Genomic DNA, 56,290 nt, shown 5'->3' with positions numbered 1-56,290 from the left:
CAGGTCCTCGACACGATGATCGCCCTGACGCGCCTATCGTATCTTCAACGTGCGATCATCGCAGGCAGCGGCGGGATGGAGCTCTACCTCGGGCTCAGATGGCGCGGCTTCATGCGTGCGACCACCATCTCCACGAGCCGGCTTCCACGGCGGCAACACGCCATCGGCCTGCTCGCGGATCACAATTCGGCCGCCCTTGAAAAAGCCCTGACCGAGATGTCTCCTTTTCTCTGCGCCAGCGCGACGGTCGCTCTCCTCATCGATGCGGACCGAAGCGGCTCCGGCCTTGAGGTTCGAGCGAAGCTCCAGCAGATGGGATTTCAGATCGAGGCCGGCGTGAGGTGCCAGCAAGGGCTCGTGCTATCCGCCTGCCGCCAGGACGTCGGCCAGATGAAAGAGGTCGCGTGAGCTCCAGCACAGCGGCACTGCCCAGAATATGCACACGAGCACATTTCGAGACCGGCCGCCGACCGCCGTCATAGGCGCGCAATAAAAGCCGACGCGGGTCCTGCGGCCTCGCCTTCCATCTTTATCTCTTTCCTATGGGAGACCGCCTTGCCCCGGCTCGCATTCCTACGGGATTCCAGGCGAAACCGTTTTGCCGAAATTTCTTTGGCCGGCGCGTGAACGCCTTCATGGCCACGACGGACCAGGTTGCCTCATGACCACCATGCCGCTGACCTATCGGGGATTTTCAAGGCGCGAGCCAGCGAGGCCGCCAGCCTTGCCGACGCCGTTCCAACCCCTTGATCCGACCGTCATCAACGCATCGATCCCGACCTTCTTTGTCGGTCGCAACCGCGATGGCTTCTGGCTCGCACGGGACGCCAGTGGCGAGAGCGCTGGCATCTTCCTGTTCAAGCGCTCCGCGATGGCCTTTGCGCGGCGCGTCTCGCGGCCGCAGGGCTGCGCGCTGGTCTTCCTGGCAGAGCGGTTCGAGCTCGACGTGGAAAACCAGGGCAATCTACTGGTCGGCTATCTCAAGCCGCTCTTGAGGTTCGTGAGCTTTCCCGGCAAGGACGCCGGGCAATAGCAGCCGCTTAGCTGCGCTCCATGCAATCGGCGATGTAGAACCAGCGATCGTCGCCGGTCAGGCCCTTGACCTTCACCTCTTTGCGGCAAGCCTTGAGCTTGGGCCGGTTCGTCATCCACTTGGCCTTCATTTCTTTCAGCTTGGCCATCGAGAGATGTCCCCTTGATGGCTTGGCGTCCTGCGCCGACGCATGATGGACGGTACCGAGCACGAGAAGCCCGGCGACGAAACAGGTGGCAATCCGAAGCATGAGAAAATCCCCTTGGATGAATTCTTTGATTATTGATTGAGGAGAGCCGTCGCGGAACGCCGCTTTCGCGTTCCGCGACGAAAGCTCGTTGCGATCAAAGGATCCTGAGAGCGCTTTGGATCGTCTTCCAGACGCCCCAGGCCAGCGGAATGCCGACGAACAGCCAGAACAGCGCCGCCTGGACGTCGAGGCCGCCCTTGCCGATGCCGTACGATCCGGTCGGTGCCGCAGTCGCGTTCTTGCCAGCCTGCAGTTTGGCAACCTCGTCGGCGCTCATGTGCCACTTGGGATCGACAGGCTTGACCAGATAGTTGCAGATCATTCCCGCGATCAGCATCGCACACAGGATGTACATGGTCGTGTCATAGAGCCTGTCGCGGGGAACGCCGGCCGCGAGCTGGAATTCGCGGATGTAGTTCACCACCACCGGACCGATGATGCCGGCGGCCGACCACGCCGTCAGGATCCGCCCGTGGATGGCGCCGACGAACTGGGTGCCGAACATGTCAGCGAGATAGGCAGGGACCGTCGAGAAGCCGCCGCCATACATCGACAGGATGATGCAGAAGCCCAACACGAACAAAGCTTTCGAGCCGGTATTGGCGAAGGTCGGCTCCAGCGCATAGAGCACGATGCCGAGAATGAAGAAGGTGTAATAGGTGTTCTTGCGGCCGATATAGTCCGACACCGAAGCCCAGCAGAAACGGCCGCCGATGTTGAACAGCGACAGCAGGCCGGCAAAACCCGCCGCGATGCCCGCGATCATGGCCTTCTGCTCGATCGAGAGTGCGTTGAATTTGAGATCGGGCAATCCGATCAGCTTGCCGGCGAAGATTTCCTGCAACATCGGCGAGGCCATGCCGATCACGCCGATGCCCGCCGACACGTTCAGGCACAGCACCCACCAGATCAGCCAGAACTGCGGCGTCTTGTGCGCGTTGTCGAGATGCACGTTGTGCGAGGAGATCATCGACTTGTTTTCGCTGGGCGGCGTCCAGCCGTCCGGCTGCCATCCCGCCGGCGTCACGCGGTAGGCGAAGGCGCCGATCATCATGAACACGAAATAGATCACGGCCATAACGACGAAAGTCTGCCAGACGCCGACATCGGTTGCCGTCTTGAAGTGGTTGATCAGAATATTCGCCAAGGGCGCGCCGATCATGGCGCCGCCGCCAAATCCCATGATGGCCATGCCGGTCGCCATGCCGCGGCGGTCGGGGAACCATTTGATCAGGGTCGAAACCGGCGAGATGTAGCCGAGGCCAAGGCCGATGCCGCCGATGACGCCGGCGCCGAGCCACATGAGCCAGAGCTGATGCACATAGACGCCAAACGCGCCGACCAGCAGGCCGCCGCTCCAGCAACAGGCCGCGACGACGCCGGCCTTGCGCGGACCCGCGCGCTCGAGCCAGCCGCCCCAGATCGCGGCCGAGACGCCGAGAACCACAAAGAACAGCATGAAGATGCCGCCGAGGCTCGCCACCCGCCAATCGCAGTTGGAGGCGAAGAGCTCGGTCCAGAGCGAAGGAGTCGCACAGGCTTTCGATGCGGTCAGACCGACCGCGCGCGACAGCGGCAGCCAGAACACCGAGAAGCCATAGGCCATGCCGATGCACAGATGGATGCAGAGAGCGGCCGGCGGCACCAGCCAGCGGTTAAAGCCGGGCTTTGCGATCGTGTGTGCGCGATCAAGAATTCCAGATCCGGCGCCGGGCACAGTTCCGGCGCTGCTGATTGTCGTCATTCAGTCCTCCCCTACAGCAGCTCTCTTGCCGAGCATGACTGTTGTTCCCGTCACCCTGATAATTTTCCGCCGCCGCGCCAGGCCTTCTCTTTGTGCTCTGCACAATTGCGCCGTGTACCTGTTGCGCGCGGCAAATCACGGAGGAGAATTGGGGCAGAAGCTCGGCCTTGTGTCGATAGGCAAAAGGTAGCGATGTTCCCCCCGTGCAACGGTTCCGGGGACGGCTATGGCAATTGTCCCCAGCCGTTTCATGGCCGGACGAGCGGAGCGCATTAGCGTCCTTGGTCGGTCAATCGGCCTTTTTCGATCAAGAACCTCCCCACCTGGCATCTCCTCAGGCCTGGCTGACGCTTTCGGCCAGCACATCGTCAATACCGACCGCATATTTCCGCATCATCGCGGCGACCGCCGGGATGTCGTCAACGTGAACCACGGGAAGCGTGGTCTTGATCGCGACGTCGGTGGCAATTCCCACAATGGCGGGATCGTTCGGAAACAGCGGCGGCTTGCCGCCCGCCTGGCGGTACACCTCGATCTTGGGATGCGGCTCCGACTTGAAGCCTTCGATCACCACGAGATCGACCGGCGACATCTTTTTCAACAACTCCGGCAGTTCCGGCTCCGCCGCGCCACGTAGCTCATGCATCAACGCCCATCGCCTGCCCGACGACACCAGCACTTCTTCTGCGCCGGACTGCCGGTGCACCCAGGAGTCCTTGCCCGGCACGTCGACATCGAATTCGTGATGGGCGTGCTTGATGACCGAGACGCTTAAGCCCTGCTGGCGCAGGTGCGGAATGACGCGCGATATCAGGGTCGTCTTTCCTGCCCCGCTCCATCCGGCAATCCCGATCACTCTCATCGTGGCACCCGTCTCCGCCCAACCGTTTGAAAGCCTTATATCGGCTGCCTCCGATTGTCATGCAAACCTGATCCACATGATAAACAGCGGCCCGTGGAGGCCAAAACGCGCGCGCTCTTGGACGAAAGATCAACTTCGCCGTCCGCCCGCTGGGGAGACTTCGCGTTGACGGGCCCCGCCGAATGGCGAATGAATAGGCCAACGAAGGCGGACCGGACCGGGCTCTCGGTCGAACCGTCAAGACAAGCCAAGGAATGAGCCAAGGAATAAGCTAAGGGAGGAATCGATGTTTGCCTGGAAGATGGCATCTGGCCTCGTTTTTGCCGCCGCAATCGCGGCTCCGTTGCCGGCAGCGGCGCAAATCTCGGACGATGTCGTCAAGATCGGCGTCCTGACCGATATGAACGGCCCCGCCTCGACGCCGACCGGCCAGGGATCGGTGACGGCCGCTCAAATGGCGGTCGACGATTTTGGCGGTAAGGTTCTGGGCAAGCCGATCAGCGTCATCGTTGGAGACCATCAACTCAAGCCGGATATCGGCGCCAGCATCGCGCGGCGCTGGTACGACACCGAGCAGGTCGATCTGATCGTCGACGTGCCGGTGTCGGCCGTGGGCCTCGCGGTCCAGAACATCGCCAACGAGAAGAAGCGCCTTCTCATCGTGCATTCGACCGGCACCGCCGACTTCCACGGCAAGTTCTGCTCGCCCTACGCGATCCAGTGGGTGTTCGATACCCGCGCGCTCGCGGTCGGCACCGCTCAGGCGGTCGTCAAGCGCGGCGGCGACAGCTGGTTCTTCCTGACCGACGATTATGCCTTTGGCCATGCGCTGGAGAAGGATGCTTCCGCCGTCATCACCAGGAATGGCGGCAAGGTGGTCGGCTCGGTGCGCCTGCCCTTTGCCACGCCGGACGTTTCCTCCTTCATCCTGCAGGCGCAGGCCTCGAAGGCGAAGATCATCGGCATCGCCGCCGGACCACCGAACAACACCAATGAGATCAAGGCCGCCGGTGAATTTGGTCTTTACAAGGGTGGCCAGCAGATGGCTGGCCTGTTGGTGCTGATCACCGACATTCACGGGCTCGGCCTGCCGGCCGCGCAGGGCCTGTTGCTGACGACGTCGTTCTATTGGGACATGGACGACAAGACGCGGGAATGGTCGAAGCGCTATTTCGCCAAGATGAACCGGATGCCGACGATGTGGCAGGCCGGCGTCTATTCCTCCGTGATGAGCTACCTCAACGCGATCAAGGACTCTGGCACCGACGATCCGCTCAAGGTCGCGGCGAAAATGCGCGAGAAGCCGATCGACGACTTCTTTTCGCGTCACGGCCGCCTGCGTCAGGACAATCTGATGGTGCACGACCTGTTCCTGGTGCAGGTGAAGACGCCGGAAGAGTCCAAATATCCGTGGGACTATTACAAGGTGCTGACCACCATCTCTGGCGAGGACGCGTTCGGCCCGCCGGACCCGGCGTGTTCGCTGGTGAAGAAGTGACGGTGCTCGTGTCCCGGACGCGTCGCAGCGTGCAATGATGCGGCGCAGATCCGGGACCGACGAGTAGGCCCCGGATCAGCGACGCATCGCCATAGCGTGTCGAAGACGCTCGTGAAAGCGCTAATGGCGCTGCGTTGTGTCCGGGGCACGAGTTTCCCCTCACTGTTTCGCCACGCCGATCTCGCGCAGATATTTCATCACGCCGGGATGGATCAGTGACGGATCGGGCGCGGCTGCGAGCGTGTTCGCCGCCGTGGTCTCGCAGGCCTGCGGCTGCTTCCTGCAGAGCGCCGCCTCGTTGGCGTGCAAGTTACGGATCAGCCGATAGGCGATGTCATCGGAAAGGTCAGCGCGCGCCAGCACGAAGCTCCACGACCCCAGCGAATCGATCGGCGCTGTCTGGTTCGGATAGCTGCCGGGGGGAATGGTCATGGCTTTAAGGAAAGGATGCCTGGCGCGAACCTTCGCGATCTCGTCCGCCGTCGGCGCGATGAAACGCGCGCCGGCGGGGCTTTTCGCCATCGCCATGAAGCCGGGCCAACCGCTGCCTGCGCCCCACAGCGCCGCGGCCCGCCCATCGAGCACCATCGCCGGCCCGTCGCCGGCATGATCGAGATAGATCGACTTGAAGTCCTCGTCCTGCTTCAAGCCGAGCCCATCGAGGATGAAGCGCGACATCACCGGAAGGCCCGAGCCTTTCGCGCCGAAAGCAATAGGCTGACCGACCAGGTCCTGGATCGTCTTGTAGGGACTGTCGGCGCGCACCACGAACATGCCCGGGCTCGAATACATCGCGACCAGAATCTTCAAGGATGTCACCGGCCGCTTGATGCCCTTGAAGGCTTCATAGGCGGGCTCGCCCGCGACAAGCCCGAGATCGAGTTGGCCTGCTTCGAGCAGCGGAATGTTCTCGTAGCTGCCTTTGGTGTTGCGCGGCTCGATCACAAGCGTCGGATCGGCGCGGTTCATCACTGACGTGAAATTGCCGCCGAACAGCGGAAAGCCGCCGCCAGGTGTCGCCGTCCCCAGGCTGATCGTGGTCTTTGAAATGGCCTTGCCTCCCTCTTGCGCCGCCGCGCCGCCGGCGAGCAACAGCAGCAGAACCCCGGCACCTACCGCACGCGTGATCGACATCAAACGCACCCTTTCACATTTCAGCCAAGCCCATGTATGAAAGCATACGCTTGGTAGTGCATGGAGTGACAGTCATGAAAGGGTTGCGCGCGGCGATCATCGGCCTTGTGGGCCTAGTGGCCAGTGGGCCTGCCTTCGCCGCCGATTATCCGAGCCGCCCGGTGCGCTGGCTGATCGGCTTTTCCGCCGGCGGCCCGGTCGATGTGGTGGCGCGCATCATGGCGAATTGGCTGTCGGAGCATTTCGGCCAGCAATTCGTGGTGGAGAACCGTACCGGTTCCGGCGGCAATATCGCGGCGGCCGCCGGCATCAACTCGCCTCCCGATGGCTACACGCTGCTGTTTGTCGCGCCCAACAACGCGATCTCGACCTCGCTCTACAAGCACCTGTCTTACGATTTCCTGCGCGACACCGTGCCCGTCGCCAGCATCATGCAGTTGCCCAACATGCTGGTCGTCTCCAACGCCATGCCGGTGAAGACGGTCAAGGAATTCATCGACTACTGCAAGGCCGATCCGAGCAAGGTGAACTACGCGTCCTCGGGCTATGGCACGTCGGTGCACATGTCCGGCGAACTGTTCAAGGCCATGACCGGCTGCAACATGCTGCATGTGCCTTACCGCGGATCGGCGATCGCCTATCCCGACATCATTTCCAACAAGGTGCAGTTGATCTTCGACAACATGCCGGCGGCGCTGGCGCAATCGCGCTCCGGCACGGTGCGCGCGATCGGCGTCACCTCGCCAAAGCGCTGGCCCGGCTTCCCCGACATTCCAGCGATCGCCGAAACCGTGCCGGGATTTGAATCGGTCGGCTTCTACGGCATCTCCGCGCCGAAGGGCACGCCGCCGGAAATCGTCGATGCCCTCAACAAGGCGGTCGGCGAAGCCTTGAAGGATCCCAAGATCATCGAGCAGCTCGTCACGCTCGGCGGCATCCCGAAGCCGATGACGCCGGCCGAATTCGGCAAGCTGGTTGCTGACGAGACCGCGAAATGGCGCAAGGTGGTCGAGTTCGCGGGCGTGTCGGTGGATTGAGCTTGGCGTCATTTCACTCCTCGTCATTCCGGGATGGTCCGAAGGACCAGACCCGGAATCTCGAGATTCCGGGCTCGCTCGCTTCACTCGCGCCCCGGAATGACGACGCTCCACACACACCTTTACCTTCCAGCGGCGCGATCCGCGCCCGGGTGATGCACGATCCTGCCCTCGGAAATGAAGGGCGCGGGGAATGCCGGGCGCGCCAGCGCCCCCATAGACTCGCGTGTAAGGAAAAACACGCAAGCGTTTGCTACAGGTTCGCCGGAATCGCCCGGCATTCCCCGCGCAATGGTTTGAACGACTTATTCCACGCTCTTCCCGGCGATCGGGCTTTTTGTCACCGTCCCCGCGCAATGCGATAGCATTGTCGCGAGTTGACGTCAGCGTCGAGACGTCAGTTGCCCGCTTTCCGAAGTTCGTGCGCAATTGGCGGCCCCACTTTCACGAACTTCGGAAAGCTAAGGGCAACTGCAATATTTGATTCCAGTGCCGCTTGCGATTTTGAAGTTCCAAAAGGGAATCGCGGCAAACTCTGGAGGAACTTCAAAATCGGCGGCACTGGTACCACGTGGCTTCGTCGTACGCCTCGCATGCGCTCGTCTGTCGCATGTGAGGCGTCCACCGCATCCCGCACTCAGCGTCCGTGACGATCGCGAAACGCCCCTTTGAGAGGAGGCGGGACGCGAATCGGGATATTCCTGTTTCTACCCCGTCGTCAAGCAAATTTCGGAAAATCAGAAATTGATTTTGCGGCCGCGAAACCCGGCATTGCCGGATCGGCTCGCGCATTGTAATTGATCGGTCGCAACCGCCAGCCGCTTTCAGCTCGCGGGGGCCTGTAGCTCAATGGTTAGAGCCGGCCGCTCATAACGGTCTGGTTCCTGGTTCGAGTCCAGGCAGGCCCACCAATAAGATCAAATACTTGCATAAGCCATTTTGCCGGCGGACGGACCTGTGTTGGCCGATGGATACTGGGTGCCGAGGCCCCTCGCGCCGGCGTCATGGGTATTCAAGGCGCGGGGACATCTTGAGCGTTTAGTCGGGGCAGCAATCCAAATCGCCTGCGACGCCGGAACGCTCCACCCAAAATGCATAGGGATTGCCGAGGACTCTGGATCTAATGGATCCGAAAGTGTATATGCTTGCTTAAACGAAAGAACATTAGGCATGACCGTCAGCGTAAAGCTCCTGAAGAACGTCCCGAGTAAGATCGACTCTCGGGACAACATTATCTGGAATCGCGATGTAGCGAGCGTTTTGCACAAACTGCCCGAAAAGCCGTTATTCGATCTTGTGATCACATCGCCTCCGTACAACATCGGCAAGCGATATGAGGAGCGGATTAAGCTCGAAGACTACACGGCGTGGCACGAAGCGCTGATTGAATCCATTGTTTGCAGAACCAAGTCTACTGGCAGCATATGCTGGCAGGTCGGCAACTACATCGAGAGCGGATCAATTTATCCGTTGGACTACCTGTTTCACCCGATCTTTGCGAGGCATGGTCTAAAACTGAGAAATAGAATTGTCTGGCACTATGGTCACGGACTACACCAGAAGCGACGCTTTAGCGGGCGCTACGAAGTAGTGCTTTGGTACACCAAGTCGGATGACTACATTTTTGATCTCGACGCAGTCCGTGTGCCGCCAAAGTATCCAGGTAAACGTGCCTTTCGCGGGCCGAAGGCGGGACAATTGTCGGGTAACCCTCGAGGAAAAAATCCGGAAGATGTCTGGGAGGTGCAAAATTCGACTTACGACATATGGAATATTCCGAATGTTAAAGCGGGGCATGTAGAGAAAACCGAACACCCCTGCCAATTCCCCGTCGGCCTAGTCGAGCGACTCATCCTTGCGCTCACACAGAAATCCGACGTTGTTTTCGACCCGTTCACCGGCACCGGCTCCACTGGGGTTGCTGCGCTTCTGCACAAGCGGCGCTTTCTAGGCTGCGAGCTTGACTCTGATTATGCACAACTCGCATACTCTAGGTTGATAAGGACCGTGGACGGCCAAGAGCGTTTTCGCTCTCACGCAAAGCCTGTATTCGATCACCGGCTGTCACCCTTGTCACGCCTTCCCGAAGCCGCCGAGTGATGCCTCCCGCGCGCAATCGAGAAGCGGCACGGGAGGATGACGGTGGGAAAACATGCTAGAGCTAGGTTGGCCGCTGCCAAGGCGCAGGGAGTTCCTCAAGGAGAAATCATCCGAGAAATCGGATCAGACGCATCCCGTCCCCTTCCAGGGAAAGATGCAGTATCTACCCATTCATCAGGTCCCGCTTGGACTACCGCTTTATCGGCTGGAAAACGGGCGAACGACCGGCAAGCAAGCCGAATACCTTTCAGCCCATCCTGAGGTTTCAAAGGAATTTTTTCGTTTAGACAACGAGTCCGCTACTGCTCAGAAGGCTCAACATAAAATTCTGACGGAATTGGCGAGCGGCCCAAAGAATCTCTTCAAAGAATTCGAAACTGAACCTCAGATAGAACCCATCATTCTGACTTCACTTGGCTACGTCGTGAACGGCAATCGGCGCTTAAGTACGTGGCGCGACTTGTACGATTCTGATGCATCAAAATATGATCGCTTCCGAAATATTCAGGTTGTGATCCTGCCTCTGGTCGATGACAAAGAGATCGACCGCGTTGAGGCGGACCTCCAGCTAAAGGAGGACCTAAAGGCAGACTATAGTTGGACAGCCACCGCCCTTATGATGCGGGAGAAGATGTCTCGGTATGGGTATGACGAAGATGAACTCGTCGCCCTATATACTCGTGATAAGAAAGACCTGATCGAACTACTCGATAGTTTGGACTACGCGGAACAATATCTCGCGGCCCGCGATATACCGAGCAAATATTCAGAAGTAGACGCGAAGGAATACGCATTCATTCAGATGGTGCGTACCCGAAAAAGGTGGAAAGCCTCCGAGGCACAGAAAGAGGTCTTTGAGAAATCTGCTTTCTGTCTGACAGATGAGGCTGGAGAAGGCAAACGTATTTACTCCGAAATACCTAAGCTCGCCGATCACCTAGGCGAAGTGGTCGAAAGCCTCTCGGACGAATTTGAAATTGAAATTAAGGGCGCAGAAGAAAACACTGCTTTGGCGAAAGTTGCCGAGGCTCTTGACAAGAAGGAGAACTTTGAGACAGCGCGCATTGTCATCCGTGATGCTATTGAAGCCGCCGTTCATGCGAAGAAGAACCAAAAGAAGAAGGACTATGTCGTTTCGACGGTTCAAAAGGCGCGTTCTTTACTGTCCGATGCAAAGGCCAGCATCGAGCCGGAATCCGCGAAAAACGGCATTTCTCAGACCTTAGACGACATAGAGGCGCTGGTTGAAGACTTCCGCGCTTGGGCGGCGGATAATGGCGAATGAGCTTCTCGTTTCTTACGAACGCGAGTATCGACGCGCGACGTTAGATTATAGCGGCGATGCTAGCGTTTGGCCGCGCATCCGGCGCGCCTGCCAAGACAAATCTGATCAATGCGAAATTTCTGGAGCCAGTTCCGTTCGCTTGCCCTGGTGGACGTTCCTGGCCGCACGAAGCGACATTGAGTTTCTTGCCAAGCGATACAACTTCGCAATTCGCGCAGGAGCAGGAACTGAGGACAAACTTTCTGAAGCGCAAGACAACACCCGCCAATATGTAGCAGCTAAGACTGCACAGCCCACAGATAACGCGCTGTTGAAACGGAGATTGGCCGACGCCGGATTCGTCCGCGGACTCACGGAACAACAGGAACGGAACGTCGCGAAACTGACGGCATTGGCATCCGGGGCCTCCTTTTCAGTGCCGGGGGCAGGAAAGACTACCGAAGCACTGGCGCTTTATGCGTATCGCAGAAAGCCCGACTCTCGCCTATTGGTTATCTGCCCAAAAAATGCATTCGCCGCGTGGGAGGAGCAGCTAACGGAATGCTTGCCTGGAGAGAAACAATTTGAGCGTCTTCGGGGCGGCAAGGCCGCCATACAACGATTGCTGGCGGACAAGTCGCCTCAGAAAGCTCTGCTTTCCTATCATCAGTTGCCGAACGTCATCAATCTGATCGCGGACTATATTGACCAGTCACATTCATTTCTTTTTTTGGATGAGTCACACAAAATTAAAAGAGGATTCACTGGGAAAATAGGTAACAACATCCTTTCAGCATCTGAATTGCCTCGTACCAAATTGATTATGAGCGGCACGCCGATGCCCAACGAAATTGCGGACCTCGTGCCTCAATTTCGATTCCTGTTCCCAGAGGTCCCAGCCGATGAAGATAACGTGGAAGAATACATTAAGCCGATCTATGTGCGAACCACTAAAGACGAACTGAACCTTCCAGAGGTAAAGCACGTTCTCAAGCGGATTCCGCTAAGACCGTCACAACATGCCCTGTATGAATTGCTTCGCTCTGAGGCCGCTCGTCAGGCAAGAGGTATGTCTGCACGCGACAGGATGTTATTGAGACGAGCAGGACAGAGCGCCCTACGGCTACTGCAACTCGTGACCAATCCCGCACTTTTGTCGCGCGTTCCCTTCGAACATCAAGACTTGCTTGCGGATGTTCTGGGTGAAGGCGACAGTCCCAAGCTAGAGTATGCTTGCTTCCGTGCGCGGCAATTGGCATTCGAAGGCAAGAAAACGATTATTTGGTCGAGCTTCGTTGATAATGTTGAGCTTGTAGCCAAGCGGCTTGTTGATCTTGGAGCCGAATATATACACGGCGGCGTCGATGCTGGCGACGAAGAAGAGGAAGGGACCAGAGAGCAAAAGATCAAACGCTTCCATGAAGACGAGAATTGCTTTGTACTAGTTGCAAATCCAGCGGCTTGCGGCGAAGGCATCAGCCTTCATACGGTGTGCCATAACGCAATTTATCTCGACCGCAACTACAATGCTGCACAGTTTCTTCAGTCCCAAGATCGAATTCACCGTCTGGGACTAAGGCCGAATGAGATTACCTACGTAGATATTCTCATAGCTCCCAACACTATCGACGATTCCGTTCAACGCAGGCTCGACGCAAAAATTCGCAACATGGCGCGGGTCTTGGATGACAAATCTCTAAAGGTCGAGCCGGAAGTAGTAGACTTGGACTCTGACGGCTTCAATTCTGAAGACCTTGCCGATTTTATCACGCATCTTTCGGATGTTTCGGAGGACGCCTGATGTTTTCGGTCGGCGTTCTGTATTCAAGTCAAACCCTCTTGGAGGTTGTCGATCAGGGGCGGGTCGATTCAGCGAATTTTGCAACGAGCTTTGCAAGGATTGGCGTCGCCGATGGCAAGGTAGTCTTGGAGACCGCTCAGAATTGCCGTTGGCTTCGGATATTGGAAGATGGAGCCATTCGATTAACAGAGCGGGGAGGACAGTTGAGGTCAATAGTGTCGCCGGAGGCATGTCTGAGAGAACAATTATACGACGTGCTCATGGCGACACCCCCTGCCTGGTCCAGGAAGATGGTCCAAGGACGCTTCGAAGCCCTCCAAGCAATGCCCGATGACACTCGTCAATGCTTCAAGGACTGCGGCCTGACTGATGGATCAGATGACGATACAGTTACTTGGTGGGATCGCGCCACAAGCAGCCTACGGTCTGAGCGTTCGCGGCTACTAAATATTGTTGGCCGTAGGGCTGAGAAGCTTTCCCTTGGCTATGAGCGGTTACGAACCGGCAAAGAACCGCTCTGGCAAGGGTTCGAGACAAATAGGGCTGGCTTCGATGTTTTGTCGGTTGTGGATGCAACGACTGACAAGCGGCTTAAAATCGAAGTAAAGGGCAGCAGCATGAGAAAGAGCGAGGCGTCATTCTTCGTTACACGTAACGAATGGAATACGGCGACGACCTCTAACGCGTTTCAATTCCACCTTTGGCTGGTCCGCGACTCTGCACCAAAGCTATTCGTCGTTCCTGCGGGTGACGTAAAGCCACACATTCCCGTTGACTCAGGCTCTGGTCAGTGGACAGGAGCCGAATTGTTTTTTCGAGATTTTGGAGCATTCGAAATCGCCTCTCCTTCCCCGACAGCGGTGATGGCAACTCGATAACAATTTCGCCAATTCGTTCACAGTAGCTACAGATCGGCTCGGCTTGATGGTTTCCGGTTACTTCTAGGATTCGTCTCAATCGGCCATTTGTCGAGCACGTGTCCAACTGGCACCGTTCGCTTTTCAAAAGCCGCAGCGGTTAATGGACCTCCCTAGACCGCGCCGGTGCGCGGCGCGGCAAAAGCGAGCAAGGCATCGGTTACCGGCGTGAGCGTGATGTCGGTGTGCTCCTGACGAGCCACCCAGGTATGGCCACCCTTGCCATTCCAGAAGGAAAGCATGTCTGAGTTGATCTCTTCGGGGGCGGCCAAGCGGATCCTCCTGATCGAGCGCACAGATTGCAGGATTGCAAAGTGGACTGCAATCGACACCACGGCCGGCGCCGAAAATCTCGGACAAAAGGCGTATTGCGGTCGGATTGACCCACCCTGACCTTGGGCTCATGATCGCCTCACGCACTCAACCCGGTCGCGCGGGCTCGCGGAGCACGCTGGGCGGGAGCATATCCATGCGGACTGGCGCCTCTAGCGTTCGGCCGCAGAACAAAACGAGGTTGATGCGTAAAGACAATCGCCAAAAGATGACAAGGGAGGATGCCTATGAAGATGCAGCGCCTTCTATTGGGAATTTTTGCCGCAAGTCTTGTCCCGGCCGCGGCGGCAGCCGCCGATACGATCAAGATCGGTTATCCGATGCCCCTGTCCGGCCCCGCTTCGGTTTATGGCGTGCCGGTCGTCAAGGGCGCCGAGATGGCCGTCAGTGAAATCAATGCAAGCGGCGGCGTGCTCGGCCGCAAACTGGAACTGCTGACGCGCGACAGCAAGGCCAGCGCCGATGAGGCGGTTCGGCTCGCGCGCGAACTGATCATCAAGGACAACGTCGACTTCCTGGTCGGAACATTGACCTCCGCGGAAGCGCCGGCGGTATCGACCATCGCCAAGGAAAACAAGATCGTTTTCATCGCTCCGACCTCGAAGACCGTCCAGCTCACCTCGCCGGCCAACCTGCATCCCTATATTTTCCGCCTCGCTTCCAACACCGACATTGACGGCCGTACCGGCGCCGCGATCATTGCCGGCTGGAAAGACGTGAAACGGGTCGCGACCATCGCGCCCGATTATGCCTATGGCCGCGACGCCGTCACCGCCTTCGTCGACTACATCAAGAAGGCGCGGCCCGACATCGAGATCGTCGATCAGCAATGGCCGAAGCTCGGCCAGAGCGACTTCACGCCGTTCATCAACGCACAGATGGCCAAGAAGCCCGATGCGGTCTTCTGCGATGTCTACGGCGGCGACTTCGTCACCTTCGCCAAGCAGGCGGGCCCGCTCGGCTACTTCAAGGCGATCAACAACCGCATGGCCGATTCCGGCGAGGTTGGAGCGACGGATGAAGCCCTGGCGCTGGGCAACGACTATCCCTACGGCATCTGGTCCGACGCCTACGACCCGGTCATCTGGCCGGAAAACGAGCCCGCCGCGCACAAGGCTTTCATCGAGCGCCTCAAGGCCTACACCAAGGAGAAATATGCCTCCGGCTGGGCGATCATGGGCTACGCCTCCATCTTCGCCCTGACCGAGGGGATCAAGAAGGCCGGCAGCACCAATTCGGACAAGGTAGCAAAGGCGCTGCTCGGGCTCTCCTTCGACACCCCGATCGGCAAGCTCACCTTCAACGAAAAGACTCATGAGACCGACATGGGCGAGTTCTGGGGCCAGATGGTCAAGGACGACCGCTACCCCTTCGCCGTCATGAAGAACCCCAAATATCTCTCTCAGGGGCCGTATACAAACTGACGGCACGCATCAGCGGAGACGACGGGAACACGCAACTCGCGCGGCGCGGCCGCGCGCTCGTTGTCTCCGCGCCGCGGCGTGAACCGTGCAAAGGGCTGGGCAATGTTCGAGGTGTCGTTCCTGTTCGGGCAATTTCTCGGTGGTCTCACCACCGCGATGTTTCTGTTCCTGATCGCATCGGGACTGTCGCTCGTGTTCGGCGTGATGCGCGTGCTCAATTTTGCGCACGGCTCCTTCTTCATGATCGGCGCGTATCTCGCCTGGCAGGCCGTGCAGTGGCTCGCACCCGCATTGCACAGCTTCTGGCTCGCAGCGCTCGCCGCGGCGCTGGGCGTCGCGCTGCTCGGCGGGTTGATCGAACGCCTGTTGTTGCGCCATATCTATGGGCGCGAGGAGCTCTACCAATTGCTCCTCACCTACGCGTTGGTCCTGATCCTGGGTGATGCCGCCAAGATCATCTGGGGCACCCAGCAGCTCTCGGTGTCGCGACCGCCGATGCTGGCCGGCGGCTTCCAGGTCCTTGGCGCCACGCTGCCGACCTACAATCTGTTCATCATGCTGACCGGCGTGGCGATCGCCGTTGCCGGCTGGTTTGTGCTCACACGCAGTCCGGCCGGACGGATGGTGCGCGCCGCCGCGCTCGATCGCGAAATGCTCGGCGCGCTCGGCGCCAACGTCGGTGCGCTCTATACCGGCATGTTCGTTGCAAGCTCGTTCCTCGCGGGCCTGTCCGGCGCTCTGGTCACGCCAATCCAGAGCATCGTGCCGGGAATGGACGTCGAAGTCATCGTCGAGGCGTTTATCGTCGTGGTGATCGGCGGTCTCGGGTCGTTCTGGGGCACGTTTTGGGGCTCGGTCATCTACGGCCAGGTGCTCTCGTTCGGCATCCTGATCTTGCCCGGCTTCTCGCTGTTCTCGGTGTTCGCGCTGATGGCAGTCATCCTGATTGTCCGCCCCTGGGGCCTGTTCGGGCGGCCGCTGCGATGATGAAGAAATCTGCCCCCGCTCTGGTCCGGCGCATCCCATGGGTGCTCGTCGTGTTCGTCGCGGCCCTGACCATCCCGTGGGTCGGCAGCCGGTACGATACCTTTCTTGCAACGCAAATCGCGATCAGCGCGCTGTTTGCCATGAGCCTCAATCTGCTGCTCGGCACCACCGGCCTCGTCTCGTTCGGTCACGTCGCCTATTTCGGCATCGGCTCCTATGTCTGCGGCATCCTGATGAAGACTTATGCAGTGCCGTTCTCGATCGCGCTGCCGGCCGCGGCGATCGGAAGCGCCCTCGGTGCGCTGGTGTTCGGCTTCTTCTGCGTGCGCCTCACCAAGATCTATTTCGCCATGCTGACGCTCGCCTTCTCCCAAATCATCTGGGCGATCTGCTACAAATGGAACGATGTCACCGGCGGCGACCAGGGGATTCCCGACGTTCCCTATCCAAATCTGGACTGGATGTCGTCGATCCCGCTGCTCGGCGACCTGCGCATCGCCCAGCAGTTCTACGTGCTGACGCTCATTGTGGTGATGCTGTCGCTGGCGGCGATACAGCGGATCATCGCCTCGCCGTTCGGCCTCATGCTGACGACCATACGGGAGAATCCGGAGCGCGCGGCCTCGATCGGCCTCAACGTGCGCAGGTACGAACTCTCCGCCTTCGTGATCGCGGGCGGCTTCGCCGGCATTGCCGGGGCCCTGTTCGGCATCTTCAACCGCGGCGTCTTTTCCGATTTCGTCTACTGGCCGAAATCGGCCGAGGTGATGATCATGACCATTCTCGGCGGCATCGACCATTTCTGGGGGCCGGTGGTGGGCGCCGCGACGCTTGTGCTGCTCAATCAGGAGATCACATCCTACACCCAATACTGGCCTTTCGTGCTCGGGACCATACTTCTGCTGCTGCTGTTCGTCTTCCCCGGCGGAATTGTCGGTGGCCTGACGACCGGCCTGGAGTGGCTTCGCCGCAAGACGGGGAGGCGTGCCAGTGCTTGAAGTGCACGGCCTCTCGAAATCCTTCGGCGGCTTCCGCGCCGTGTCCGACGTCGACCTGGCCGTGGCCGAGGGCGAGATTGCCGCCGTCATCGGTCCAAACGGCGCCGGCAAATCGACGCTGTTCAGCCTGATCACGGGTCATCTGCAGCCGACCGCCGGCCGTGTGCTCGTCAATGGACGCGACGTCACCGGCGTAGCGCCGTACAAGATCTGCGGCATGGGGCTCGGGCGCTCGTTCCAACACACCAATATCTTTCCGAAGCTCACGGTGCTCGAGAACGTGCGCGCGGCCCTGCTGGCTCATCGCGGCCAGGGACCGAACTTCTGGTCCCGCGCGAACCAGCTCTGCCACGGCGAAGCCGAGGCGCTGCTCGCCTCGATCGGCCTTGCCCCGCAGGCGCGGGCGACCGCCGGCACGCTGTCCTACGGTAATCAGAAGCAACTCGAGCTCGGCATTGCGCTCGCGAGCGATCCCAAGATCCTTCTGCTCGACGAGCCGACCGCGGGCATGTCGGCGAGCGAAACCCATGAGACGATCGCGCTGATCGAGCGCATCGCACGCGAGCGCCGGCTCACGCTTCTCTTCACCGAGCATGACATGGCCGTGGTGTTCTCGATTGCGCACAGGATCGCGGTGATGCATCAGGGGCGCGTCATCGCGCATGGCGATCCCGCGGCGGTGCGTGCCGATGCGCAAGTGCGCCGCGTCTATCTTGGTGACGCGCCGATGGGTCCGCGATCATGAGTGCACTGCTGGAACTGGAGGACGTGCATGCCGCCTACGGGCTGAGCCGCGTGCTGTTCGGCATTTCGATCGAGGTCAACGAAGGCGAATGCGTCTGCCTGCTCGGCCGCAACGGCGTCGGCAAGACCACCACGATGCGTTCCGTCATGGGGCTGACACCGCCCAGCGCCGGCCATGTCCGCTTCAAGTCACGCGACATCACCGGCTGGCCACCACACCGCATCGCCCGCGCCGGCATCGGCTTCGTGCCGGAAGATCGCCGCATCTTTGCCGAGCTGTCGGTCTGGGAGAATCTCGACGTCGCCCAGAGAGCCGCCGCGCGGCCCGGACGCTGGACGATCGAGTCGGTGATCGACCTGTTCCCCGTGCTCGGCAGGCTGCATGACCGGCAAGGCGGCTTTCTCTCGGGAGGCGAACAGCAGATGCTGACCATCGCCCGCACCCTCGTGGGCAATCCCGAGTTGCTGCTGCTGGACGAGCCGTCGGAGGGGCTCGCGCCGCTCGTGGTCGAGGCGCTGCTCGCCAAGATCGGCGAATTGAAGGCACAGGGCCTGACCATTCTCCTGGCAGAGCAGGGCATCGAATTCTCGCTCGCACTTGCCGACCGCGTCTACGTGCTGGAGAAGGGCGCGGTGCGCTTTGCCGGCTCCTCCGCCGCGCTGAGGTCCGACCGCAACGTGCTCGATCAGTTGCTGATGGTGTGACGCCGATTCCAGCGCGGCGGAGGCTTATCGGGATTCAATCAGCGAGCGTCTACGTCAGGCGCGAAAGCGAAACCGCAAGGCCGCCATTGCAGCCCATTTACGGGAAGTCCAGGAGATCGAGGATACCTCCGTGCTAGAAGCGCCCGGCTAGGCCTCCCGCAAACCTGCTTTTCTCAGACCCTCGAACACGCGCGAGCCCGGCAAGATCTGGTGATCGGCGAGCAAGCGCCGGCCGAATGTCGTGAGTGTCTCGTGTGGCCGGCATCGTGTGAAGTCACGCAATGCGCTTCGCGCATGCACGTCGTCGCCCAACAAGGCGTAAGCTGAGGCGAGATAGGCCAATGCAGGCGGCAACGGGTTGACGGCGATCGACTCGTTCAACCAGCCGATGGCTTCGGTGATCTCGCCGAACTTCAAATGCCCGATGCCGACCCCGTACAGCCAGTTTGCCAGCACCGATTCTCTCGGGCTGATGCGGCGCGCCAGCGCCAATCCTTCGTGCATTCTTGCAAATCGGCTGGCGCCCCGGTCGAGCAGATGCCGCGTGAAGCAGCGCTCGGCATGAGCCGGCGCCAGACTGGGACTGAGTTGGACCGCCTTGTCGAAGGCCGCAAGCGCCGTCTTAGGCTGCTGCTTCACCCGCAAAACCAGTCCTTTGACGTGATGGGCATAGCCGAGCCTTGGATTGATCTCGATGGAACGCGTGACCTGCTCATCGGCGAGACGAACCTGGCTGGCCGGATCGTGGCTCCAACGGCAAAGCGTGTCCGAAATGTGAGTTTGCGCAAGGCCTGCGAGCGCTTCTGCGCACCGGCAATCCAGATCGAGTGCCCGCTCAAGGAAGCCGCGCGCCCTCGCAAGATTTTGTGGCGAACGCGGACGATAGAGAAAAGCAAATCCCAACTTCAGTAGATCGTCTGCGTCCAGCGTGTCGGGCCGCCCCAGGCCGCGACGGCGCTCGATCTCGGCAAATTCAAGATCGATGCCCCGGAGAATGCGCGCCATCACCTCGTACTCGAAGCCAGAGATATCCAAAAGGACACCCTCGAAGCGATCGACCCACACCGGGTCACCAGTCGCTGCGTCCGTCATCTGAAAATCGACGCGCATCTTGTCATCGTCCTGGCGGAGGCTGCCGCGAACGACATATGCCAGGCCGAGCCGGCCCGCGACCTCATGCGCGTTTGCGCGCTCGTTGTGATATTGGACGCGCGCGCCAATGACGTTTTTGAGTTCCGTTCTGAGGGTATCCGAAAGCGCCGCCGCGCAGTGGCTGACATCGCGTCCGTTTCCGACAGCGGCCAAGGGAAGCGCGAGTATCCCGCTCCGCGCGGACGCTCTCACGGATGACACTCGCGACGAACAAAATTTATACCCCGCGCCCCTGACAGTGACGATGATGCGCGGTCTTTTGACGTCGCATTCAATCTTGCGGCGTAACCTTGCAATCAGGTTATCGACGCTTCGATCGAACGCAGCGGCGTTTCGGCCACTTACCGCATCAAGCAGTTGCTCTCGCGACAAGACATGGTCGGGACGACGCGCGAGCGCAACCAAGAGGGCAAACTCGCCATGGGTCAGTCCGACGTCGCGCCCGGCCGCGTCGACGAGCGAGTGGCCGGCTACATCGAGCACCATCCCATCAAAGTGGACAGTCTCGGGCGTATTCGACAGGCGTCCTTGCATTGGACCAATCCCGTGCCGCAGGGCCGGCAAGCCCGGAAACGCAGGTTAGCACAACTTTCGAACGATGGCAGCAGGGCCAACGCAACGAGATCATCGCCGCCTCAATCCTGACCGGCCCTCTGCGACAAACCATTTACATGGCTGTGCTCACCTTGATGCCTGTAATCCGGTGCTTGGAGGGCCGACAGATGTTTGACGCCAACGCGGATGACGCGGCGAGGCTGCGCGGAATGATCTCCGGATACATGATTTCGCAGGTCATTTTCACGACCGCCGCGCTCGAACTGGCCGATCTGCTAGCCGAAACAAGCATGAGTGCCGAAGCGCTCGCGAAAGCGACCGCGACACATCCGGACGCGCTGAAACGACTGCTGCAAGCCCTCTCCGCGCTCGGCCTGGTCGAACAGTCTGAGGGGGGAATGTTCACGCTTGCCGCCCCTGGCGCCTTGCTGCGTTCCGATGCCGCCGGTTCGTTGCGTCCACTTGCACTCATGCAAGGCAGCGAAGGAACCTGGAGGGCATGGGGGGAGCTGCTTCATACGGTGCGCACGGGCGAAACCGCCTTCAATCATGTCTTCGAGATGGGCGCCTTCCAATACCGCAAGCTCCACCCGGAGCGGGCTGCCAAGTTCGACGCGTACATGGCAGCGCTGACACACCGATGGGTACCTGCGATTTTAGCCAGCCATGACTTTTCCCGGGCCCGCAGCATCGTGGATGTCGGCGGCGGCAACGGCGTTTTGCTGAGCGCCATTCTCGCCGCTTTTCCGCAAGCCAAAGGCGTTGTTTTCGACAGTCCAGCCGGAATCGGCGGAGCCGCACCGCGGCTCGAAAAGGCGCGCGTTTCGCAAAACTGCCGCATTGTCGCGGGCGATTTCTTTGACGCGGTCCCCGAAGCCTCCGACACTTACATCCTGAAGAGCGTCCTTCACGATTGGAACGACGAGCAGGCCGTCACAATCCTGAAGAACTGTCGTCGTGCCATGTGTCCGGAGAGCACGCTCGTCGTGATCGAGCGCGTGCTGCCTGAGCGGATCTTGCCGCAAGGCGCTCACCGCGAAATCGTGATGATGGATATGCACATGCTGGTAGCGACGGGCGGCCGCGAGCGCACCGTGTCGCAATACAACGCGATGTTCGCCGCAGCCGGTCTCGCCGCCATCGCGGCAGAGCCGACCCGATCGCCCTTCACCATCATGACCGCCGCGAAAGGTAGTGCGGGCAGTGCCAGCGGAGGCAAGTCATGACCTGCAAGACGAGCCTTGCGATTTCCGTCGCTGCGTTCTTGAGCGCGGCGGCGCCTTGCGCCGGCGCCGAACAGAAGTACGGGCCGGGCGTCACCGACACCGAAATCAAGATCGGTCAGACCATGCCATATAGTGGACCGGTGTCAGCGGCGCGCGTGATCGGCGAAAGCGAGGTCGCCTATTTCAAGATGATCAACCAACACGGAGGTATCAACGGCCGCCGCGTCACGCTGATCTCGCTCGACGATGCGTATAGTCCTTCGAAAACACTGGAGCAGACGCGCCGTCTGGTCGAACAAGACGGTGTGCTGGCGATTTTCGGGTCGTTCGGTACGCCGACCAATGCGGCGATCCAGAGGTATCTCAACTCCAACCATGTACCGCAGCTGTTCATTCAGGCCGGTGCTTCGAGATGGAATGACCCCTCTCATTTTCCATGGACCATTCCGTTCGTCAATCTTCTGCGGTCGGAAGCAAAGGTCTACGGGCAATACATCCTCACCAGCAGTCCACGTGCCCGCGTTGCGATTCTTTATCAAAACGACGACTTCGGTCGCGACTATCTCGAAGGGATGAGGGAAAAGCTTGGCAGCGACGCAGCGCACGCGATCGTCGCGACGGCCGCGTATGAAGCGAGCGATCCGACCATCGATTCGCAGATCCTGACGCTTCACGCCTCGGGGGCGGACACGCTGCTGATCGCGGCGAGCCCGAAGTTCGCCGCACAGGCCATTCGCAAGCTTTCAGAGATCGACTGGCATCCGACCCGATTCCTCGCGGAGGTTTCCGCCTCGGTCACCGCGGTGCTGGCGCCCGCGGGGCTCGACAACTCCACGGGGGTGATGACGACGACCTCCTTCAAGTCTGTCGGCGATCCGCAATGGGCAACCAATCCCGACTATCTCGCCTGGCTCGCTTTCATGCAGAAGTATTATTCAAACGGCAACACCCGCGACGCCTTCGCCTTTACCGGCTACTCCAACGCCACCCTGTTCGCCGAAGTCTTGCGCCGTTGTGGCGACGACCTGACGCGCGAGAATCTCATGGCCGTCGCCACTCATTTGCAAGGTGTTTATTTGCCGGCGCTGCTACCGGGCATCACCGTTAACACCACGCCGGACGACTACGACCCGATCAAGCAAATGCGGCTGCAGCGCTTTGACGGGCGGAAATGGCAACTGCTGCCGGGTGTGTTCGAGGAATAGGCCTTGCGGCTTCGTGCCGAGAGCCGCGGGCGACCATGGCGGCCGATCTCCTTGAACGGACCACCGCCCGAGCGGAGCGCGAAGGCGGGCAGGAACCATCGGCTACGGCTTCAATCTATCCGCTCATTGACAGGCCGGCGCCCGCTTTGACAGCTTGTCTGCGACAGTAAAGGCAAGGAGTGGTTTTGTGGTCGATGCGCCGGAAATCGCAGTATCGCGCTGGTTCAACACCAACGAGCCGCTCACCTTGTCGGCCTTGCGGGGCCGGCCGGTCCTTTTGCATGCGTTTCAGATGCTTTGCCCCGGCTGCGTCGGCCATGGAACGCCACAGACGCAGCGCGCCTTCGAGCTGTTCAAACAATCCGACTTGCAGGTCATCGGGCTGCACACCGTGTTTGAACATCACGAAGCCATGACGCCGGTATCGCTGGAGGCTTTCATTCACGAATACCGGTTGAGCTTTCCGATCGGCGTCGACGAGGCCGGAGAAGGCACGCCGATCCCCGTTACCATGCAGCGATATGGAATGCAGGGAACGCCGACCAGCATTCTGATCGGCCGCGATGGCAGCGTCGTCCATCACGGGTTTGGACAACAAAGCGACATGGCGCTCGGCGCCATCATCGCCGCGGAGCTGGCGGGTCATCGATGACGCGGCCGTGCGGCGCCGCGCGCCCCCTGTCGATCGCCCGGTCGCAGGCATGCGGCCCGCGGAAAAATGGCGGCGGCCGGTCAGCCTCGTCCCTGGCTGAGTTGCGAGACGTCGGCCACGGTCACCTTCACATTGCGGGCCTCTCCGTCGCGTTCGACGGTCAGGCTCACCTGTTTGCCGATTCCAGCATCCTCAAGCGCAGAGGCCAGCTCCTCCATGCTGTGCACAGGCTTGCCGTTGACGTCGGTGATGACATCCTGGACCACGCCATCGGCGGTCGCGCCTTCAATCCCGGCCTTCGCCGCGGGCGAATCGGGTAAGGTTCGCACGATGATGACGCCGTCAATACCGAGGCTCGTCGCCTCGTTCTGCCTGGCCGCCACGATTCCGATGCCCGGCAATGGCACGCGGCCGTTGCGGATCAACTCGCCCGCGACGCGGTTGACGATATCGACGGGGATGGCGAAGCCGATTCCGGCCGAGGCGCCCGAGCGGGAGAGAATGGCCGTGTTCAGGCCGATCAGCCGCCCCGCGCTGTCGAGCAGCGGGCCGCCCGAATTGCCGGGATTGATCGGCGCGTCGGTTTGAATCATCGCCTTGACTTCGTGCGCGCCACCCGACGGCAGGCTGCGGCCGAGCGCACTGACGATCCCGGAGGTCAGGGTCTGGTCGAGCCCATAGGGGTTGCCGATCGCGAACGTGCTCTGGCCGACCTGCAGGTTGGCGGATTCGCCGACGGCGATCGGCTGAAGCGCGGATTTCGGCCGCACCAGTTGCAGTACGGCGAGGTCGTAGTTGGGCGCAGCCCCCACCACGCGAGCCTCGACAAATTCGCCCGACGTGAGCCGAACGCCGATCTGGGCGGTGCCGTTGATGACGTGATTGTTGGTGATCACGTGTCCGGCAACGTCCCAGATGATGCCGGAGCCGGACTGGACGACGCTTTGCTCTTCGTCGGAAAACAGCGAAACCGTCGGCTTGGCCCGCGCGAACACGTGCACCACCGATGGCGATACCTTCTTGAACAGCGCAATCGTCGTCTTTTCGCTCGCGGCAAGATCTCCCCGCGGCGTGACCGCGCGGGGAGACGCTGCGGAAAACCAAAGCGTGGTGAGGTAGGGCTCAAACACCCAGAAGGTTGCCAATATCAGCAGCCAGATGATCGACAAGCGCAGCAAACGAATCGGCACGACAGCCCTCTCCTCGCCGCCTCTCAATTCCAGGCTCGACCCAAGGTTCCCCAACGGCCGGGGCGCAGTCACAGGTGACGATCAACCTCGCGCACGCCAGGCCGCCGACCGGTCGCTTATCCAACTTTGTATCAACGGATCGAAGCGGGTCACGTCGCGTTACTGAATCGCATAATTGAATCACCCTTGTGGGGGGCGCCTCGCGAGGAGACCGAACATGCGAATACCCGTCGCGTTCGTCGTGCCGCTCGCGGCCGCGCTCTTTGCCGTCCCGGCGCAGGCGCAACAGCCGCCCAGCAACCCAATTAATGTCAAGATCGGCGTCCTCAGCGACATGTCCGGGCTCTACGCCGATATCGGCGGCCCGGGATCGGTCGTCGCGGCGAACATGGCGGTCGAGGATTTCAAGCCCGAAAGCCACCACATGAAGGTGGAGGTCGTCTCCGCCGATCACCAGAACAAACCTGATATCGGATCTTCCATCGCGCGCCGATGGTTCGACACCGAGCACGTCAACGCAATCGCGGACGTGCCGAACTCCGGCGTGGCGCTCGCGGTCAGCAATGTCACGAAGGAGAAAAACGGTGTCTTTCTCATTTCGGGCGCGGCGGATTCCGACCTGACCGACAAGCAGTGCTCGCCCAATTCCGTGCATTGGACCTATGATACCTGGGCGCTGGCACATGGAACCGGCGGCGCAATCGTGCGGCAAGGCGGCAAGAGCTGGTTTTTCATCACAGCCGACTATGCCTTCGGCCATGCGCTGGAGCGCGACACGGGAGCCGTCGTGCAGGCGGCCGGCGGCAAGGTGCTTGGTGCTGTCCGTGCGCCACTGAACACCGCCGATTTCTCCTCCTATCTGTTGCAGGCACAAGGCTCGAAGGCACAAGTCATCGGGCTCGCCAATGCCGGCGGCGACACCATCAACGCGGTCAAGCAGGCGGCCGAGTTCGGCATCGTCCAGCGCGGGCAGCGGCTCGCCGGCCTTCTGGTCTTCCTCACCGACGTTCACGCGCTCGGCCTGCAAACGGCGCAGGGCCTGACGCTGACGACCGCATTCTATTGGGACTTGAACGACAAGACCCGCGCCTTCGCCAAGCGCTTCGCCGCCCGCGACGGCGGCAAATATCCGACCATGGTTCAGGCCGGCGTGTATTCCTCGGTGCTGAATTATCTCGAGGCCGTCGCCAAGACCGGCTCGGCAACCGACGGCGCGAAGGTCGTCGAGGCCATGAAGGCGGCGCACTATGACGATCCGCTGTTCGGCGAGACCACCGTTCGCGAGGACGGGCGCGCGGTTCACGCCATGTATCTCGTCGAGGTCAAGAAGCCGTCGGAGTCGAAGGGGCCGTATGACTATTTCAAGGTCCTCGAGACGATCCCGGCCAACCAGGCCTTCCGTCCGCTGGCCGACGAGAAAGGCACCTGCGGCCTGGTGAAGAGCGCATCGCTGACGGGCGCGAAGTAGAGAGCAACGCGGCGGCAGCCTTCGACGGGAACGGAAGCGTTCCAAGGGCCGGACAAGCCCGGACATTTTCAGTGCAGCAGTTGTCGCCCGCCTATTTTGCACTCGTGATGGCAACCGGCATCGTGTCGACCGGAGCCCTGGATTTCCACCTGCCCTGGCTCGCGAAGGGATTGTTCGTTTTCAACCTCGCCGCTTTTGCCGTGCTCACAGGTCTGACGAGTTGGCGTGCGATCCGCTATCCCGCCCACTTCCTGGCCGACATGACCGACCACCGGCGCGCGCCCGGCTTCTTCACCGCGGTTGAGGCATCATGCATTCTCGGCAGCGAGTTTCTGCTGCTCGCGCACAGCGTGACGGCCGCGACCGTACTGCTGGCGCTCGGCACGCTGCTGTGGGTCGTCCTGACCTACACCATCTTCACCGCGCTGACGGTCAAGCACGACAAGCCTTCGCTGCAGGAAGGTCTCACCGGCGCGTGGCTCATCGCGGTGGTCGCGGCGCAATCGATCGCCGTGCTGGCGGCGATGATCGCGCGGGAGTGGCCGGAACCGCATCGGCTGGAGCTCAATTTCTTTGCACTCGCGATGTGGTCGTGGGGCGGAATGCTCTACATCTGGATCATCTCGCTCATTTTCTATCGCGAGACTTTTTTCGCCTTCTCTCCCGGCGATCTGACGCCGCCCTATTGGATCAACATGGGCGCGATGGCGATCTCGACGCTGGCCGGCACGGAGCTGGTGCGGAATGCGCCGGACGCGCCGTTTCTCGGCCTGCTGCTGCCGTTCCTCAACGGATTCACCGTCTTCTATTGGGCGACCGGCACGTGGTGGATCCCGATGCTGCTCGTGCTCTATGCGTGGCGACATCTCGTCCGGCGATTTCCGCTGCGCTACGATCCGCTTTACTGGGGCGCGGTGTTTCCATTGGGCATGTATGCGGTCGCGACAAAACAAATGGCCGCGACGCTGCAATTGCCGTTCCTTGCTCCCCTGCCGATGGCCGCTTTCGTGGTGGCGCTGGCCGCCTGGACCTTGGCCTTCGCCGCGCTCGCATGGCAGATGCGTGCGCAAGCCTTGGATGGAACGCGGTGACGTAAACGTCACAGCTCTATTTGGCGGCCGCCCTGCCGGCTGAAGCCTGCTTGGCGTCTGCCTGCCGCGCCCGGCGCTCATTGCCCAGCTTGAGCAATTGCTCGCGATTTTCAGGGGTGACGCGGCCATACCGTGCCCGCCAGATCACGCCGTCCTCTTTCCAGGCAAACGGCGAGTTGACGGTCGTTCGCGGCGCCCTCGCCGTCTCGAACAGCTTCAGCGCATTCCGCACGATCTCGCGCTGCATGTCGCGCTCCCAGGGATGTCCGCACGGGTTACCGAGCGGAAAATCCGTGAAGTAGAAGCGCGGCACGCCGCAGTGCTCGACGACGTCAAGCGCCGAGCCGATGATGACGGTCGGAATTCCGCCTGCTTCGAGATGACGCGCCACCAGGCTCGTGGTCTGGTGGCAGACCGGACACAGCGGACACAGGATCGCAGCGTCCGCGCCATCCTGCCGCACGCGGGCGAGGATTTCTGGCGCGTCTTCCTCTATCGTTTTCCGCTGGCTGTATTCCGTCGGCACGCCGTGAAAGCGCGCGGTCAGGCCTTTGAAAATTCCCTCGCGCGCCCATTCGGACGCGGCCTCGATCGGCAGGAAGCTTGCGCGATCATTGGTATGGGTCGATTCCTTGTCCCACGCGACATTGTCGGTGAAGAGGCTTGCAGGCGGCGGCGACACGGGAGCCGACCACACGCGCTTGACGCCGTCAAAATCCGCAGGGCTGGCGGTCGTGATGAACCCAATCCGAAGGTCCGAGAGCGGTCTCGGCAGCGGCGTGAAGGGAACGTCGTCGAAGGTCGCCCACACATAGTCGTTGGCATAACCGAGCGCGCGGTAATAATGGCGCGTGCGCTCCATGTAGCGGACAGGGGTATCGGCTTCGGCCATGGCGCATCTTCTCCCGCGTGTGACCCGTCCGTTTATACGCCTTTACCCCTGCGCGTAGAGGCCGAAATTGAACGCAACGGATATGCGCAAATCCCTGCCGCGATAGGGCCGCACCGCGTGCAGCAGGAACGACGGGAAGATGAACATCAACCCTGCGCGCGGACGGATGGTCTCGGCGCTGCCGGCGGAGCGGCCGTCTTCGCCGGCGAATCTCAACGACGGCGCATGCATCATTGGCGTCGGCCCGCGCGGATCGAACATGTCGAACTCGCCGCCAAGCGAGGGATCGTCGGCACAGCCGCCGTCGCGCACGTAATAGGTGCCGGACCAGAACGAGCCGGGATGGTAGTGGCAGGAGTTGGAATCGCCGGCCGCATTCACGTTGGCCCAGGCCTCGACCACCCAGTCCGGCCGCACCGGCTTGCCGTCGCGGTCGCTCGTCATCTGCGTCACGACGTTGCGGGCGACCGCGAGCACCTCCTCGATCCGCTTGCCGCCCCATTGCACGAGATCGCGGGATGAATGCCAGCCGCCGATATTCGACGCACCGATGCTGGCCTGCTCGGTGCGGCGGCTCAGGATGATCTCCTCGAGGTCGGCGTTGCGCGCCTCCGCATCCGGCAGCATCAGGGCTGCCACCGGCGTGGCGAACAGGCCCCTCACTTCGACGTTGCCGCTTGCCATCTCCACTTTCCTTCTTCCCGATCTGGCAGAAGGATACACCACCTGGCCGCCAGGCAAAGCGCGCGAAAGATCGCAGCTTACGGTGTCTGGGCTGCGGTCCGGGCTGCGCGGCGCTCCACCATGAAATCATCCAACGCCCTGATCTGATCGGCGGACAGCCGCAGGCCGAGCTTGGAGCGGCGCCAGACCACGTCGGCCGCCTCCTCCGCCCACTCCTCGCGCATCAGGTAAAGCACCTCGGCTTCGCTCAGGCCGGCGCCGAAATCGCGCCCGAGCGCCGCCTCGTCTTTCGCTGAACCGAGAATGGTCCGCGCCCGCGTGCCATAGGCACGGGCGAGACGGCGGCATAGCGTTGCGCTGAGCCACGGATAATCGCGCGCAAGATCGGCGAGCAGCGCATCGAATCCCTGCACCGGGAAATCGCCGCCGGGAAGCGGTACGCCGGCCGACCAATCGTGCCGCGCGCGTGCTTGCGCGCTGATATGATGGCCGAGCTTCTCCAGCACATGCAGCGCCAGGCGCCGGTAGGTGGTGATCTTGCCGCCGAACACCGACAACAGCGGCGCGCCCGCTTCGTCGAGCTCGAGCACATAGTCTCGCGTGGTCGCCTGGGCGTCGCTGGCGCCGTCGTCATACAGCGGGCGCACGCCGGAATAGGTCCACACCACGTCTTTCGGCTCGACGGCCTGCGCAAAATATTCGCTCGCCGCCGCGCAGAGATAGTCGATCTCTTCCTTCGAGGCCGCAACCTTCGCGGGGTCGCCGTGATAGTCGAGATCGGTCGTTCCGATCAGCGTGAAGTCGTGCTCGTAGGGAATGGCGAAAATGATCCGCTTGTCGGCGTTCTGGAAGATGTAGCAGCGGCCATGATCGAACAGTTTTGGCACCACGATGTGCGAGCCCTGCACCAGCCGCACCTCGGTGCGGGTATTGCGGCCGAGCGTCAACGCCAGCACATGATCGACCCACGGGCCCGCCGCGTTGACGAGGATGCGCGCGCGAACGGTTTCGAGTTTTCCGGTGCGCAGATTGTCCGTCGTGAGCTGCCAGACGTCTTCGCCGCGTTCGGCGGCAATCGCCCGGGTGCGGGTGCGGATGGTGGCGCCGCGATTCTGCGCGTCGCGGGCATTGAGCGCGACCATCCGCGCATCCTCGACCCAGCAGTCGGAATATTCGAAGCCGCGCCGGTAAATGCCGGGCTTGAGCGGCTTGCCGGCGGCATCGCGGGTCAGGTCCAGCGTCCTGGTCGGCGGCAACAGCTTGCGGCCGCCGAGATGGTCGTAGAGAAACAGGCCGAGCCGCAATATCCAGGCCGGGCGCAGCCCCTTGTGATAGGGAAGAACGAAGCGCAGCGGCCAGACGATATGCGGCGCCATGCGCCACAGCACCTCGCGCTCCATCAGCGCCTCGCGCACCAGGCGAAACTCGAAATATTCGAGATAGCGCAGCCCGCCATGAATGAGCTTGGTCGCCGCCGAGGACGTGCCGCTCGCCAGATCTCCCTGCTCGCACAGATAGACGGAAAGGCCGCGGCCGACCGCGTCACGCGCGATGCCGCAGCCATTGATCCCGCCGCCGATCACCGCGAGATCATACGTCCGGTCCAGTCCCGCCTCCGTGTCGGCGAATGTTTCGGTGTTCGATTGGTCCATGTGGCGTCAGTCCTGAATCTCCTCCGGAGGGCTGTCCGGAAGGGCCTCGACCACCTGAACCCCGTGGGCCGAGCAGGCTTCCCGCAAGGCGACGGAATCGAGCCGGTCGGTCACGAAGGTGTGGATTTGCGACATGTGGGCGATCCGCACCGGCGCCGCGCGCTGGAGCTTCATGCGGTCGCAGACCAGCATGACGCGGCGCGCATTCTCGATGATGGCGCGCGAGGCCGTCACCTCGAGCGCGTCGAAATCCAGTAGCGAGCCGTCCTCGTCAAGGGCAGAGGCGCCGATCACGGCGGTGTCGACCTTGAACTGGCGGATCGAATCGACGGCGCCGCCGCCGATGACCGCGCCATCGGACCGGCGCACCGGGCCGCCGATCACGATGACCTCCATCTCGGACTGCGGATAAAGCATCATGGCGACGTTGAGATTGTTGGTGACGACGCGCAGGCCGCTGCGGTTGCGGAGCGCCATCGCCACCTCTTCGGTCGTGGTGCCGATATTGATGAAGAGCGAGGATTTGTCGGGGATCAGCGCGGCTGCGGCTATACCGATCGCACGTTTGGCGTCGGCGGCGATCAGGCGGCGGGCCTCGTAGGACAGGTTCTCGACGGAAGACGAAATCAGCGCGCCGCCATGGGTACGCGTCAGCACGCGGCGATCGCAGAGGTCGTTCAGATCGCGCCGGATCGTCTGCGGCGTGACGTCGAAGCGCAGCGCCAGGTCCTCGACGGCGACCCGCCCGGTCGTGCGCGCCAGCGAGACGATGTCGCTCTGACGATCAGTGAGCGGCTGCATGGGCGCTCCCGGATCGAACCAGGCAAGGCGCGCGCAGACCGCAAAGAGAGATCGATGCGGTCAAGGACATGTCCCGCCCCGGATACCGTTCCCGAACAAGAAAACCTCCCCGCTTCGGTGCCAAGCCGAAGCCATCCCGATGCTCCACCCCCGCGACCAGATCGCGCTCGGTCTCGGGAGGGATTTTCTTTTCATTTTCGTTTTGCTCGCTTGCAGACTAAATCAGGTTCATATAGAAAACAATCAATCAAAAGATCGAAACCAAACGAACGCAACAGGGGACACGGGGAGGGTGCCCAAATGCCGCCAGTCGGGATCATGCGGGCTTGTGCCTCGGCGCGACGTTTAAAGGGCAGCCGTAGACGGCAAGACAGCGCTGCAAGGACGATCCGGCCTGGTGTGGTTTCGCGCGCTCGGAGCCGTTCGGGCTCTCGCGCGCCATGCGCTTCATCTCCTCCTTTTTCGGCATGAGCGCGGATGAGCATTCATCTGCAGAATGTCAGCGTCGAAATCGGCGGCGAAAAGATCATCGATCACGTCGATCTTGCGCTCGAGCGCGGCACGATGAACGTGCTTCTCGGCGCGACATTGGCAGGCAAGACGAGCCTGATGCGTCTGATGGCGGGCCTTGATAAACCGACGAGCGGAAAAATCCTGGTCGACGGCGCCGACGTCACCGGCGTGCCCGTGCGCAAGCGCTCGGTCGCAATGGTCTATCAGCAATTCGTCAACTACCCTTCCCTTTCGGTCTACGAGAACATCGCCTCCCCGTTGCGCGTCGCCAAGGTCAAGGGCGACGAGCTAGACCGGCGCGTGCGCGAGGCGGCCAGGATATTGGGCCTCGAGCCATTGTTGAAACGCCAGCCGTCGCAGCTTTCCGGCGGCCAGCAGCAGCGCACCGCGATCGCGCGCGCACTCACCAAGCGCGCCGATCTCGTGCTGCTCGACGAGCCGCTCGCCAATCTCGATTACAAGCTGCGCGAGGAACTGCGCGAAGAGCTGCCGCGGATCCTGTCGCAAACCGGCGCTACGCTTGTTTATGCAACGACCGAACCGCTCGAGGCGCTGCAGCTCGGCGGCAAGACCGCCACCCTCTCGCAAGGACGCCTCGTTCAGTTCGGTCCGGCGGGCGATGTCTATCATCGTCCGAACCACATCGAATCCGCGCGCGTCTTTTCCGATCCGCCTTTGAACGAACTGCCGATCAGCAAAACGGCTGCGGAAGTCCGTTTCGCCGACGGCTCGACACGGCCGGCGATCGGCACGCTCGCGCGCATCGCCGACGGCAATTATACGGTGGCGTTTCGCGCCGACATCGTCAGCCTGCGCGCCGCCTGGCCGCAATCCCTGACCTTTTCCGGCGAAATTTCGGTCGCGGAGATCTCGGGCTCCGAGAGCTTCGTGCATGTGACCTCGCCGCTCGGCACCTTCGTCTGCGTCGAACCCGGTGTCTCTACGCTCCAGCCAGGCCAGCGCGTCGACGTGCATGTCGATGCGGCGCGGGTATTCGTGTTCGATTCCGCCGGCGCGCTGGTCGACGCCGGCAAAGCGAGTTGAGGAGCGGCAGATGGCACGCATCACGCTCGACGGCATCGCCCACTCCTACGACCAGGATCTCTCCTACGCGCTGAAGCCGATCAACCACGAGTGGACGCAGGGACGCTCCTATGCACTGCTCGGCCCTTCCGGCTGCGGCAAGACCACGCTGCTCAACATCATTTCCGGCCTCGTCTTCCCCTCGCAGGGCCGGCTGTTGTTCGACGGCAAGGACGTCACCAACCTGCCGACCGAGCAGCGCAATATCGCGCAAGTGTTCCAGTTCCCTGTCGTCTACGACACGATGACGGTCGCCGAAAATCTCGCATTCCCCCTGAAGAACCGCGGCCTCGGCCGCGCCGCGATCCGGACGCGCGTCAGCGAAATCGCCGATCTCCTGGGGCTGACGAGCGACCTCCACCGGCGCGCGCGCAGGCTGACGGCGGATGCGAAGCAGAAGATCTCGCTCGGGCGCGGCCTCGTGCGGTCCGACGTTGCCGCCGTGCTGTTCGACGAGCCGCTGACGGTGATCGATCCGTCGCTGAAATGGGAGCTGCGCTCCAAGCTCAAGGCCGTGCACCGCGCGCTCGACGTGCTGATGATCTATGTGACGCATGACCAGGTCGAGGCGCTGACCTTCGCCGACGAAGTCGTCGTGATGAAGGACGGCCGCATCCTTCAGATCGCAACCCCGACGCAGCTGTTCGAGCAGCCGGAGCACACGTTTGTGGGCTATTTCATCGGCTCGCCCGGCATGAACCTGGTCGACGCCGAAATCGATGGCGCCGAAGCACGTGTCGGCGAACAGACCGTCCGCCTCTCGGCGCGCTACAACAAGCCGCCGGCCGGCTCTTCGGTGCGCCTCGGCTTCCGGCCCGACTACACCACGCTGGTGGCGGGCGGCGACATGAAAGTGCGCGTGCAGCGGATCGAGGATCTCGGCCGCCGCCGCCTCGCCAAGGTTTCGCTCGGCGCGCAGGATATTTTCGCGGTCGTTCCGCATGGCCAGTCGGTGCCGGGCGATGCAGCCGGCATCGCCATCAAGCCCGAGCGTCTCTTTGTCTATGTCAATGACGAGCGCGTCGCGGGAGAGCCGCTGTGATCGAAAAACCGATCAACAACCGCGCCTGGCTGCTGGTTCTCCCGGTGCTCGCTTTCGTGCTGTTCTCGGCGCTGTTGCCGATGATGACCGTGGTGAACTACTCGCTGCAAGACAGCATGGGCGCCAACAATTTCTTCTGGAACGGCGACGCCTGGTTCCGCGACGTGCTCAACCCGTCGACCGATATCGGCGCGCGTTTCTTCGATGCGCTGGGCAGGAACCTCAGTTTCTCGTTTGCCGCTCTTCTGATCGAAGTGCCGCTTGGTATCGCCATCGCACTGTGCCTGCCGCGCGGCGGCTGGGCGGTTGGCCCATGCCTTGTCCTGATCGCGCTGCCGATGCTGATTCCATGGAACGTCGTCGGCACCATCTGGCAGATTTTCGCCCGCGCCGATATCGGCCTGTTCGGCGCGGCGGTCAACGGCCTCGGCATTCCCTATAACGACACCCAGAATCCGGTTTCCGCCTGGATCACCATCGTGATCATCGACGTCTGGCACTGGACGCCACTGGTCATCCTGTTGAGCTATGCCGGGCTTCGCGCCATCCCCGACGCGTTCTACCAGGCCGCGCGCATCGACGCCGCGAGCCGCTGGGCCGTCTTTGTCAACATCGAACTGCCGAAGCTGCAGAAGGTGCTGGTGATCGCGGTTCTCTTGCGCTTCATGCAGACCTTCATGATCTATACCGAGCCCTTCGTCGTGACCGGCGGCGGCCCCGGCAGCGCCACGACCTTCCTCTCCATCGACCTCGTCAAGATCGCGCTCGGCCAGGTCGACCTCGGCAACGCAGCCGCGATGTCGCTGATCTACAACCTCATCACCATCACCCTGTGCTGGATCTTCTACACGATCATGACCCAGCTCGATCGCAGGAGGGATGCCTGATGCGCCGCGGTGTGATGCCCAGGGTTATGCTCATCGCCTATCTCGCGATGCTGATGCTGCCGATCTATTGGCTCATCAACCTGAGCCTGCGGCCGAACGAAGACATCATGTCTCGCATGGCGTTGTGGCCGCATCACCCGACGCTGGAGAAATATTTCTTCATTCTCAACGATCCGACCTGGGTGCATGCCTTCGGCGTCTCGCTGACCTATGTGCTGATCAACACCGTGATCTCGGTGACCGTCGCGCTGCCCGCGGCCTACGCCTTCAACCGCTTCAGCTTCATCGGCGACAAACACCTGTTCTTCTGGCTGCTGACCAACCTGATGGCGCCGGCGGCCGTTTATGCGATGCCGTTCTTCAATCTCTATTACGCGGTCGGGTTGTTCGACACGGTCTGGGCGGTGGCGCTGGCGCATTGCCTGTTCAACGTGCCGCTCGCGGTGTGGATTCTCGAAGGCTTCATCGGCGGGGTGCCGCGCGAGATCGACGAGTCGGCCGCGATCGACGGCTACTCCTTCTCGCGCTTCTTCATCCGCATCTTCCTTCCGCTGATCGCCAATGGCATCGGCGTTACGGCCTTCTTCTGCTTCATGTTCTCCTGGGTCGAGCAACTGCTCGCCACGACGCTGACGGCGACCAACGCCCTGCCTTTCGCCGCCGTGATGACCCGCAGCTATTCGGTTTCCGGCATGGACTGGACGCTGCTCGCCGCAGCCGGCGTGCTCACCATGATCCCGGGCGCCATCGTCATCTGGTTCGTGCGCAATCATATCGCCAAGGGCTTTGCCCTTGGGCGCGTCTAGAGGGGCGGCTCGGATGTTTGAAACGATCGCCAAAGGCTGGGAAGAGTTCGCTACCAAGTTCACCTGGATGGCATGGACCTGGGAAACCGCGATCTTCTTCAGCTTCATTGCGTCGGCGCTCGTTATCCTGACGCTGCTTGCGGTCTATCGGCCGGAGACGCCCCGCCGGGGCATTCTCGGTTTTCCCACCACGCGCGGCGACCGCTTTTTCGTGACGATGCTCGGCGCGGCCTACATTCACATCTTATGGATCGGATTCGGCGGAGGAGAGCTCTGGTTTGCACTCGGCATATCGGGGCTGTTCGGTATCGCCATGTTCATTTTCGCCTAACGGGGCGAGAGCCTGACGCGCATGGTGCACGGCAGGTCTACAGGGAGGAGCCAACATGGACATCAAACGTCGTGACGTCTTGAAAGGCGCGGCGGCAACGGCGGCAACGACAGCCGTCGCGGCGCCCGCATTACTGACCCCAACGCCGAGTTATGCGCAGCAGATGGATGCGGCCAAGAAATGGATCGACGCCGAATTCCAGCCGTCGACGCTGACCAAGGAACAGCAGATGGCCGAGATGCAGTGGTTCATCAAGGCCGCGACGCCGTTCAAGGGCATGAAGGTGAGCTGCGCCTCGGAAATTCTCGGCATTCACGAATATGAATCGAAGACCCTGACCAAGGCCTTCGCCGAGATCACCGGCATCCAGGTCAACCACGAAATGATGGACGAAGGCCTGATCGTCGACAAGATCGAGGTCGAGATCCAGTCCGGCAAGCCGATCTACGATTTCTGGATGAACGATTCCGACTTCATCGGCACCCATCCGCGCTACAACGACATCATCGGCGGATCGCTCACCGATTTCATGGCGGGCGATGGCAAGGACATCACCAACCCCAACCTCGACCTGAAGGACTTCATCGGGCTGTCCTTTGCGACCTTCACGGACGGCAAGCTCTATCAGCTTCCCGACCAGCAGTTCGCCAACCTCTACTGGTTCCGTTACGACTGGTTCCAGCGGCCGGAGCTGAAGAAAGCCTTCAAGGAAAAGTTCGGCTACGAACTCGGCGTGCCGGTGAACTGGTCGGCCTATGAGGACATCGCCGACTTCTTCACCAACACGGTCAAGCAAATCGACGGCCAGCGCGTCTACGGCCACATGGACTACGGCAAGAAGGATCCGTCGCTCGGCTGGCGCTTCACCGACGCCTGGCTCGCGATGGCCGGTAACGGCGATCGCGGCCTGCCGAACGGCAAGCCGGTCGACGAATGGGGCATCCGCATGGAAGACGGCATTCCGCGCGGCTCCTCGATCCGCCGTGGCGGCGACGCCAACGGGCCGGCAGCCGTCTACGCGCTGACCAAGTTCGTCGAGTGGCTGAAGAAGTATGCGCCGCCGGAAGCCGCGGGCATGGACTTCCTCGAAGCCGGCGCTGTGCCGGCACAGGGGCATATCGCGCAGCAGATCTTCTGGTACAGCGCTTTCACTGCCGCGCTGTCCAAGCCTGATCTTCCGGTCATGAACAAGGACGGCACGCCGAAGTGGCGCATGGCGCCGAGCCCGCACGGCGCTTACTGGAAGGACGGCATGAAACTGGGCTATCAGGACCAGGGCTGCTGGACCTACATGAAATATGCGCCGAAGGACAACATCAAGGCTGGCTGGCTCTACGGCCAGTTCTGCGTCTCGAAGACCGTCTCGCTCAAGAAGTCCGTGACCTTCCTTCACGTCATCCGCGAAAGCGACATCTGGCATCAGGCGATGACGGATCTCGCACCCAAGGTCGGCGGCTGGGTCGAGTTCTATCGCAGCCCGGCGCGCAAGCTCTGGACTCCGACGGGCGTCAACGTGCCGGAATACGGCAAGCTGGCGCAGGTCTGGTGGCAGAACGTGTCGAAGGCCATCTCGGGCGAGGTCACGCCGCAGCAAGCCATGGACGGCCTGGCGCGCGACCAGGACTCCATCCTCGGCCGCCTCGAGAAGTCAGGCGTTCAAGGCAAGCTCGGGCCGAAGCTCAATGAAGAGAAGGACCCCGAGTACTGGTACGCCAAGGCCGAGAAGGACGGTAACCTTGCGCCGCAGCGCAAGCTCGCCAATGAGAAGCCGAAAGGTGAAACTGTCGACTACGACGAACTGATCAAGTCCTGGAAGGCGGAAAAACCGCAAAAGGGCTGAGACAAAACGAAAGCGCGGGATCTCACGGTCCCGCGCCTCTTCTTGACGATCTCTTCACGAACCCGCGTCCCTCGCCGCCGCGCCGCGCGGACGATCACTCCGGCAACAGCAGATGCGGTTCACCCTTCGACCTGGCTGCTCAGTCGCGCGCTCTCTTTGTTGCGTTGCAATCGTCTCGCGGCGAGACGATTCAGCGTCACAGTAGTGACGCAGTCGAAGTAAAATCTGCTACAAACGTTACTGATCGCGGTCGACTGTTCTCCGATTCAGAGATCTTGCAGCCAATTTGTTGGCCGCGAGCTGTTCCGCGTGAAGCCGAGACGTTCAGGAGCAATCGCGACAAAACATAAATAAGCCTCGCGCAAGAAGCGGCGAAGATTGGGAGACGACAAATGAAAACCTTTGCTGGTTGGTTGGTCGTACTGTTGATGGGCTTTGGCGCTGCGCACGCCTTCGATGCGGCCTCGGTGCCGGCGCCGAAGCGCACTAAATTGGGACAGTACCTGTCGTCGCAGGAAGCGGCGAAGTTCATGGATCAGAATGCATCGAAGGCGCTGTTCCTCGACGTGAGGACGCCGGCCGAGGTGACGTTCCTGGGGATGCCGGCGCAAGCGGATGCCAACGTGCCCTATATGAAGGAGCCGGATTTCCCAACGTGGGACAGCGTCAAGGGAACCTTCAAGCTGGAACCCAATCCGGACTTCATCACCGAGGTTCGTCGCAGGCTCGCTGCAAAACATCTTCAGCCGGCCGATCCCATCGTGCTGATCTGCCGGTCCGGCGACCGCAGCGCGGCTGCGGCCAATCTTCTCGCCGAGGCCGGATTCAAGAACGTCTATTCGGTCGTCGACGGATATGAGGGCGATCTCGCAACTTCCGGGCCGAAGGCCGGACAGCGCGCGGTCAACGGATGGAAGAACGCCGGCCTGCCGTGGTCGTACAAGCTCGACAAGGCCAAAATGTACAAGATGGAGAACTAGCTAGCGCGGCGAATTTGAAGTTCCTATCGGTTGCGCCGTAACCTCGTCATAGGAACTTCAAATTCTAAACCGCACTAGGATCACATAATTGGCCGCTATCCCTTCTTGGGCGACCAGCCATAGGCCTTGGCCGTAGCGCCGCCCATCAACATCGCCCGTTCGGTTTCGCTCAACCGCTTGGTCTCGAAGAACGGCTTGACCGCCTGCTCGTAATTGACGACCGCAAACGCGCGCGTCCAGTCCGTGCCCCACAGGCAGCGCTCGAAACCCCATGTATCGAACACGCGCGCGAGCGGATCCCAGATGTCGTCGAAGGGATAAGGCTTTTTCGACAGCGTGCAGGCGCCGGAAACCTTGATCACCACGTTCTTGCGTTTGGCGAGTTCCAGCACCTTCGGCAGATCGGCCCACGGCTCGGCCGGCGGGCCCGGCACGCGCGGCTGCAGGATGCCGAGGTGATCGAGGATGAAGCGCGTATCGGGATGGCGATCGATCAGCGTAGTACCGGCTTCCAGATTGTCCCAGCACAGTACATTGACCGGAAAATCGTGCCGCGCGGCCGACCGCGCGATGCGGTCGATGCCGGGATCCCTGGGATCGCGCCTGTTGTCCCTGGTCAGCATGATGCGGATGCCGACGGTGCCCGGCGTCTTCTTCCACTCGGCGACGACGTCATCCACCGCCGGATTGTCGGGATCGACCGGCTTGACGATCGCCATCCGGGTCGGATGGGCGCGCGCCACCTCGACCGCGTAGCTTCCGTCATAGCGGTACATGGAAAACGAGGAGATGAAGATCGCGCCGTCGACGCCGACCTTGTCCATCGCCGCCACCATCTCGTCGCCGGTGACATGAGGCGGCCAGTTCGGCACGGTCGCCCACGGCCGCTTCGGCGTGTTCGCCTCATAGGCGTGGACCTGGGAATCGATAATCGGCATCCGGGCGCTCCTCTTTTGTTTTGCCGGGAGTTTTGACTTCGCTGGGAGCGTGTGTCCAGAGGCGAAGGCTGTCATGCATGCACCTGCCTGCGCCCTGCATAGCGGCGCACTTGACGCGACCTTCGGCTATCCAGCACGGGCGCGAGCAACTCTCGCGTCCGTGGCCGGCACAGCCGATCACAAGCTTGAGAACGTCAAAACTTCGACACCTTGCGGTCGGGATCGTCCTCGAACGGCGGCGGCCATACCTTGCAGTCGAAACTGCGGCTGATGCCGGGGCAGACCCAGTCCGACGAGGACCGGGCCATCGGCTGCGCGGGAGGGCCGACCCAGGCCCCGCGGTAGGGATACGTCCCGTACCATCCATGTTTCTTCATATGCATGTGATGCACATGCCGGCTGGCCTTGGCGGCTGCGGGCGTGATCGCCGGAATCGCCGCCACTGCCGCGGCGCCGATGGCGAGCGTCAACACGCGGATCGCAAATTTACCCATGGGGATCTCCTGATCGTTCTTCCCCAAGGATAAACCCGGACCATCCGTTCCATTCATCACTTAAATGAAATTTAGACGGCCCTGATGTCCCGCAGGACACGATCACAGCAGAACTTCGACGTTGAAGTCGGCGGCGCGCAGCGCCTCGATGATGGACGTCAGATGAGCCCGGTCGCGGGTCTCGATCACGACTTCCAGCACCACGTCCTTGGCCGGCAACACCGTGAAGATCCGCTGGTGTGCGACTTCGACGATGTTCGCCCCGGCATTGCTGAGTACGGCGACCACCGCGGCAAGTTGGCCGGGCCGATCGACGATGTCGAAGCGCAGCCGCGACAGGCGGCCTTCCCGGGCAAGCTGACGGGTCAATACGCCCGATAGCAGCCGGGTGTCGATATTGCCGCCGCTCAGCACCAGGCCGAGCTTGCGGCCTTTGAAGCGATGGGGATCGGCGAGCACGGCGGCAAGGCCAGCCGCGCCGGCGCCTTCCGTCACTGACTTCTCGATCGTCAACAACAGGCTCAGCGCGTGCTCGACGTGCTGCTCGTTGACGAGAACGATGTCATCGACCAGCGCCCGCACGATTTCCGAAGTGATGACGCCCGGCGCCTTGACCGCAATGCCCTCGGCGAGCGTATCGCCGCGCATCGGCAGCGACTGCGCCTTCACCACATTGTACATCGACGGATAGAGCGCGGCTTGCACGCCGATCACTTCGATTGCCGGCTTGATCGCCTTCGCCGCCACCGCCATGCCGGAAATCAGGCCGCCGCCGCCGATCGGAACGATCAGGACGTCGAGATCGGGCTGTGAGGTCAGCATCTCGAGCGCAATCGTGCCCTGGCCAGCGATGATCAGCGGGTCGTCATAGGGATGGATATAGGTCAGGCCGCGGCCCTGGCCATACGACCTTGCCAGGGCTGCCGCTTCTTCCAGCGTCGCACCGCCTTCAATCACGGTCGCGCCATGGCGGCGCGTGTTCTCGATCTTGACGGTGGGGGTGCCGACCGGAACGAAGATGGTCGCCGGAATCGAAAGGCGCGCCGCATGGTAGGCGACGCCCTGGGCATGATTGCCGGCCGAGGCTGCGGCCACGCCTTTCTGGCGCTGCTCAGGCGCCAGCGCCGACAGCCGGTTGAGCGCGCCCCGCTCCTTGAATGTGGCGGTGAATTGCAGGTTCTCGAACTTGAGCCAGATGCGGGCGCCGGTGATGTCCGACAGCGTACGGCTGTGATCGCAAGGCGTACGTTTCACAAAGCCGGCAACGGTCGCGGCTGCCGCCTCGATATCGCGAAGGGTGACCGGCAGGGTTACCGGAGACGCCTGGGGGATCTTGTTCATGGCACTAGCGCTCCGATTCCGAAGTTCGCAAGCTATCGCGGCGAAGCTCCGGCGGCATGAACGCCGATTTTATCGGCGAGGTCTGCGCCGACGCGCTCCATTCTAGCTCAATCGCGGGCGATTTAGCGATCCCGCGCGCTCACGCCGCGTGCTGGGAGCGGTCGTCATCGGCACCGCCGGCGTCGAGAATGGCGCAATCGAGACTCGAGGCGCTGGCCTCGCACATCACCTGCGAGACGACGTTGCCCGACCTCTCAAAGGCATGAGCGAGCGCTTCAAACTGTGCCTTGGCCACCCGCAACGTGGATAGCGGAACGGCAATCGAGCCGAACGCGATGGCGGGGGACGCCGCCTGGAGAGCGGCCAGACGGGCTTCGGCCTCCTCGGCACGCTGCATGAACTCAGCTTGCCGCCGTTCCAGTTCGGCGACGGTGAGTTCGCTGCGCGCCTTTTGTTCGGCGAGGCCTGATCTCAGAGCCAGGATTTCGTGCCCGAACGCGCCGATCCGCTCTTCAAGCGCCCGGCGCACCTCGGCGTAGGCATCGCCTCTGGTTCGTTCGATGCGAAGCAGGGCTTCGGTCTCCTTCAGCAGATCGATATGCGCCTCTAACATCTTTGCCGCGCCAAGCAGGTTTTCGGCGTTGCTGCCGTTCGACATCAGGTCGGCGAAGCGGTGCAGGAAGCGCAAAATATTCGCGGTTTCGTCGGCCGTCGGCCAGGCTGCATTTGGTTCGGTCATGAAATCCGAATGGCGAAAAGCAAAAATGCAAAGGACTTCGGCGCCACGCCAAGCGCACCCGAAACAAGACTAACGCCCCACCCCTCTGCAGCGACGAATCTACGAGAGTCGCGCCCTGCCTGCTCGCCAATCTGAACTCAAATTGCCACTTATCCCGCGATTTTCAGCGGGGAATGCTGATAATTGGCGGCCGCCCCCGTATTTCCCGCAAATTAACCGGAGGCGCCGGTGGCCACGATAGAGTGCGGACGGCCGAACAACCACCACGGGCAACAAGGCGACCGACATGACCAGCAACCTCGAACGTGCCCTGGTCAGCATTCAGCCGACCCGCAATCGTCACGACGTGCGCCAGTATGAGTGCCCGAAATGCAGAAGCGCGTTCCGCATTGTCGTGCAGCGCAAGCCGCTGGAATCCGACGACCTGGTATTTGACTTCCCCACCCGGCACGCGCTCGCCGGATAACAGCTACGGCCCCAAGCGCCGCCGTTTCAGCGATTGCCAAAAGACCCCGATCAGCGCTCACATTCCCGTGGGAGGCATTTTGCGCCGTTGGCGACGTATCGCGGCTGGATATAGGCTCGCCACATCGTCGTCTGTGCGGGGATAGACCCATGCGCCGCTTCGCCTTGCTCTTTGCCTTTCTGGTCCTGTGCGCTTCGCCGGCGGTGGCCGACGATGCTGCCACCGCGCAATCCGTCATCCGCTCGCAGGCCGAGGCCTTTGCGCGCGACGACGCGGCGGCGGCCTATTCCTATGCGGCGCCGGAGATTCGCCGGAGGTTTTTGCAAGCCGACATATTTCTGCGCATGGTCCAGAACAGCTATGCTCCGGTCTATCGCCACAGGAGCTTTGAATTCGGCGAGACGCGCACCGCCGACGGCAAGATCACCCAGCAGGTTCACATCGTCGACAGCGACGGCGTGCCGTGGGACGCGCTGTACACGCTCGAACAGCAAGCCGACGGCAGCCTGAAGATCGTCGGCTGCACGCTGATCAAGATCGGCCAGGAGGTGTAGCGCGCCTCATCCTGAGGAGGCCGCAACGCGGCCGTCTCGAAGGATGACCGGTTTCGCTATGGTTCGAGACGCGCAGCCTTGCTGCGCTCCTCACCATGAGGACCTCACGCCATCGCCAACCGCTGGCGCGCGCGGAGCAACAATCCCACGACGATGGTCATGTTGAGCGCGTTCCAGGCGAGCCCGTTGAGGAACGCCGCGCTATAGGAGCCGGTGGCGTCGAAGATTACACCCGATACCCAGCCGCCGAACGACATGCCGAACACCGACGCAAAGATCACGATCCCGATCCGCGTGCCGGCTTCGCGGGCCGGCATCGCCTCGCGCACGATGATGGCATAGCTCGGCACAATGCCGCCCTGGAACAGGCCGAACAGCGCGGAGATGACGTAGAGCGACGTGAGGCCGTCGAAGAACAGGTACATCAACAGCGCCGAGCCTTGCGCGATCGAGCCGATCAACAGCGTGCGGACGCCGCCGATCCGGTCGGCGAGAAAGCCCGAACCGATCCGGCTGATGATGCCGAAACCCAGCATCAGCGACAGCATCTGCGCACCGCGCGCCACGCCATAGCCGAGATCGCCGCAATAGGCGACGATGTGAACCTGCGGCATCGACATCGCCACGCAGCAGGCGATGCTGGCGAGCGACAGGATCGCGGTGAGCGCATTGGTGGAGAGCCCCAAGTCGACCCGCGGCGGCGCCGCATCGACGTGGCTGCGCCGCGTTCCCGATCCCATCAGAAGGCGCAACACGATCAACGCCAGTGTCATCGCCACCGCCGTGAAGATACCGATGCCGATGTGGGTAGAGCGCCAGCCGGCCGATTGCATGCCCCAGCTGATGACGGGTGGCCAGATCGTGCCGCCGATGTAGTTGCCACTGGCGGCAATCGCGACCGCCAGGCCGCGATAACGATCGAACCAGTGCGAGGCCTCCGCCATCAATGGCCCGAAGGTCGCGGCGGACGACAGGCCGATCAGAAAATGCACCAAAATGAATTGCCAGATGACCGACGAGACTCCCGCGCCGATATAGCCGAGACCGAGAATGCCGATGCCGACACCGATCGCCGCGACGATGCCGTAGCGGTCGCTGATCTTTCCGGTGACCACCTGCCCGATGCCGAAGCCGAGCATGACCAGCGTGAACGCGAGCGAGGCGGTGCCGCGCGCCACGCCAAACTCGCTCTGGACGGCGGGCAGCGCCACCACCACCGACCACATGCCGACGCTGCCGAGTGAGCCGATCAGCACCGCCACGGCAAGGCGAATCCATGCCCGACGCGAATCGGGAATGAACGGCTGAGAATGTCGGGTGACGTCTACGGTCGTGTCCACGGCGTAGCCAAATTGGTCGGCGGGCGACCGTGGGTCAACCCACAATGCCGCGATATTGGGCATGCAGATGCGCCACAACCCGGCTGCACCGGGGGCGGACGACAAAAATCCCCGCATTAACCGTTTGCTAACCATACACCGGGCAAAAATTGCCCAGTTACGAAGTAGAGTGACGTCAGCCGCGTAAAACGGGGGAGTACTCCGTGGACGCCAGTGCGGTGCCTCACTTTCGAAACGGCGGGCCTGCTCCCGCCGCGCAGACGTTTGGCCGCCGTGGTCGTCATTCGCGAGAGGATTCGAGTTCCATGGTTGATGTCACGGCGGGTCAGGGCGGCGCGGCCCCCTCCGCGTTCAGCCTCAGCGAAATCGGCAACATCATCAAGCGCGGCGATCTCGCGCTTGCCTTCGGCATCCTCACCATCCTGGTGGTGCTGATCCTTCCGCTGCCTTCGGTCATCCTCGACCTGTTCCTGGCGATCTCGATCACGCTGTCGATCCTGATCCTGATGACGTCGCTGTTCATCCAGGCGCCGCTGGAATTCTCGGCATTTCCGACCATCCTGTTGATCTCGACCATGCTGCGGCTGTCGCTCAACCTCGCCTCGACGCGGTTGATCCTCTCGCACGGCCATGAAGGAACGGACGCCGCCGGCCATGTGATCCAGGCCTTCGGCGGCTTCGTGATGGGCGGCAATTACGTCATCGGCATCATCGTCTTTGCGATCCTGGTGATCGTGAACTTCGTCGTCATCACCAAGGGCTCGGGCCGCATCGCGGAAGTCGCCGCGCGCTTCCACCTCGATTCGATGCCGGGCAAGCAGATGGCGATCGACGCCGACCTGTCGGCCGGCCTGATCGACGAGAAGGTCGCCAAGGAGCGGCGCAAGGCACTGGAAGACGAAAGCGGCTTCTTCGGCGCCATGGACGGTGCCTCGAAATTCGTGCGCGGCGACGCGGTGGCCGGCCTGCTCGTCGTGTTCATCAACATCATCGGCGGCATCATCATCGGCGTCGCGCAGCAGTCTCTCAGCTTTTCCGAAGCCGCCCACACCTACACGCTGCTGACCGTCGGCGACGGCCTCGTCACGCAAATCCCGGCGCTGATCGTCTCGACCGCGGCCGGCCTTCTGGTCTCCAAGGCGGGCGTCTCGGGCGCAGCCGACAAGGCGCTGATGAAGCAGCTCTCCGGCTATCCGCAGGCGCTCGGCATGTCGTCGGGCGTGATGCTGGTGCTCTCGCTCCTGCCCGGCATCCCGATGCTGCCGTTCCTGGCGCTTGGCGGCGGCGCGGCCGCGCTCGCCTTCTATGCCCGCAGGCGCAAGCGCGCGGCAACCCAAGCTGCCGCTACCAGCGCGGCGGCGACTCCGTCAGCGGGCAGTGCCGCGGCGGCAGCCGAGGAGCCGATCTCAGCGGCGCTGAAGATCGACGATCTCAAGATCGAACTCGGCTATGCGCTGCTGCCGCTGGTGAACGGTCCCGACGGCACCGACCGGCTGACCGAGCAGATCAAGGCGCTTCGCAAATCGCTTGCGATCGAGATGGGCTTTGTGATGCCTTCCGTGCGCATCCTCGACAATGTGCAGCTTGAGGCCAACACCTACATCATCAAGATCAAGGAAGTGGATGCCGGCACGGGCCGGATCTGGCCGAACCAGTTCATGGCGATGGACCCCGGCGGCAGCCAGGTGGACGTGCCCGGCATTCACACGACCGAGCCTACATTCGGTTTGCCGGCGACCTGGGTCGACGCCAGCCTGAAGGAGGAAGCAACGCTAAAGGGCTACACGGTGGTCGATGCGGCCACCGTGATGTCGACGCACCTCACCGAGCTGCTCAAGAACAACATGTCGGACTTGCTGTCCTATGGCGAGGTGCAGAAACTCATCAAGGAGCTGCCGAAGGAGCAGGGCGAACTGGTCAAGGACATCGTGCCGGCCCAGATCACGATCTCCGGCATCCAGCGCGTGCTTCAGCTCTTGCTGGCCGAGCGCATCTCGATCCGCGATCTCTCCACCATTCTCGAGGGCATCGCGGATGCGCTCGCCTTCTCGCGCAACCCGGCAACCGTGGTCGAGCATGTCCGTGCGCGCCTGGCGCGGCAGATCTGCGCGCAGAACACCACGTTCAATGGCTACCTGCCGCTGATCGCGCTGTCGGCGAAATGGGAGCAGGCCTTTGCGGAGTCACTGGTCGGCCAGGGCGAAGAGCGCAGTCTCGCGATGCAGCCGTCGCGCCTGTCGGAATTCATGACGATCGTGCGCGAGCGGTTCGAACAGGCCGCGCGCGAGGGTGAATCGCCGGTACTGGTCACGTCTGCCGCGATCCGGCCGTTCGTCCGTTCGCTGGTCGAGCGCTTCCGCGCCCAGACCACGGTGCTGTCGCAGGCCGAAATCCACCCCCGCGCGCGCCTGAAAACGGTCGGCAGCGTCTAGTCTAGCAGGCGGCTCAATTCATCAAGCCAGAAACCCGGCTGGGTGTCCGCGAAGCAGCGCTGGAGGACTGTGCTTTTTCGCCACAGGCAATCAATTTCTTTATTTTCCGTAATCCGGAGCTATTTTTCCCCAGAAGCTACCAACTTTACTAAGTAACTATATTTGCTATTAGATTCTGAATTTTGAGCCCTTCCGGCGCAAAATGGATCGCGAAAGATCACCGCTTTGTGATCACATCTGGGGAAACAATGGTCCAATTCCTACGTTTCTTGACACGAGGTGTGTGAACCTGTCGGCGGACCAGGACGACGAATCCGGAACAAGGGCAGGCGGCGGAGGCAGGGATGAATCATTCGATTTACAGCGCCGATCGCACGACGCACCTCAAGATTGTCGTCGTGGCGCTGGTCGCGGGCATCGCGGTTGCAGGCTTTGGAATTTCGGCCCGCACGTTCTCGGACGACGGCTCGACACAGACCGCGCGCGTCGTCAAGGCAGGCAAGCCGGTTGTTGTAACCAGCACGAACACGATGGTGGTCCGATAAGAGTTTTGTGAATTCACGCGGCGCTTTACCAGCCCCCCAAAGTTGCCACGTGGATATATGGAAGACCCAACTGTCCCCCAAGTTGGTCCCCAGAAAACGCCCGCTCCCCACGGGCGTTTTCATTTTTTTGCGATTGGGTCGGCGAGCGCAAGCGAGCCGGCGTGGGAGTCTTCAAGTAGCATTCATGCCCGACTTTTGCGGCAACGTTGACACCCCCACCCGACCGTCGCTTCGCGCATAGGCGATGCAGAGCATCGGCGTTCTTCTTAAGGACGCCGACCGAAGGTCGCCTATGCACCCTCCCACGCTTCGCGGGGGAGGGATGAAACGGCTTCCACTCAGCGCGAAGGCGGCGGGACGGTTTCGATCAGCTTGCCGGTGATGATGGGAGCCGAATGCGGATTGCCGTCGGGCGATCCGCCGGCCTGCTCGACCGTCACCGCATAGGTCGCTGACTTCACCATGTCGGCGTCATAGGACGCGAGCACCGGACGCGAGATGAATTCGCTCCCGCCGATCACGCCCAGCGAGCGCGGCTTCGGCAGCTTGTCGGAGATCAGCCACAGCTCGAAGCTCGAGCCTGCTTCGGCAGAGGCGCCAACCTTGCGCACGGTAAAATTCCTGGTCGCGCCGTCGACGGTGAGGATGAAGGCCGGGCCGCCACCCTCTTTCTGAAGCACGGCGACATATTGCGCGGAAGGTTGTGGCGCCGGCGGCGGCTTGACTTCCGCGACCTGCGGTTTCGCCTTCGGCCGCATGCTTTCCGGCAAGAGATCCGGTACCGACACGCCGACCCCGATCATCACCACCAGCGCCGCCGCAATGGCCGATGTTGCGGTCGCGATCGTGCGCCAGCGGTTCGCCGTCTTTACCAGCCGGATCACATTGGAAGGCTCTGCGGCAAGAACGGGCGCGGCCTCGACTTCAGGCGCCATCGGTCGCGGCTCCGGGTCCGGCAGCAGGATCGGTGATTGCTGCCCGGAGTGGCCGATCGCAGAGCGGATCTTTTCCCACACTTCGGGGCGCGGCTCGACCGATCCAACCATCTGGTTCAGCGCGCTGAGCTTGTGTTCCCAGGCGAGAACCACGCCCGCGAAATCCTTGTCGGCGGACATCATGACTTCGACCTGCGCGCGCTCATCGGCGTCGAGTGTGCCGAGCGCGTATTCCGCGGCGAGCGCGATATGGTCCTCGCTATAGGCCATCATTCAAAGTCCGAGACACTCCCTGATATCCATCATGCTGCGGCGCAGCCATGTCTTCACCGTGTTCACCGGCGCTGCGAATTTCTCCGCGAGCTGCTCGCGGCTCCAGCCGTTGTAGTAGGCCAGCAGCACCAGCTTTTGCCGGTCGGGCTCCAGCCGTCCGACACATTCCAGAAGCCGCTTCAGGTCTTCCGTCATCTCACGCCGCGCCAGCGGATCGGGTGCGTCGGCTGCCACTTCCATGGCGGCCGGCTCTTCCTCGATCGAAGCCTCGGTTCGCTTGCGCACCACATCGATTGCCCGATTGCGCGCAATCGATGCCATCCAGGTGATCGGCGAAGACTGGCCGGGATTGAACCGTCCGGCGCTGTTCCAGATCTTGACGTAAGCTTCTTGTATGACCTCCTCGGCGAGATCCTGTCGGCGCAAGATACGCAAAACGACGCCAAAGAGTTTCGCCCGCGTGGCGGCGTAGAGCCGCTCGAAGGCGGCCTGGTCGCCCTTCGCCACGGCGGCAATCAGCCAGACCAGCTCTGCTGGCGTCAGCATAAGCGTCCCCCAAATCGCGGGCCTGTCGCTTGCTTTGAGAGAAAGCGGTAACCGCGAACCCGTCGTATCCCATCTTGCGACGAATCAGTCTACCTGGAAAGACATCGCCGCTGTGAACGGGTGCCACAGCGCCGGCCCGGAAAGCCACGCGAACATGGCAGGTAACATGGGCAGGCAAAAACCCGGACCTTGCGGGGTCCGGGTTTCGGCAGTCCAAACGATATCGGGGAGACGAAGCGCGCCCTAGTGCCGCCTATTTGAAGTTCCTGCACCACAAGCGGCTAATTCTGTTCAGGAACTTCAAATAGAAAAGCGGCACTAGAATCAATAAGTCTGCTAGTGCCCATAGCTTTCCGAAGTCCGTGAAAGGTCGTGCTGAGATGTAACACGGACTTCGGAAAGTGGGCACTAGGCGATGGCCCCGATCCGGGCGCGCATCAAGCCGATGCTGTCCATATCGGCCTGCTCGCGGGCGCTCTCTTCGGCGCGCTCGCGCGCCTGATCGCGCTCGTCCAGCAGTTCGACCTTCTTGAGTTCGTCGAACGCTTCGGCCAACAGGCCGCGCGCCTCCTCGAGCTGAACGCGCAGCTCTTCGGCGGAACGGGTGAGATTTTCCCGGCGCTGGATCGCCGCCTTGGCGTAGGTCGGATAGGCGAAGTGCGAGGGATCGTTGATACCGGCGCGTTCCTGTTCGGTCTGGATTTCGCGCTCCAGGTCGACCGACATCCGCTGGAAATCAGCGATCATGGATTCGATCTGCGAGACCCTGCGGCGCTTTTCGTCGACCTGAAATTTCTTCAGACGGATAAGCGTTTCACGTGACTTCATCGACTCATACTCCCCAGAAGTCCCAATTTGGCTAAGGGACAGCACCGGCTCCCCTGCGGGGCCCCGCCGGCGTTACAACTGTGGCGCGGATGATGGCCTGACAAAGTTAGCGTTCCGTTTCCAAACCCTTCAGGATTCGATCTAATCGCCCATAACCTTCGTTAAGGGCGGTACTCTCGTCTTTGGCCTGGCGCAAAAAGGTCTCCAGGGGCTCGTGCAGGCGGATCGCCTCATCCACCTCGACGCTGGAGCCCGCTTTATAGGCCCCGAGCCGGATCAACTCCTCCATATCGGCGTAAGTCGCCATGACCTGGCGGGCCTTGGTGATCACGGGCAGGAAGGCCGGGTCGGCCGATTTCGGCATCGTGCGCGAAACCGACTTGAGAATGTTGATGGCAGGAAACCGGCCGCGCTCGGCGATGCGCCGTTCCATCACGATGTGGCCATCAAGGATGCCGCGAACGGCGTCCGCGATCGGCTCATTATGGTCGTCGCCATCGACCAGCACCGTAAAGATGCCGGTGATGGTGCCCGCGCCGACGCCGGGGCCAGCGCGTTCGAGCAGCTTCGGCAGCTCGGTAAACACAGTCGGCGTGTAGCCTTTGGCGGTCGGCGGCTCACCGGCCGAAAGCCCGATCTCACGCTGGGCCATCGCAAAGCGCGTCACTGAGTCCATCAGGCACAGCACGTCCTGGTCCTGGTCGCGAAAATGTTCGGCGATCGCAAGCGTAAGATAAGCGGCCTGCCGCCGCATCAGCGCGGGCTCGTCGGAAGTGGCGACCACCACCACCGAACGCGCCAGCCCTTCATCGCCAAGGTCGTCCTGCAGGAATTCCTGCACCTCGCGGCCGCGTTCGCCGATCAGGCCGATCACCGTGATATCGGCATCGACGTTGCGCGCGAGCATCGACAGCAGCACCGACTTGCCGACGCCCGAGCCTGAGAAGATGCCGAGCCGCTGCCCCCTGCAGCAGGTCAGGAAAGTATTGAGGGCGCGCACGCCGAGGTCGAGCGGGGCGCCGACCCGCCTGCGGGAATGCGCCGGCGGCGGCGCGTTGCGATAGGGTACGGGCGAGGCGCCGTGCTCCAGCGGCCCCTTGCCGTCGATCGGCTCGCCCAAAGCGTTGAGCACCCGGCCGAGCCACTTTGCCGACGGGCGCACCTGGTTGCCGGAATTGCCGATCACCGCGCGGCAGCCGCGCCTTACCCCGTCGAGGCCGGCGAAAGGCATCACAACGGCATTGTTCCCGGTGAAGCCGATGACCTCGCAGGGAATGAAACGGTTGTCGCCGGTGTCGATCACGATGCGCGCGCCGACGCTCATGGCGTGGATGGGACCTGCGATCTCCACCATCAGGCCGCGAACGCCGACGACGCGGCCGTAGATGTTGATGCCGTCGATATCGCTGATCTGTTCGGCGAGCGCCTTCATTGCGAAAACCTTAAGTTTTCGCAGCTTGGAGGCCGAACCTTAACTTGGTGTTTACTCGCATCGTTAATCATTACGTCACTGTCTTTGGTGACTGAGGTCGCTCGACCTGGGTTCAGGAAGGGCGAATCTTGAGAGTCGAATAGAACCGACTCTTAATGTAGAGCTTGAACGAGATCGGATACGAAAAGCTGCTTCGACGCAATATCTTAGGGCGATTCGAAAAAAATTGCACCTCAAGGCCTTGCGGATCAGAATCAGATTTTGTTAACCATATCCCGTCAGGATCCGAATCAGTTGTTCAAAGGCGTTTTGAGTGCCGCAAGTGCGGCCGACCTGACGCCCGGAGCGGCGACGATAGGGGACTGGCATGCGCGTTTTGCTGATAGAAGATGACAGCGCCGTCGCGCAGTCGATCGAGTTGATGCTGAAATCCGAGAGTTTTAACGTCTATACGACGGATCTCGGCGAAGAAGGCGTCGATCTCGGCAAGCTTTACGATTACGACATTATCCTTCTCGACCTTAACCTGCCCGACATGTCCGGCTATGACGTGCTCAAGCAGCTGCGGGTCTCCAAGATCAAGACACCCATTCTGATCCTCTCCGGCCTCGCCGGCATCGAGGACAAGGTCAAGGGTCTCGGCGTCGGCGCCGACGACTATATGACCAAGCCCTTCCACAAGGACGAACTGGTCGCCCGCATCCATGCGATCGTGCGCCGTTCCAAGGGTCACGCCCAGTCGGTCATCCAGACCGGCGACCTCGTCGTCAATCTCGACACCAAGACGGTGGAAGTCGGCGGCCAGCGCGTGCATCTGACCGGCAAGGAATACCAGATGCTGGAGTTGCTTTCGCTCCGCAAGGGCACCACGCTCACCAAGGAAATGTTCCTCAACCACCTCTACGGCGGTATGGACGAGCCGGAACTGAAGATCATCGACGTCTTCATCTGCAAGCTGCGCAAGAAGCTCGCGAATGCTTCCGAAGGCCGCAACTTCATCGAGACCGTGTGGGGCCGCGGCTACGTGCTGCGCGAGCCGCACGAGCATGAAGAGCGCATTCCCGCCTGACCTTTCGTGCGAGCCCGTAGGCTCACTCCTCCCAGACTGAACCCCGCCGCAAATGGCGGGGTTTTTATTTGGGGATTGAAGCCTAGTGTCCCGGTTCTGACATTCGTATCATATCGCGACAGGCACTTTTACGAATGTCAGTACCAAAGGGACACTAGCAACTAGATGATTCTAGTGTGGCTTTGACTCTGACGTTCCTTTGAGGAGCTCGCTGCAAGACTGAAAGGAACGTCAGAGTCGCCACACTAGGGCAGGCATGCCGCGACACCCGGGTTATGCGAATCTAGTGCCCACTTTCCGAAGTTCGTGCTCCATCGCAGCGCCCACTTTCACGAACTTCGGAAAGTCATGGGCCCTAGCAAACTTATTGATTCTAGTACCGCTTTATCGATCTGAAGTCCCTGATCAAATTTCGCCGCTTGTGGTGCAGGGACTTCAGATCGGCGATACTAGGCCCAGTGCCGCCCATTTGAAGATCCTGCATCAAAGGCGGTGAATTCCAGGAACTGCAAATGGTGCACCGGCCGTCTCGCGACCGAAGCGTGGAGGAAAGATCTACCGTGCGGCTACCGCGGCGACTTTTGGCGGCATGACGCCCATCAGAAGCGGCTTCACGCTCCGCATCGCGTTCGGGCGATAGAGCCCGCGCCGGTCGGGATAGGGCTTGAAGGCATCCGAAATTCCCACCACGGACTCGGCGGCACCGAGCACCAGGAAGCCGTCGCCTTCGACCAGCCTCGACATGCGCTCGAAAATGACAGCTTTGGTGTCCTGATCGAAATAAATCAGGACGTTGCGGCAGAAAATGATGTCGAAGGTTCCGAGGTGGCTGAAATCCTGCAGCAGGTTGAGCTGGCGATGCTGGACCATCGAGCGGATGTCGGCGTTGAGCTGCCACATGTCGCCGACCTGCGTGAAATGCTTGACCAGGAGTTGAATCGGCAGGCCACGCTGAACCTCGAACTGGCTGAAAATGCCCGCCTTGGACTTTTCCAGAACGCCTTGCGACAGATCGGTCGCGACGATGTCGATCCTCCAGCCCGCGAGCGCCGCGCCCATCCCCTTCAGGCACATCGCGATCGAATAGGGCTCCTGCCCCGTGGAAGAGGCAGCGCACCAGATGCGCAGCGTGCGTCGCGCCGCGCGCGCCTGCAACACCGCCGGCAGCATGGTGTCCTTGAGATGATCGAACGGGGTCTTGTCGCGGAAGAAGAAGGTCTCGTTGGTGGTCATGGCTTCGACCACCTCGGCAATCAACGGCTCCGCAGCTCCCGCCTTCATCTTCAGAACGAGATCGGTAATGCCCGCGAGGTTCGCCTTGCGTGCCAGCGGCACCAGCCGGCTCTCGACCAGGTATTGCTTGTCTGCGGACAGATCGAGCCCGGAACGCTCCTTCAGGAGCTTGCGCAAGAACTCATAATCCAACGGCGTCACGAGCGATCTCCTGAAAACAGCTTCACCAGTTTCGGTGCGATTTGATTGAGCGGCAGTACCGCCGAGCAGATGCCGGCATGGGCAGCCGCGCCCGGCATGCCCCACACCACGCTTGTGGCTTCGTCCTGGGCGATCACGCTGCCGCCGGCCGCGACAATGTCCTTGCCGCCGCGCATGCCGTCGGAGCCCATTCCCGTCAGGATCAGCGCCAGGATGGACCCCTGCCAGACCTCGACCGCGGAAGCGAACAGAGGATCGACCGCCGGCTTGCAGAAATTCACCGGTGGACCGTCATCGAGAACAATGACCGGCTCCGTCCCGTGGCGCACCACGCGCATATGGCGGCCACCCGGCGCGAGATAGATGTGACCGGCCTTGACCGCTTCGCCGTCGACGGCTTCCCGCGCCGGCCGGTTGCTGGAGCGCGCCAGGTGCTCGGCCAGAATCGTCGTGAACGTCGGCGGCATGTGCTGGGTAATGAGCACCGGGAAACGATCGATCACCGGAGCGATCTCGGCGACGACGCTCATCAGCGCCTGCGGGCCGCCGGTCGAGGAACCGATCAGAAGCACGCGGGGATTTTGCGTCGAGAAGTTGCGCCGCACCACCGGTGCGACGGCAGGCGCAGCCATTGGCGCGCGCGCCACGATCTCCCGCATGCGGTCGGCGGACGGCACCAGCGACGGCGCTGCGGTCGGATGCGAAGCTCGGCGGACCTTGGCGCCGAGATGCCGGATCTTCCGCACCAGATCGTGGCGGAAGGTCTCTGCGGCGCCGGCCTCGCGCGTGCTTTCCGGCTTGGGGATATAATCCGAAGCGCCAAGCGACAGCGCCTTGAAGCTGATCTCCGCGTTGCGGCGGGTCAGCGTCGACGCCATGATGACGATCAGGTTGCGTTTCTTCGCCAGCAGCAGCGGCAGCGCGGAAATGCCGTCGAGCTCGGGCATTTCGATATCGAGCACGGCAATATCGGGGTTGATGCGCTCGAGCTGGTTGACCGCCTCGCGGCCGGTACGCAGCGCCGCCGCCACGACGATGTCGGGCTCAGACCCAAGCCAGCGCGAAATCATGCCCCTGATGACGATGGAATCGTCAACCAGCATCACCCGCAGCGGCTCTTGCTGCACCGGGCGAGGGGCCGCCGGACTTGTCAACGCAACGCTCATACGCACCAACCGAACTCAACTCACCTGCTGCAATCAAAATTCACTGTCAGCAGCATCGCCGGCGCCCGCAAGCCGCCGGATAGCTACACCCAATCAGATCAGACCGACTTCCTGGAACTTGGCCGTGACGATGTCCTTGTCGAACGGCTTCATGATGTACTCGTTGGCGCCGGCGTGAAGCGCACGCGCAATATGGGCGACGTCGTTTTCCGTCGTGCAGAACACCACCTTGGGCTGATCGCCGCCGGGCATGCGGCGGAGATTGCCGAGGAACTCGTAGCCGTCCATGATCGGCATGTTCCAGTCGAGAAGGATCGCTTCCGGCAGGCTGCGTTTGCAGACCTCCAGCGCCTTCTCGCCGTCCTCGGCCTCGACAATCTGGAAATCCAGGCCTTCCAGAATGCGCCTAGCAACCTTTCGAATGACGCTCGAGTCATCCACGACCAGACATGTTTTCATTGTTGTTGCCCTTATCCTTGGAAAAACAGTTGCGGTTCTTCGCTACGCTCTCGTCTGACCTCAAGCCGCCATCATCTCGGGCGAAATTTCGAGCACCCGCTCGACGTCGAGAACGACCATCAATTGCCCGTCGAGGCGGTGCACGCCTCCGGCAAGCTTCGCCATGCGGGGGTCGAGGTTGACCGGATTTTCTTCGCGGCTTTCGTCGGGCAGCCTCAGCACCTCGCCGATCTGGTCGATCAGCAGGCCATAGGACTCGCCGCGCAGATCGACGCCGACCGCCATTGGCGGCTTGCCGTCGTCGTTTTTCGGCAAGCCGAGACGAGCCCGCATATCGATCACAGTGACGATGCGGCCACGCAGGTTGAGAACGCCGGCGATTTCCCGCGAGGCCAGCGGAACGCGGGTCACGCGTTCC

The 56,290-nt window shown here is 61.7% G+C and carries 54 protein-coding genes and 1 tRNA gene (1 of these 55 cut by a window edge); 31 read left to right on the top strand and 24 right to left on the bottom strand.

Annotated features, from left to right (window positions below; all coding sequences use genetic code 11):
• Both M6D32_RS26510 and M6D32_RS26505 read left to right on the top strand, forming a co-directional pair.
• Positions 1-408, top strand: partial view of a hypothetical protein gene (locus M6D32_RS26510; protein WP_298261944.1) — the 3' portion only. The gene continues 33 nt to the left of window position 1, outside the view; the window shows 408 of its 441 coding nt (coding positions 34-441); the start codon falls outside the window, past its left edge; its stop codon occupies positions 406-408.
• 253 nt (positions 409-661) lie between these two features.
• On the top strand, positions 662-1,033 hold the full coding sequence (locus M6D32_RS26505; protein ID WP_298261942.1) for a hypothetical protein: 372 nt from the start codon (positions 662-664) through the stop codon (positions 1,031-1,033).
• 7 nt (positions 1,034-1,040) lie between these two features.
• On the opposite strand, the gene M6D32_RS26500 is transcribed toward M6D32_RS26505, so the two are convergent.
• From M6D32_RS26500 to mobB, 3 genes are all read right to left on the bottom strand, one after another.
• The gene (locus M6D32_RS26500) at positions 1,041-1,283 is read right to left on the bottom strand and encodes a hypothetical protein (RefSeq protein ID WP_298261941.1); all 243 of its coding nucleotides are present in this window, start codon (positions 1,281-1,283) and stop codon (positions 1,041-1,043) included.
• Positions 1,284-1,377: 94 nt separating this feature from the next.
• Positions 1,378-3,027: an OFA family MFS transporter gene (locus tag M6D32_RS26495; RefSeq protein WP_298261939.1), complete on the bottom strand. Its 1,650-nt coding sequence runs from the start codon at positions 3,025-3,027 to the stop codon at positions 1,378-1,380.
• A 334-nt stretch (positions 3,028-3,361) separates the two neighbouring features.
• A complete protein-coding gene (gene mobB / locus M6D32_RS26490; protein ID WP_298261980.1) occupies positions 3,362-3,928 on the bottom strand; it encodes a molybdopterin-guanine dinucleotide biosynthesis protein B in 567 nt (188 codons plus the stop codon).
• A 262-nt stretch (positions 3,929-4,190) separates the two neighbouring features.
• Here mobB and M6D32_RS26485 point away from each other — a divergent pair, with 262 nt between their 5' ends.
• Entirely contained in the window at positions 4,191-5,387 is a 1,197-nt protein-coding gene (locus M6D32_RS26485; RefSeq protein ID WP_298261978.1) for an ABC transporter substrate-binding protein, read from the top strand.
• 159 nt (positions 5,388-5,546) lie between these two features.
• On the opposite strand, the gene M6D32_RS26480 is transcribed toward M6D32_RS26485, so the two are convergent.
• Positions 5,547-6,521, bottom strand: a complete 975-nt coding sequence (locus tag M6D32_RS26480; protein WP_298261937.1) for a TAXI family TRAP transporter solute-binding subunit — start codon at positions 6,519-6,521, stop codon at positions 5,547-5,549.
• A gap of 74 nt (positions 6,522-6,595) precedes the next feature.
• On the opposite strand from M6D32_RS26480, the gene M6D32_RS26475 reads away from it, so the two are divergent.
• From M6D32_RS26475 to M6D32_RS26450, 6 genes are all read left to right on the top strand, one after another.
• Positions 6,596-7,558: a tripartite tricarboxylate transporter substrate binding protein gene (locus tag M6D32_RS26475; RefSeq protein ID WP_298261935.1), complete on the top strand. Its 963-nt coding sequence runs from the start codon at positions 6,596-6,598 to the stop codon at positions 7,556-7,558.
• A gap of 835 nt (positions 7,559-8,393) precedes the next feature.
• A tRNA-Ile gene (locus M6D32_RS26470) sits at positions 8,394-8,469 on the top strand.
• Between the two features lie 259 nt (positions 8,470-8,728).
• A complete protein-coding gene (locus tag M6D32_RS26465) occupies positions 8,729-9,658 on the top strand; it encodes a site-specific DNA-methyltransferase (RefSeq protein ID WP_298261933.1) in 930 nt (309 codons plus the stop codon).
• A gap of 52 nt (positions 9,659-9,710) precedes the next feature.
• On the top strand, positions 9,711-10,943 hold the full coding sequence (locus tag M6D32_RS26460; RefSeq protein WP_298261931.1) for a hypothetical protein: 1,233 nt from the start codon (positions 9,711-9,713) through the stop codon (positions 10,941-10,943).
• Positions 10,933-12,723, top strand: a complete 1,791-nt coding sequence (locus M6D32_RS26455; RefSeq protein ID WP_298261929.1) for a DEAD/DEAH box helicase — start codon at positions 10,933-10,935, stop codon at positions 12,721-12,723. The genes M6D32_RS26460 and M6D32_RS26455 overlap by 11 nt, the downstream gene beginning before the upstream one ends.
• Positions 12,723-13,601 (top strand): DUF3883 domain-containing protein, encoded by an 879-nt coding sequence (locus M6D32_RS26450; protein WP_298261927.1) that lies wholly within the window; start codon positions 12,723-12,725, stop codon positions 13,599-13,601. The genes M6D32_RS26455 and M6D32_RS26450 overlap by 1 nt, the downstream gene beginning before the upstream one ends.
• 152 nt (positions 13,602-13,753) lie before the next feature.
• On the opposite strand, the gene M6D32_RS26445 is transcribed toward M6D32_RS26450, so the two are convergent.
• Entirely contained in the window at positions 13,754-13,912 is a 159-nt protein-coding gene (locus M6D32_RS26445; RefSeq protein WP_298261925.1) for a hypothetical protein, read from the bottom strand.
• Positions 13,913-14,200: 288 nt separating this feature from the next.
• Between M6D32_RS26445 and M6D32_RS26440 the strand changes: the two genes are divergently transcribed.
• From M6D32_RS26440 to M6D32_RS26420, 5 genes are all read left to right on the top strand, one after another.
• Positions 14,201-15,397 (top strand): ABC transporter substrate-binding protein, encoded by a 1,197-nt coding sequence (locus tag M6D32_RS26440; protein ID WP_298261923.1) that lies wholly within the window; start codon positions 14,201-14,203, stop codon positions 15,395-15,397.
• 102 nt (positions 15,398-15,499) lie between these two features.
• Positions 15,500-16,384, top strand: coding sequence for a branched-chain amino acid ABC transporter permease (locus M6D32_RS26435; RefSeq protein WP_298261921.1), 885 nt, complete (start codon positions 15,500-15,502; stop codon positions 16,382-16,384).
• Positions 16,384-17,382 carry a branched-chain amino acid ABC transporter permease gene (locus M6D32_RS26430; RefSeq protein WP_298261919.1) on the top strand — a complete coding sequence of 333 codons (999 nt, stop codon included), beginning with the start codon at positions 16,384-16,386 and terminating at the stop codon, positions 17,380-17,382. Before M6D32_RS26435 ends, M6D32_RS26430 begins: the two co-directional genes overlap by 1 nt.
• Positions 17,375-18,127, top strand: a complete 753-nt coding sequence (locus M6D32_RS26425) for an ABC transporter ATP-binding protein (protein ID WP_298261917.1) — start codon at positions 17,375-17,377, stop codon at positions 18,125-18,127. The genes M6D32_RS26430 and M6D32_RS26425 overlap by 8 nt, the downstream gene beginning before the upstream one ends.
• A complete protein-coding gene (locus M6D32_RS26420) occupies positions 18,124-18,831 on the top strand; it encodes an ABC transporter ATP-binding protein (protein WP_298261915.1) in 708 nt (235 codons plus the stop codon). The genes M6D32_RS26425 and M6D32_RS26420 overlap by 4 nt, the downstream gene beginning before the upstream one ends.
• Before the next feature lie 147 nt (positions 18,832-18,978).
• Here M6D32_RS26420 and M6D32_RS26415 read toward each other — a convergent pair whose 3' ends face one another.
• On the bottom strand, positions 18,979-20,517 hold the full coding sequence (locus tag M6D32_RS26415; RefSeq protein WP_298261914.1) for a winged helix-turn-helix domain-containing protein: 1,539 nt from the start codon (positions 20,515-20,517) through the stop codon (positions 18,979-18,981).
• On the opposite strand from M6D32_RS26415, the gene M6D32_RS26410 reads away from it, so the two are divergent.
• The 3 genes from M6D32_RS26410 (at position 20,517) to M6D32_RS26400 (ending at position 23,621) form a co-directional block, all read left to right on the top strand.
• Positions 20,517-21,764 (top strand): methyltransferase, encoded by a 1,248-nt coding sequence (locus tag M6D32_RS26410; protein ID WP_298261912.1) that lies wholly within the window; start codon positions 20,517-20,519, stop codon positions 21,762-21,764. The two genes, M6D32_RS26415 and M6D32_RS26410, sit on opposite strands and share 1 nt — an antisense overlap.
• The gene (locus M6D32_RS26405; RefSeq protein ID WP_298261910.1) at positions 21,761-22,969 is read left to right on the top strand and encodes an ABC transporter substrate-binding protein; all 1,209 of its coding nucleotides are present in this window, start codon (positions 21,761-21,763) and stop codon (positions 22,967-22,969) included. The genes M6D32_RS26410 and M6D32_RS26405 overlap by 4 nt, the downstream gene beginning before the upstream one ends.
• Positions 22,970-23,156: 187 nt before the next feature.
• Positions 23,157-23,621 carry a TlpA disulfide reductase family protein gene (locus tag M6D32_RS26400; protein ID WP_298261976.1) on the top strand — a complete coding sequence of 155 codons (465 nt, stop codon included), beginning with the start codon at positions 23,157-23,159 and terminating at the stop codon, positions 23,619-23,621.
• An 80-nt stretch (positions 23,622-23,701) separates the two neighbouring features.
• On the opposite strand, the gene M6D32_RS26395 is transcribed toward M6D32_RS26400, so the two are convergent.
• Entirely contained in the window at positions 23,702-24,811 is a 1,110-nt protein-coding gene (locus M6D32_RS26395) for a trypsin-like peptidase domain-containing protein (protein ID WP_298261908.1), read from the bottom strand.
• Positions 24,812-25,028: 217 nt separating this feature from the next.
• On the opposite strand from M6D32_RS26395, the gene M6D32_RS26390 reads away from it, so the two are divergent.
• A complete protein-coding gene (locus M6D32_RS26390) occupies positions 25,029-26,279 on the top strand; it encodes an ABC transporter substrate-binding protein (RefSeq protein ID WP_298261906.1) in 1,251 nt (416 codons plus the stop codon).
• 71 nt (positions 26,280-26,350) lie between these two features.
• Positions 26,351-27,370 (top strand): tellurite resistance/C4-dicarboxylate transporter family protein, encoded by a 1,020-nt coding sequence (locus M6D32_RS26385; protein ID WP_298261904.1) that lies wholly within the window; start codon positions 26,351-26,353, stop codon positions 27,368-27,370.
• Between the two features lie 16 nt (positions 27,371-27,386).
• Here M6D32_RS26385 and M6D32_RS26380 read toward each other — a convergent pair whose 3' ends face one another.
• The 4 genes from M6D32_RS26380 to M6D32_RS26365 form a co-directional block, all read right to left on the bottom strand.
• Positions 27,387-28,262 (bottom strand): glycine reductase, encoded by an 876-nt coding sequence (locus M6D32_RS26380; protein WP_298261902.1) that lies wholly within the window; start codon positions 28,260-28,262, stop codon positions 27,387-27,389.
• A 42-nt stretch (positions 28,263-28,304) separates the two neighbouring features.
• Positions 28,305-28,946 (bottom strand): TIGR02466 family protein, encoded by a 642-nt coding sequence (locus M6D32_RS26375; RefSeq protein WP_298261900.1) that lies wholly within the window; start codon positions 28,944-28,946, stop codon positions 28,305-28,307.
• A 77-nt stretch (positions 28,947-29,023) separates the two neighbouring features.
• Positions 29,024-30,598, bottom strand: a complete 1,575-nt coding sequence (gene glpD / locus M6D32_RS26370) for a glycerol-3-phosphate dehydrogenase (protein ID WP_298261898.1) — start codon at positions 30,596-30,598, stop codon at positions 29,024-29,026.
• 6 nt (positions 30,599-30,604) lie between these two features.
• Positions 30,605-31,399, bottom strand: coding sequence for a DeoR/GlpR family DNA-binding transcription regulator (locus tag M6D32_RS26365; protein ID WP_298261896.1), 795 nt, complete (start codon positions 31,397-31,399; stop codon positions 30,605-30,607).
• Between the two features lie 477 nt (positions 31,400-31,876).
• Here M6D32_RS26365 and M6D32_RS26360 point away from each other — a divergent pair, with 477 nt between their 5' ends.
• The 7 genes from M6D32_RS26360 (at position 31,877) to M6D32_RS26330 (ending at position 38,881) form a co-directional block, all read left to right on the top strand.
• Entirely contained in the window at positions 31,877-32,956 is a 1,080-nt protein-coding gene (locus M6D32_RS26360; protein WP_298261895.1) for an ABC transporter ATP-binding protein, read from the top strand.
• Between the two features lie 10 nt (positions 32,957-32,966).
• The gene (locus M6D32_RS26355; protein WP_298261893.1) at positions 32,967-34,037 is read left to right on the top strand and encodes an ABC transporter ATP-binding protein; all 1,071 of its coding nucleotides are present in this window, start codon (positions 32,967-32,969) and stop codon (positions 34,035-34,037) included.
• Positions 34,037-34,924, top strand: coding sequence for a sugar ABC transporter permease (locus tag M6D32_RS26350; RefSeq protein WP_298261974.1), 888 nt, complete (start codon positions 34,037-34,039; stop codon positions 34,922-34,924). Before M6D32_RS26355 ends, M6D32_RS26350 begins: the two co-directional genes overlap by 1 nt.
• On the top strand, positions 34,924-35,730 hold the full coding sequence (locus tag M6D32_RS26345) for a carbohydrate ABC transporter permease (protein WP_298261891.1): 807 nt from the start codon (positions 34,924-34,926) through the stop codon (positions 35,728-35,730). The genes M6D32_RS26350 and M6D32_RS26345 overlap by 1 nt, the downstream gene beginning before the upstream one ends.
• Before the next feature lie 13 nt (positions 35,731-35,743).
• Positions 35,744-36,061: a DUF2160 domain-containing protein gene (locus M6D32_RS26340; RefSeq protein ID WP_298261888.1), complete on the top strand. Its 318-nt coding sequence runs from the start codon at positions 35,744-35,746 to the stop codon at positions 36,059-36,061.
• Positions 36,062-36,116: 55 nt separating this feature from the next.
• Positions 36,117-37,901, top strand: coding sequence for an ABC transporter substrate-binding protein (locus M6D32_RS26335; protein WP_298261885.1), 1,785 nt, complete (start codon positions 36,117-36,119; stop codon positions 37,899-37,901).
• A gap of 392 nt (positions 37,902-38,293) precedes the next feature.
• The gene (locus M6D32_RS26330) at positions 38,294-38,881 is read left to right on the top strand and encodes a rhodanese-like domain-containing protein (protein ID WP_298261883.1); all 588 of its coding nucleotides are present in this window, start codon (positions 38,294-38,296) and stop codon (positions 38,879-38,881) included.
• 95 nt (positions 38,882-38,976) lie between these two features.
• Here the strand turns inward: M6D32_RS26330 and M6D32_RS26325 are convergent, their stop codons facing one another.
• The 4 genes from M6D32_RS26325 to M6D32_RS26310 all read right to left on the bottom strand — a co-directional run bounded on the left by M6D32_RS26325 (position 38,977) and on the right by M6D32_RS26310 (position 42,393).
• Positions 38,977-39,819 (bottom strand): amidohydrolase family protein, encoded by an 843-nt coding sequence (locus tag M6D32_RS26325; protein WP_298261882.1) that lies wholly within the window; start codon positions 39,817-39,819, stop codon positions 38,977-38,979.
• A gap of 194 nt (positions 39,820-40,013) precedes the next feature.
• Positions 40,014-40,313, bottom strand: coding sequence for a hypothetical protein (locus tag M6D32_RS26320; RefSeq protein WP_298261881.1), 300 nt, complete (start codon positions 40,311-40,313; stop codon positions 40,014-40,016).
• A gap of 102 nt (positions 40,314-40,415) precedes the next feature.
• Positions 40,416-41,654: a threonine ammonia-lyase gene (locus M6D32_RS26315; protein ID WP_298261879.1), complete on the bottom strand. Its 1,239-nt coding sequence runs from the start codon at positions 41,652-41,654 to the stop codon at positions 40,416-40,418.
• A 139-nt stretch (positions 41,655-41,793) separates the two neighbouring features.
• On the bottom strand, positions 41,794-42,393 hold the full coding sequence (locus M6D32_RS26310; protein WP_298261877.1) for a hypothetical protein: 600 nt from the start codon (positions 42,391-42,393) through the stop codon (positions 41,794-41,796).
• 286 nt (positions 42,394-42,679) lie between these two features.
• On the opposite strand from M6D32_RS26310, the gene M6D32_RS26305 reads away from it, so the two are divergent.
• Both M6D32_RS26305 and M6D32_RS26300 read left to right on the top strand, forming a co-directional pair.
• A complete protein-coding gene (locus M6D32_RS26305; RefSeq protein ID WP_298261875.1) occupies positions 42,680-42,859 on the top strand; it encodes a hypothetical protein in 180 nt (59 codons plus the stop codon).
• A 149-nt stretch (positions 42,860-43,008) separates the two neighbouring features.
• A complete protein-coding gene (locus M6D32_RS26300) occupies positions 43,009-43,413 on the top strand; it encodes a DUF4864 domain-containing protein (protein WP_298261873.1) in 405 nt (134 codons plus the stop codon).
• A gap of 104 nt (positions 43,414-43,517) precedes the next feature.
• Here the strand turns inward: M6D32_RS26300 and M6D32_RS26295 are convergent, their stop codons facing one another.
• Entirely contained in the window at positions 43,518-44,753 is a 1,236-nt protein-coding gene (locus M6D32_RS26295; RefSeq protein WP_298261871.1) for an MFS transporter, read from the bottom strand.
• 305 nt (positions 44,754-45,058) lie between these two features.
• On the opposite strand from M6D32_RS26295, the gene flhA reads away from it, so the two are divergent.
• Together flhA and M6D32_RS26285 are read left to right on the top strand one after the other, a co-directional pair.
• On the top strand, positions 45,059-47,185 hold the full coding sequence (gene flhA / locus M6D32_RS26290) for a flagellar biosynthesis protein FlhA (RefSeq protein WP_298261869.1): 2,127 nt from the start codon (positions 45,059-45,061) through the stop codon (positions 47,183-47,185).
• 344 nt (positions 47,186-47,529) lie between these two features.
• Positions 47,530-47,730, top strand: a complete 201-nt coding sequence (locus tag M6D32_RS26285; protein WP_298261866.1) for a hypothetical protein — start codon at positions 47,530-47,532, stop codon at positions 47,728-47,730.
• A 338-nt stretch (positions 47,731-48,068) separates the two neighbouring features.
• Here the strand turns inward: M6D32_RS26285 and M6D32_RS26280 are convergent, their stop codons facing one another.
• From M6D32_RS26280 to fliI, 4 genes are all read right to left on the bottom strand, one after another.
• Positions 48,069-48,935 (bottom strand): anti-sigma factor, encoded by an 867-nt coding sequence (locus tag M6D32_RS26280; protein ID WP_298261972.1) that lies wholly within the window; start codon positions 48,933-48,935, stop codon positions 48,069-48,071.
• Positions 48,936-48,938: 3 nt separating this feature from the next.
• Complete coding sequence (locus M6D32_RS26275; protein ID WP_298261864.1) at positions 48,939-49,484, bottom strand: sigma-70 family RNA polymerase sigma factor; 546 nt, start codon at positions 49,482-49,484, stop codon at positions 48,939-48,941.
• Positions 49,485-49,892: 408 nt separating this feature from the next.
• Positions 49,893-50,312: a flagellar export protein FliJ gene (gene fliJ / locus M6D32_RS26270; RefSeq protein WP_298261862.1), complete on the bottom strand. Its 420-nt coding sequence runs from the start codon at positions 50,310-50,312 to the stop codon at positions 49,893-49,895.
• A gap of 106 nt (positions 50,313-50,418) precedes the next feature.
• Entirely contained in the window at positions 50,419-51,744 is a 1,326-nt protein-coding gene (gene fliI, locus M6D32_RS26265) for a flagellar protein export ATPase FliI (RefSeq protein WP_298261860.1), read from the bottom strand.
• A gap of 367 nt (positions 51,745-52,111) precedes the next feature.
• Here fliI and ctrA point away from each other — a divergent pair, with 367 nt between their 5' ends.
• Entirely contained in the window at positions 52,112-52,813 is a 702-nt protein-coding gene (gene ctrA / locus M6D32_RS26260; protein ID WP_008138878.1) for a response regulator transcription factor CtrA, read from the top strand.
• Positions 52,814-53,368: 555 nt separating this feature from the next.
• On the opposite strand, the gene M6D32_RS26255 is transcribed toward ctrA, so the two are convergent.
• The 4 genes from M6D32_RS26255 to M6D32_RS26240 form a co-directional block, all read right to left on the bottom strand.
• Positions 53,369-54,247 carry a protein-glutamate O-methyltransferase CheR gene (locus M6D32_RS26255; RefSeq protein WP_298261858.1) on the bottom strand — a complete coding sequence of 293 codons (879 nt, stop codon included), beginning with the start codon at positions 54,245-54,247 and terminating at the stop codon, positions 53,369-53,371.
• Entirely contained in the window at positions 54,244-55,413 is a 1,170-nt protein-coding gene (locus tag M6D32_RS26250; RefSeq protein ID WP_298261856.1) for a chemotaxis response regulator protein-glutamate methylesterase, read from the bottom strand. The genes M6D32_RS26255 and M6D32_RS26250 overlap by 4 nt, the downstream gene beginning before the upstream one ends.
• A 93-nt stretch (positions 55,414-55,506) precedes the next feature.
• Positions 55,507-55,872, bottom strand: a complete 366-nt coding sequence (locus M6D32_RS26245) for a response regulator (RefSeq protein ID WP_298261854.1) — start codon at positions 55,870-55,872, stop codon at positions 55,507-55,509.
• 60 nt (positions 55,873-55,932) lie between these two features.
• Positions 55,933-56,290: chemotaxis protein CheW (locus tag M6D32_RS26240; RefSeq protein ID WP_298261852.1), on the bottom strand; the 358-nt coding region annotated here is incomplete at its 5' end.

The sequence above is a fragment of the Bradyrhizobium sp. genome (assembly GCF_027307225.1).
Lineage (GTDB): Bacteria > Pseudomonadota > Alphaproteobacteria > Rhizobiales > Xanthobacteraceae > Bradyrhizobium.
This window is presented reverse-complemented; position numbering and strand designations above follow the sequence as displayed.

Excerpts from the sequence above, each read along its gene's own strand:
- M6D32_RS26505 (WP_298261942.1), top strand. The coding sequence starts at position 662 with ATGACCACCATGCCGCTGACCTATCGGGGATTTTCAAGGCGCGAGCCA.
- M6D32_RS26500 (WP_298261941.1), bottom strand. The coding sequence starts at position 1,283 with ATGCTTCGGATTGCCACCTGTTTCGTCGCCGGGCTTCTCGTGCTCGGT.
- M6D32_RS26495 (WP_298261939.1), bottom strand. The coding sequence starts at position 3,027 with ATGACGACAATCAGCAGCGCCGGAACTGTGCCCGGCGCCGGATCTGGA.
- M6D32_RS26485 (WP_298261978.1), top strand. The coding sequence starts at position 4,191 with ATGGCATCTGGCCTCGTTTTTGCCGCCGCAATCGCGGCTCCGTTGCCG.
- M6D32_RS26480 (WP_298261937.1), bottom strand. The coding sequence starts at position 6,521 with ATGTCGATCACGCGTGCGGTAGGTGCCGGGGTTCTGCTGCTGTTGCTC.
- M6D32_RS26475 (WP_298261935.1), top strand. The coding sequence starts at position 6,596 with ATGAAAGGGTTGCGCGCGGCGATCATCGGCCTTGTGGGCCTAGTGGCC.
- M6D32_RS26465 (WP_298261933.1), top strand. The coding sequence starts at position 8,729 with ATGACCGTCAGCGTAAAGCTCCTGAAGAACGTCCCGAGTAAGATCGAC.
- M6D32_RS26460 (WP_298261931.1), top strand. The coding sequence starts at position 9,711 with ATGCTAGAGCTAGGTTGGCCGCTGCCAAGGCGCAGGGAGTTCCTCAAG.
- M6D32_RS26455 (WP_298261929.1), top strand. The coding sequence starts at position 10,933 with ATGGCGAATGAGCTTCTCGTTTCTTACGAACGCGAGTATCGACGCGCG.
- M6D32_RS26450 (WP_298261927.1), top strand. The coding sequence starts at position 12,723 with ATGTTTTCGGTCGGCGTTCTGTATTCAAGTCAAACCCTCTTGGAGGTT.
- M6D32_RS26440 (WP_298261923.1), top strand. The coding sequence starts at position 14,201 with ATGAAGATGCAGCGCCTTCTATTGGGAATTTTTGCCGCAAGTCTTGTC.
- M6D32_RS26435 (WP_298261921.1), top strand. The coding sequence starts at position 15,500 with ATGTTCGAGGTGTCGTTCCTGTTCGGGCAATTTCTCGGTGGTCTCACC.
- M6D32_RS26430 (WP_298261919.1), top strand. The coding sequence starts at position 16,384 with ATGAAGAAATCTGCCCCCGCTCTGGTCCGGCGCATCCCATGGGTGCTC.
- M6D32_RS26420 (WP_298261915.1), top strand. The coding sequence starts at position 18,124 with ATGAGTGCACTGCTGGAACTGGAGGACGTGCATGCCGCCTACGGGCTG.
- M6D32_RS26415 (WP_298261914.1), bottom strand. The coding sequence starts at position 20,517 with ATGCAAGGACGCCTGTCGAATACGCCCGAGACTGTCCACTTTGATGGG.
- M6D32_RS26405 (WP_298261910.1), top strand. The coding sequence starts at position 21,761 with ATGACCTGCAAGACGAGCCTTGCGATTTCCGTCGCTGCGTTCTTGAGC.
- M6D32_RS26390 (WP_298261906.1), top strand. The coding sequence starts at position 25,029 with ATGCGAATACCCGTCGCGTTCGTCGTGCCGCTCGCGGCCGCGCTCTTT.
- M6D32_RS26380 (WP_298261902.1), bottom strand. The coding sequence starts at position 28,262 with ATGGCCGAAGCCGATACCCCTGTCCGCTACATGGAGCGCACGCGCCAT.
- M6D32_RS26375 (WP_298261900.1), bottom strand. The coding sequence starts at position 28,946 with ATGGCAAGCGGCAACGTCGAAGTGAGGGGCCTGTTCGCCACGCCGGTG.
- glpD (WP_298261898.1), bottom strand. The coding sequence starts at position 30,598 with ATGGACCAATCGAACACCGAAACATTCGCCGACACGGAGGCGGGACTG.
- M6D32_RS26365 (WP_298261896.1), bottom strand. The coding sequence starts at position 31,399 with ATGCAGCCGCTCACTGATCGTCAGAGCGACATCGTCTCGCTGGCGCGC.
- M6D32_RS26360 (WP_298261895.1), top strand. The coding sequence starts at position 31,877 with ATGAGCATTCATCTGCAGAATGTCAGCGTCGAAATCGGCGGCGAAAAG.
- M6D32_RS26355 (WP_298261893.1), top strand. The coding sequence starts at position 32,967 with ATGGCACGCATCACGCTCGACGGCATCGCCCACTCCTACGACCAGGAT.
- M6D32_RS26345 (WP_298261891.1), top strand. The coding sequence starts at position 34,924 with ATGCGCCGCGGTGTGATGCCCAGGGTTATGCTCATCGCCTATCTCGCG.
- M6D32_RS26340 (WP_298261888.1), top strand. The coding sequence starts at position 35,744 with ATGTTTGAAACGATCGCCAAAGGCTGGGAAGAGTTCGCTACCAAGTTC.
- M6D32_RS26335 (WP_298261885.1), top strand. The coding sequence starts at position 36,117 with ATGGACATCAAACGTCGTGACGTCTTGAAAGGCGCGGCGGCAACGGCG.
- M6D32_RS26330 (WP_298261883.1), top strand. The coding sequence starts at position 38,294 with ATGAAAACCTTTGCTGGTTGGTTGGTCGTACTGTTGATGGGCTTTGGC.
- M6D32_RS26325 (WP_298261882.1), bottom strand. The coding sequence starts at position 39,819 with ATGCCGATTATCGATTCCCAGGTCCACGCCTATGAGGCGAACACGCCG.
- M6D32_RS26320 (WP_298261881.1), bottom strand. The coding sequence starts at position 40,313 with ATGGGTAAATTTGCGATCCGCGTGTTGACGCTCGCCATCGGCGCCGCG.
- M6D32_RS26315 (WP_298261879.1), bottom strand. The coding sequence starts at position 41,654 with ATGAACAAGATCCCCCAGGCGTCTCCGGTAACCCTGCCGGTCACCCTT.
- M6D32_RS26310 (WP_298261877.1), bottom strand. The coding sequence starts at position 42,393 with ATGACCGAACCAAATGCAGCCTGGCCGACGGCCGACGAAACCGCGAAT.
- M6D32_RS26305 (WP_298261875.1), top strand. The coding sequence starts at position 42,680 with ATGACCAGCAACCTCGAACGTGCCCTGGTCAGCATTCAGCCGACCCGC.
- M6D32_RS26300 (WP_298261873.1), top strand. The coding sequence starts at position 43,009 with ATGCGCCGCTTCGCCTTGCTCTTTGCCTTTCTGGTCCTGTGCGCTTCG.
- flhA (WP_298261869.1), top strand. The coding sequence starts at position 45,059 with ATGGTTGATGTCACGGCGGGTCAGGGCGGCGCGGCCCCCTCCGCGTTC.
- M6D32_RS26285 (WP_298261866.1), top strand. The coding sequence starts at position 47,530 with ATGAATCATTCGATTTACAGCGCCGATCGCACGACGCACCTCAAGATT.
- M6D32_RS26280 (WP_298261972.1), bottom strand. The coding sequence starts at position 48,935 with ATGGCCTATAGCGAGGACCATATCGCGCTCGCCGCGGAATACGCGCTC.
- M6D32_RS26275 (WP_298261864.1), bottom strand. The coding sequence starts at position 49,484 with ATGCTGACGCCAGCAGAGCTGGTCTGGCTGATTGCCGCCGTGGCGAAG.
- fliJ (WP_298261862.1), bottom strand. The coding sequence starts at position 50,312 with ATGAAGTCACGTGAAACGCTTATCCGTCTGAAGAAATTTCAGGTCGAC.
- fliI (WP_298261860.1), bottom strand. The coding sequence starts at position 51,744 with ATGAAGGCGCTCGCCGAACAGATCAGCGATATCGACGGCATCAACATC.
- ctrA (WP_008138878.1), top strand. The coding sequence starts at position 52,112 with ATGCGCGTTTTGCTGATAGAAGATGACAGCGCCGTCGCGCAGTCGATC.
- M6D32_RS26250 (WP_298261856.1), bottom strand. The coding sequence starts at position 55,413 with ATGAGCGTTGCGTTGACAAGTCCGGCGGCCCCTCGCCCGGTGCAGCAA.
- M6D32_RS26245 (WP_298261854.1), bottom strand. The coding sequence starts at position 55,872 with ATGAAAACATGTCTGGTCGTGGATGACTCGAGCGTCATTCGAAAGGTT.